Annotated in this window: 40 protein-coding genes (1 of these 40 running past the window's edge); 18 read left to right on the forward strand and 22 right to left on the reverse strand. The window is 71.8% G+C overall.

Annotation, left to right across the window (positions count from 1 at the left end):
• Window positions 1-158: 158 nt before the first annotated feature.
• The 5 genes from AB0D85_RS47320 to AB0D85_RS47340 are packed head-to-tail and all read right to left on the reverse strand — an operon-like array spanning window position 159 to window position 5,739.
• On the reverse strand, window positions 159-1,469 hold the full coding sequence (locus AB0D85_RS47320; protein WP_362336127.1) for a DUF58 domain-containing protein: 1,311 nt from the start codon (window positions 1,467-1,469) through the stop codon (window positions 159-161).
• Window positions 1,469-2,458, reverse strand: a complete 990-nt coding sequence (locus AB0D85_RS47325; protein WP_362336130.1) for a MoxR family ATPase — start codon at window positions 2,456-2,458, stop codon at window positions 1,469-1,471. The genes AB0D85_RS47320 and AB0D85_RS47325 overlap by 1 nt, the downstream gene beginning before the upstream one ends.
• The gene (locus AB0D85_RS47330) at window positions 2,458-3,654 is read right to left on the reverse strand and encodes a DUF4350 domain-containing protein (RefSeq protein WP_362336133.1); all 1,197 of its coding nucleotides are present in this window, start codon (window positions 3,652-3,654) and stop codon (window positions 2,458-2,460) included. The genes AB0D85_RS47325 and AB0D85_RS47330 overlap by 1 nt, the downstream gene beginning before the upstream one ends.
• Window positions 3,651-4,349: a DUF4129 domain-containing protein gene (locus tag AB0D85_RS47335; protein WP_362336135.1), complete on the reverse strand. Its 699-nt coding sequence runs from the start codon at window positions 4,347-4,349 to the stop codon at window positions 3,651-3,653. The genes AB0D85_RS47330 and AB0D85_RS47335 overlap by 4 nt, the downstream gene beginning before the upstream one ends.
• A 34-nt stretch (window positions 4,350-4,383) precedes the next feature.
• On the reverse strand, window positions 4,384-5,739 hold the full coding sequence (locus AB0D85_RS47340; protein WP_362336138.1) for a hypothetical protein: 1,356 nt from the start codon (window positions 5,737-5,739) through the stop codon (window positions 4,384-4,386).
• A gap of 140 nt (window positions 5,740-5,879) precedes the next feature.
• Between AB0D85_RS47340 and mtnA the strand changes: the two genes are divergently transcribed.
• The 7 genes from mtnA (at window position 5,880) to AB0D85_RS47375 (ending at window position 14,780) form a co-directional block, all read left to right on the forward strand.
• Window positions 5,880-7,022: an S-methyl-5-thioribose-1-phosphate isomerase gene (gene mtnA, locus AB0D85_RS47345; RefSeq protein WP_362336141.1), complete on the forward strand. Its 1,143-nt coding sequence runs from the start codon at window positions 5,880-5,882 to the stop codon at window positions 7,020-7,022.
• A 4-nt stretch (window positions 7,023-7,026) separates the two neighbouring features.
• Entirely contained in the window at window positions 7,027-7,716 is a 690-nt protein-coding gene (mtrA, locus tag AB0D85_RS47350; RefSeq protein WP_015659998.1) for a two-component system response regulator MtrA, read from the forward strand.
• 1 nt (window position 7,717) lies between these two features.
• Window positions 7,718-9,769, forward strand: a complete 2,052-nt coding sequence (gene mtrB, locus AB0D85_RS47355; RefSeq protein WP_362336146.1) for an MtrAB system histidine kinase MtrB — start codon at window positions 7,718-7,720, stop codon at window positions 9,767-9,769.
• Window positions 9,759-11,591, forward strand: a complete 1,833-nt coding sequence (locus AB0D85_RS47360) for an LpqB family beta-propeller domain-containing protein (protein ID WP_362336149.1) — start codon at window positions 9,759-9,761, stop codon at window positions 11,589-11,591. The genes mtrB and AB0D85_RS47360 overlap by 11 nt, the downstream gene beginning before the upstream one ends.
• 328 nt (window positions 11,592-11,919) lie before the next feature.
• The gene (locus tag AB0D85_RS47365) at window positions 11,920-12,816 is read left to right on the forward strand and encodes a ComF family protein (protein WP_362336152.1); all 897 of its coding nucleotides are present in this window, start codon (window positions 11,920-11,922) and stop codon (window positions 12,814-12,816) included.
• Window positions 12,817-13,098: 282 nt separating this feature from the next.
• Window positions 13,099-13,824 (forward strand): ribosome-associated translation inhibitor RaiA, encoded by a 726-nt coding sequence (gene raiA / locus AB0D85_RS47370; protein WP_362336155.1) that lies wholly within the window; start codon window positions 13,099-13,101, stop codon window positions 13,822-13,824.
• 206 nt (window positions 13,825-14,030) lie between these two features.
• Window positions 14,031-14,780 (forward strand): response regulator transcription factor, encoded by a 750-nt coding sequence (locus tag AB0D85_RS47375; protein ID WP_362336158.1) that lies wholly within the window; start codon window positions 14,031-14,033, stop codon window positions 14,778-14,780.
• A gap of 30 nt (window positions 14,781-14,810) precedes the next feature.
• On the opposite strand, the gene AB0D85_RS47380 is transcribed toward AB0D85_RS47375, so the two are convergent.
• Together AB0D85_RS47380 and AB0D85_RS47385 are read right to left on the reverse strand one after the other, a co-directional pair.
• Complete coding sequence (locus AB0D85_RS47380; protein ID WP_362336161.1) at window positions 14,811-16,001, reverse strand: crosslink repair DNA glycosylase YcaQ family protein; 1,191 nt, start codon at window positions 15,999-16,001, stop codon at window positions 14,811-14,813.
• Window positions 16,002-16,050: 49 nt separating this feature from the next.
• Complete coding sequence (locus AB0D85_RS47385) at window positions 16,051-16,626, reverse strand: GNAT family N-acetyltransferase (RefSeq protein WP_362336164.1); 576 nt, start codon at window positions 16,624-16,626, stop codon at window positions 16,051-16,053.
• Window positions 16,627-16,952: 326 nt separating this feature from the next.
• Here AB0D85_RS47385 and secA point away from each other — a divergent pair, with 326 nt between their 5' ends.
• A complete protein-coding gene (secA, locus tag AB0D85_RS47390) occupies window positions 16,953-19,802 on the forward strand; it encodes a preprotein translocase subunit SecA (protein WP_362336167.1) in 2,850 nt (949 codons plus the stop codon).
• Window positions 19,803-19,934: 132 nt separating this feature from the next.
• Here the strand turns inward: secA and AB0D85_RS47395 are convergent, their stop codons facing one another.
• Window positions 19,935-20,396 carry an Rv3235 family protein gene (locus AB0D85_RS47395; RefSeq protein WP_362336170.1) on the reverse strand — a complete coding sequence of 154 codons (462 nt, stop codon included), beginning with the start codon at window positions 20,394-20,396 and terminating at the stop codon, window positions 19,935-19,937.
• Between the two features lie 337 nt (window positions 20,397-20,733).
• Between AB0D85_RS47395 and AB0D85_RS47400 the strand changes: the two genes are divergently transcribed.
• From AB0D85_RS47400 to AB0D85_RS47415, 4 genes are all read left to right on the forward strand, one after another.
• On the forward strand, window positions 20,734-21,246 hold the full coding sequence (locus AB0D85_RS47400; RefSeq protein WP_362336173.1) for a hypothetical protein: 513 nt from the start codon (window positions 20,734-20,736) through the stop codon (window positions 21,244-21,246).
• Between the two features lie 76 nt (window positions 21,247-21,322).
• Window positions 21,323-21,988: an HAD family hydrolase gene (locus tag AB0D85_RS47405; RefSeq protein WP_362336176.1), complete on the forward strand. Its 666-nt coding sequence runs from the start codon at window positions 21,323-21,325 to the stop codon at window positions 21,986-21,988.
• Between the two features lie 438 nt (window positions 21,989-22,426).
• Window positions 22,427-27,364 (forward strand): NAD-glutamate dehydrogenase, encoded by a 4,938-nt coding sequence (locus tag AB0D85_RS47410; RefSeq protein WP_362336179.1) that lies wholly within the window; start codon window positions 22,427-22,429, stop codon window positions 27,362-27,364.
• Window positions 27,365-27,529: 165 nt separating this feature from the next.
• Window positions 27,530-27,994, forward strand: a complete 465-nt coding sequence (locus AB0D85_RS47415; RefSeq protein WP_362336181.1) for a GtrA family protein — start codon at window positions 27,530-27,532, stop codon at window positions 27,992-27,994.
• A gap of 37 nt (window positions 27,995-28,031) precedes the next feature.
• Here the strand turns inward: AB0D85_RS47415 and AB0D85_RS47420 are convergent, their stop codons facing one another.
• Both AB0D85_RS47420 and AB0D85_RS47425 read right to left on the reverse strand, forming a co-directional pair.
• Window positions 28,032-28,901 carry an ABC transporter ATP-binding protein gene (locus tag AB0D85_RS47420; protein ID WP_362336184.1) on the reverse strand — a complete coding sequence of 290 codons (870 nt, stop codon included), beginning with the start codon at window positions 28,899-28,901 and terminating at the stop codon, window positions 28,032-28,034.
• A complete protein-coding gene (locus tag AB0D85_RS47425) occupies window positions 28,894-29,808 on the reverse strand; it encodes an ABC transporter permease (RefSeq protein WP_362336187.1) in 915 nt (304 codons plus the stop codon). The genes AB0D85_RS47420 and AB0D85_RS47425 overlap by 8 nt, the downstream gene beginning before the upstream one ends.
• A gap of 357 nt (window positions 29,809-30,165) precedes the next feature.
• On the opposite strand from AB0D85_RS47425, the gene AB0D85_RS47430 reads away from it, so the two are divergent.
• From AB0D85_RS47430 to AB0D85_RS47440, 3 genes are all read left to right on the forward strand, one after another.
• Window positions 30,166-30,792, forward strand: coding sequence for a TetR/AcrR family transcriptional regulator (locus AB0D85_RS47430; protein ID WP_362336190.1), 627 nt, complete (start codon window positions 30,166-30,168; stop codon window positions 30,790-30,792).
• 84 nt (window positions 30,793-30,876) lie between these two features.
• Window positions 30,877-31,254, forward strand: a complete 378-nt coding sequence (locus AB0D85_RS47435) for a DoxX family protein (RefSeq protein WP_362336192.1) — start codon at window positions 30,877-30,879, stop codon at window positions 31,252-31,254.
• 53 nt (window positions 31,255-31,307) lie between these two features.
• The gene (locus tag AB0D85_RS47440) at window positions 31,308-32,231 is read left to right on the forward strand and encodes an RNA polymerase sigma-70 factor (RefSeq protein ID WP_362336195.1); all 924 of its coding nucleotides are present in this window, start codon (window positions 31,308-31,310) and stop codon (window positions 32,229-32,231) included.
• Between the two features lie 682 nt (window positions 32,232-32,913).
• Here the strand turns inward: AB0D85_RS47440 and galE are convergent.
• Entirely contained in the window at window positions 32,914-33,894 is a 981-nt protein-coding gene (galE, locus tag AB0D85_RS47445) for a UDP-glucose 4-epimerase GalE (RefSeq protein WP_362336198.1), read from the reverse strand.
• 39 nt (window positions 33,895-33,933) lie between these two features.
• Entirely contained in the window at window positions 33,934-35,151 is a 1,218-nt protein-coding gene (locus tag AB0D85_RS47450) for a glycosyltransferase 87 family protein (protein WP_362336302.1), read from the reverse strand.
• 310 nt (window positions 35,152-35,461) lie between these two features.
• On the opposite strand from AB0D85_RS47450, the gene AB0D85_RS47455 reads away from it, so the two are divergent.
• Window positions 35,462-36,982, forward strand: coding sequence for a glycosyltransferase family 39 protein (locus tag AB0D85_RS47455; RefSeq protein WP_362336201.1), 1,521 nt, complete (start codon window positions 35,462-35,464; stop codon window positions 36,980-36,982).
• Window positions 36,983-37,009: 27 nt separating this feature from the next.
• On the opposite strand, the gene AB0D85_RS47460 is transcribed toward AB0D85_RS47455, so the two are convergent.
• Entirely contained in the window at window positions 37,010-37,510 is a 501-nt protein-coding gene (locus AB0D85_RS47460; RefSeq protein WP_362336204.1) for a MarR family transcriptional regulator, read from the reverse strand.
• Between the two features lie 134 nt (window positions 37,511-37,644).
• Between AB0D85_RS47460 and AB0D85_RS47465 the strand changes: the two genes are divergently transcribed.
• Window positions 37,645-38,061, forward strand: a complete 417-nt coding sequence (locus AB0D85_RS47465; RefSeq protein WP_362336207.1) for an organic hydroperoxide resistance protein — start codon at window positions 37,645-37,647, stop codon at window positions 38,059-38,061.
• On the opposite strand, the gene AB0D85_RS47470 is transcribed toward AB0D85_RS47465, so the two are convergent.
• From AB0D85_RS47470 to AB0D85_RS47510, 9 genes are all read right to left on the reverse strand, one after another.
• Window positions 38,048-39,571, reverse strand: a complete 1,524-nt coding sequence (locus AB0D85_RS47470) for a hypothetical protein (protein ID WP_362336210.1) — start codon at window positions 39,569-39,571, stop codon at window positions 38,048-38,050. The genes AB0D85_RS47465 and AB0D85_RS47470 overlap by 14 nt on opposite strands.
• Window positions 39,572-39,679: 108 nt before the next feature.
• Window positions 39,680-40,951, reverse strand: coding sequence for a hypothetical protein (locus tag AB0D85_RS47475; RefSeq protein WP_362336213.1), 1,272 nt, complete (start codon window positions 40,949-40,951; stop codon window positions 39,680-39,682).
• A complete protein-coding gene (locus AB0D85_RS47480) occupies window positions 40,948-43,419 on the reverse strand; it encodes a CDP-glycerol glycerophosphotransferase family protein (RefSeq protein ID WP_362336216.1) in 2,472 nt (823 codons plus the stop codon). Before AB0D85_RS47480 ends, AB0D85_RS47475 begins: the two co-directional genes overlap by 4 nt.
• Before the next feature lie 2 nt (window positions 43,420-43,421).
• On the reverse strand, window positions 43,422-45,614 hold the full coding sequence (locus tag AB0D85_RS47485; RefSeq protein ID WP_362336219.1) for a bifunctional glycosyltransferase family 2 protein/CDP-glycerol:glycerophosphate glycerophosphotransferase: 2,193 nt from the start codon (window positions 45,612-45,614) through the stop codon (window positions 43,422-43,424).
• A gap of 124 nt (window positions 45,615-45,738) precedes the next feature.
• Complete coding sequence (locus AB0D85_RS47490; protein WP_362336222.1) at window positions 45,739-47,997, reverse strand: bifunctional glycosyltransferase family 2 protein/CDP-glycerol:glycerophosphate glycerophosphotransferase; 2,259 nt, start codon at window positions 47,995-47,997, stop codon at window positions 45,739-45,741.
• Between the two features lie 155 nt (window positions 47,998-48,152).
• Entirely contained in the window at window positions 48,153-48,992 is an 840-nt protein-coding gene (locus AB0D85_RS47495; protein ID WP_362336225.1) for a carbohydrate ABC transporter permease, read from the reverse strand.
• Complete coding sequence (locus tag AB0D85_RS47500; RefSeq protein WP_362336228.1) at window positions 48,989-50,332, reverse strand: sugar ABC transporter permease; 1,344 nt, start codon at window positions 50,330-50,332, stop codon at window positions 48,989-48,991. Before AB0D85_RS47500 ends, AB0D85_RS47495 begins: the two co-directional genes overlap by 4 nt.
• A gap of 7 nt (window positions 50,333-50,339) precedes the next feature.
• The gene (locus AB0D85_RS47505; RefSeq protein ID WP_362336231.1) at window positions 50,340-51,719 is read right to left on the reverse strand and encodes an extracellular solute-binding protein; all 1,380 of its coding nucleotides are present in this window, start codon (window positions 51,717-51,719) and stop codon (window positions 50,340-50,342) included.
• 214 nt (window positions 51,720-51,933) lie between these two features.
• The gene (locus AB0D85_RS47510) at window positions 51,934-55,770 is read right to left on the reverse strand and encodes an FHA domain-containing protein (protein WP_362336234.1); all 3,837 of its coding nucleotides are present in this window, start codon (window positions 55,768-55,770) and stop codon (window positions 51,934-51,936) included.
• Window positions 55,771-56,197: 427 nt separating this feature from the next.
• On the opposite strand from AB0D85_RS47510, the gene AB0D85_RS47515 reads away from it, so the two are divergent.
• A protein-coding gene (locus tag AB0D85_RS47515; RefSeq protein WP_362336237.1) for a serine/threonine-protein kinase crosses the window boundary here: on the forward strand, window positions 56,198-57,671 show its 5' portion. The gene runs 260 nt beyond the window's last position; the window shows 1,474 of its 1,734 coding nt (coding positions 1-1,474); its start codon is at window positions 56,198-56,200; its stop codon lies beyond the right edge, outside the window.

The following is a 57,671-nucleotide window of genomic DNA, read 5'->3' on the forward strand; positions in this document are numbered from 1 at the left end:
GCGCCGATGGTACTGCAGGGGGGACCCTGTGGGAGAGTAGGACGCCGCCGAACAAATATTGGAAAAACCCCCGCATCGATCGATGCGGGGGTTTTCTGCGTTATGGGGTCTGGGGGAAAAGTATTGGTGGGCCCGTGCACGGGCCCACCGCGTGACTTTCAGAGCCGTCCCGCCGCTTTCAAAGCGAGGTACGCATCCGCCAACGCGGGTGCGAGATCATCAGGCGTCGCGTCCACCACCGTCACACCGTGCCGACGGAGCTGCTCAGCGGTCCGGTGCCGTTCGCTCTGGGCCTGTGCCGCTGCCGCTGCCTCGTACACCGCGTCGGCGTTCCCCCGTGCCGTTGCCATTCGGGAGACATGCGGGTCGGCCACCGACGCGAGCAGAACTGTGTGGCGTTGGGTCAGCTGGGAGAGCACAGGAAGCAGGCCCTGTTCGACAGGAGCGGTGTCGAGTGTCGTGAGCAGGACGATCAGGGAACGACGCGGAGCCCTACGGAGCGCTGTTGCCGTGAGGCCGCGTGCGTCTGTTTCGACGAGTTCGGGCTCGAGTGTGGCCATCGCGTTGACCAGGGACGGGAGTACATCGCCTGCGGCGCGACCCTGGACGAGGGCGCGCACGCGGCGGTCGTAGGCCAGAAGGTCCACACGGTCACCCGCGCGTGAGGCGAGCGCCGCGAGCAGGAGTGCCGCGTCCATGGAGGCGTCCAGGCGTGGGGCGTCGCCCACTCGGCCGGCGGAGGTGCGGCCGGTGTCGAGGACCAGGAGGATGTGCCGGTCGCGTTCGGGACGCCAGGTGCGTACCGCGACCGACGATTGCCGTGCCGTGGCTCGCCAGTCGATGGAACGGGTGTCGTCGCCGGGGACGTACTCGCGCAGGCTGTCGAATTCCGTGCCCTCACCGCGCGTCAGGACGCTGGTACGTCCGTCGAGTTCACGCAATCGGGCGAGTTTCGACGGTAGATGCTTGCGGCTGGTGAAGGGGGGGAGAACCCGTACAGTCCAGGGCACTTTGTGGCCGCTCTGGCGGGAGAACAGGCCGAGGGGGCCGTAGGAGCGGATCGTGATGCGGTCCGCCTGACGGTCGCCGCGGCGGGTGGGGCGCAGCCGGGTCGTCACGCGCCGGCGTTCCCCCGGGGGGACGGTGAGGCGGTGACGTGAGGCTTCGACCTCGGTGCCGGGTTGCCAACTGCTGGGCGGCCAACCGTCCCTGATGCGGGCTCGGAGGGGGCGGCCGGACGAGTTGGCCACCGTGAGGGTGACGTCGGCGGTCTCGCCAAGGCGGGCCGATGTGTCACCGGAGCGGGTCAGCACGAGGCGTCGTACCGGAGCCGCGAGGGCGAAGTCGCAGGCGCAGGCCAGGGCCAGCGGGCCGTTGACGGCGAGGATGCCCGTCCAGCTCGGTTCCCAGATGCCGATGGGGATCGATCCGATTGCCGCGAGGAGGGCGGCTCGTCCGGTGAGGGGCATCAGCGAGGGACCGGGACGTGGGCGAGGATCGCGTTGATGACGGAGTCGGCGGTCACGCCCTCCATCTCGGCTTCGGGGCGGAGTTGGACGCGGTGGCGGAGGGTGGGCAGGGCGAGTGCCTTGACGTCGTCGGGGATGACGTAGTCGCGGCCCGTCAGCCAGGCCCACGCGCGGGCGGTGGCCAGCAGGGCGGTGGCGCCGCGCGGGGAGACGCCGAGAGTGAGGGACGGGGACTCGCGGGTGGCACGGCAGATGTCGACCACGTAGGCGGTGATCTCGGGGGAGACGGTCGTCTTGGCGACCGCAGCACGGGCGGCTTCGAGGTCCCCGGGGCCGGCCACGGGGCGTACGCCGGCGGCGCGCAGGTCGCGTGGGTTGAAGCCCTCGGCGTGGCGGGTCAGGACGCTGATCTCGTCTTCGCGGGAAGGGAGAGGGATCGTCAGCTTGAGGAGGAAGCGGTCGAGTTGGGCCTCGGGCAGAGGGTACGTGCCCTCGTACTCGACGGGGTTCTGGGTCGCCGCGACCAGGAACGGCTCGGGGAGCGGGCGCGGGGTGCCGTCGACCGTGACCTGGCGTTCCTCCATGGCTTCGAGGAGGGACGACTGGGTCTTGGGCGGGGTGCGGTTGATCTCGTCCGCGAGGAGCAGGTTGGTGAAGACCGGGCCGGGCTGGAAGGAGAACTCGGCGGTGCGAGTGTCGTAGACGAGGGAGCCCGTGATGTCGCTCGGCATGAGGTCGGGGGTGAACTGGACGCGCTTTGTTTCCAGTTCGAGCGCGGATGCGAGCGTCCGGACGAGCAACGTTTTGGCGACTCCGGGGACTCCTTCAAGAAGAACGTGTCCGCGGCAGAGGAGAGCGACGACGAGGCCGGTCACGGCGGGGTCCTGGCCGACCACGGCTTTGGCGATCTCGGCGCGCAGGGCCTCCAGGGAGGCCCGGGCGTCGGCCGGGTTCCCGCTGGTCCCGGCGTTGTCAGTGGTCGGGTCCATCATGGACGGCGTACCTCTCTTTCGAGGGCGTCGAGTTGGTCGGTGAGGGCGATGAGGGCCGCGTCGTCGCCGGGCGGCGGTCCGAAGAGAAGGGAGTGCAGGCTCTGTCCGTCGCCGTGCAGATGGGCGGACAGAGCGGGGAGCAGGGCCTCGGGCGCGTGCGCCTGGGAGACGGGGACGCCTACGAGGGGGGCGAGGCGGGTGCGAGCGGTGGAGCGAAGAGCGGCGGCCGCGCGGTCGCGGGCGTTGGCCTTGCGGTAGAGGCGGGCGCGGCCTTCGACGGTTTCGGAGGCGCGGATCGCCACGGGGAGTTTCTCGGGCACGAGGGGGCCGAGTCGGCGTGCCCGCCAGAAGGCGGCGAGGGCTGCGGCGATGAAGAGCTGGAGTGTGCCCCAGAGCCAGCCGGAGGGGAGCAGGTCGAAGAGGCTCTTCTGTTCGCCGGTACCGGTGGCCGAGGAGTCGGAGAGCGAGGGGAGGTACCAGACCAGATGGGGGCGGGAGCCGAGGAGTTGAAGGGCGAGCGAGGCGTTGCCCTGCTCGTCGAGTCGGTCGTTGAGGAGGATGTCAGGGGCGCCGAGGACGACGGTGTCGCCGCCTCCGGAGGCGGCGGGGACGCGGATCAGCGTGGCCAGGCGCTGGCTGGGGTAGCAGGAGTCGGCGTCGAGATGGGTGGTGGTGTAGCGGATGCCACCGGTGTCGGCGCTGCCCGCTCGGCGGGCCTCGGCCAGGCTGCAGTGGGGGTCGAGCGTGGACTTGAGGCTGGTGGCGGGGTCTGCGGTGACGCCGGGGGCGAGTCGCTCGACGGACGAGCTGCCGGCGGCGACCAGGATGGTGCGGCCGCCCGATCCGGCGGTCGACGCCCGCAGCTGGGTCTGTTGATGCGGGGTCAGCAGGTCGGGGACGGCGACGAGGAGGGTGGTGTCGCGGCCGGCCGCGGCGCGGGCCTCGGCCAGGGTGGTGACCACACGTGTGGACACGCCCCGGTCGGCGAGGAGTTCGGCGACGGCGCGGCTGCCGGAGCGATCGGCGGAGCGAGGGTCGAGGTCGCCGTGTCTGGTGTCGGAGCGGATGACGGCGATGGCGACGGCTCCGGCCAGGAGGAGCACCACGGCGAGGACGATGCCTCGGGTGCGGGTCCACACCTGGCGGGCGGTAGGCGCGGTGGAGGTGGCAGGGAGGGCTACGCCGGTGGTCATTCGGCGGCTCCCTGGCGGGTGCTGTGGGCCGCGCTGTGGGCGCTGCTGGCGAGTATCGGCTTGGTGCGTTCCAGGTCGCGGTCGAGTCCGGCGATGCGCTCGTACGACGACTGGGTCGCCCTGCGGCCGCCGTATGTGACGTCGTCGAATTCCCGGGCGGCGCCGCGCAGCCGGTCCGTGTGGGCGGGCAGGGCACGGCCGGCTTCGGCGGCGGCCTCGTCGGCGGTGCGGCCGGGGCGGACATCGAGCAGGGCGCGTTCCTCCAGGGCGCGGACTATGCCGCGCATGCGCTCCTGGAGGGCCTGGTTCCAGTGGCCCTGGGCGGCGTGGGCCTCGGCGGCCGCGCGGTGCTCGGCGGCGCTGCGGGGGCGGTCATCGAACAGGGCGGCGGCGGAGGCGGGTTGGCGGCGTGGGGTGCCCAGGCGCCACCACAGGGCGCCCAGGACGGCGACGATGGCCAGGACCACGACGACAAGGCCCAGCGTGCCTCCTGGCGTCGCGGACGCGGCGGCGGAGAGCAGGCGGTCGACCCAGTCCAGGAAGGCGTTCAGGGCACGCTGGAAGAGCCCGGGGTCGTTCTCGTGGTACATCCGTTTGGACAGCTCATGCCGTGCTGCCTCCCGCGCGGGGTCGCGCGGGATGGTCACGGGCGGTTCGTCGCCGGAACCGGTCAGCAACAGCAGGGCCGTGGGCATCGCTGTGAGGACTCCCCCCGTCGGGCTCACCGCATCAGCTCCCCGGAACGGTGCCGGGGGTGCTGGTGTCGTAGTGCTCGACACCGGCGGCGCGGGCCAGTTCGAGGTCGAGGGCCTCACGGCGGATGCGCTGGTCGATGTAGAGGAGCACGGTGACGCCCGCGTTGATCGGGAAGGTGAGCATGGAGCCGATCACCGAGCCGATCCCGCTGATGACGAGGAACGTCCAGCCGAAGTTGCCGTTGGTGCCCTCGAGGAAGCCGCTGAAGCCGTTGCCGCTGGCGTAGGCCCCGAGCACCGTGAACGGGACCACGGCGAGCGACGAGACGATGTTGGCGATGATCGTGGCCAGGATCTGGATGCCGAAGACCCGCCACCAGGAGCCCCGGACCAGCTTGGCGGAACGGCCCAGCGACTTGGTGATGCCCTGCTTCTCCAGCATCAGCGCGGGCGAGGCCAGGGAGAAGCGGATCATCAGCCACACGGTGACGATGGCGCCCGCGAGGATGCCGAGGACGAGCAGGGCGGCGATGGCGCCGCCCGGACCGCCGGCGATCGCGACGACGATGCCGGGCAGTGCGCCGACGAGCAGGACGCCGACGGCGATGAGTCCCATCAGGACGATGAGACCGAACAGTTTGAGGATCTGCGGGCGGGCGTCGCGCCAGGCCTCGCCGGTGGTGACGGACTTGCCGAGGACGGCGCGGCTGGTGACGGTCGTCAGCAGGGCCGTCGCGATGATGGTGCCGACCAGGGAGATCAGCAGGACGGCGCTCGAACTGAGCATGACCTCGCCGGCGGCACGGGACACCTCGCTGAGGGAGGCGCTCGGGTCGTTGAGGGCGTCGGTGGTCTCGGAGTCGTTCAGGACGAGGCCCTGAAGGAGGATCACCGCGACCTCGGTGACGACGGCGACGGTCAGCGAGATGCCGAGGACCGTGCGCCAGTAGGTGCGCATGGTGGAGACGGCGCCGTCGAGGATCTCACCGACGCCGAGCGGGCGCAGTGGGATCACGCCGGGCTTGGCGGCGGGCGGGGGGCCGCCCCAGCCGCCGCCCCAGGCTCCGTAGCCGCCGGGGGGACCGTAGCCGCCCGGGCCGCCGGGGCCTCCGTAACCGCCGCCGGGGGGCTGACCGCCCCAGCCGGGGCCGGGGGGTGGCGGCGGAGGTGCCTGGCCTGGTGCCGGGGTGCCCGTGGGCGCGGACCACTGGCCGGGGGGCGGCTGCTCCTGCGACCACTTCGAGCCGGAGCCCTGTGGATCCGCGCCCGGCTGATCGGCGGGCTGTTCGGCGGGCGGGGGGACGGGGCGGTCGGCAGGGGCGGACGCGCCGGGTTCCCGCCCGTCGGACGGGGCGGATCCGGGCGAGGCCCAGCCCGGAGTGTCGTTCATCGAAGCTCCTTCACGGTGCCCGTCCGCGGTCGCGGTGGCAGGTTGGCTGCCATCGTGCCATGGTGCGGTCGCCCAGTGACCGGGTGCGGTAGAGGCTGCGCACCTTCAATTCTCCGCCGGATACGGGGCAGACTGACCGCATGGCTGATCAGTACGCGCAAACCGGCGAGGACAGGAAGCCGACGGGGATGCCTGTGATCCGGTGGGGGGAGCCGCCCGAAGGTCCCGTCGTGGTCCTTCTCGACCAGACCAGACTGCCGGCCGAGGAGGTCGAGCTGGTCTGCACGGACGCGCCCGCGCTGGTGGAGGCGATCCGATCGCTGGCGGTGCGCGGGGCGCCGCTGCTCGGGATAGCGGGGGCGTACGGAGTCGCGCTCGCCGCCGCGCGCGGCTTCGACGTGGACGAGGCGGCGGCGGCGTTGGCGGGTGCCCGGCCGACCGCGGTGAATCTGTCCGTCGGGGTCAGGAGGGCTGCGTCGGCGTACCGGTCGGCTCTGGCCAAGGGCGGTGACAGCGGGGCGGCGGCCGCGGCGGCGCTGGGTGCGGCGCGGGCGCTGCACCGGGAGGATGCCGAGGCCAGCGCCCGTATGGCAGGGCACGGGCTCGCGCTGCTGGACGAGCTCCTGCCGGGTGGAGGACACCGGATCCTCACCCACTGCAACTCCGGTTCGCTGGTGTCCGGAGGGGAGGGCACGGCGTTCGCGGTGGCCCTGCGGGCCCATCGCGCGGGGCGGTTGCGAAGGCTCTGGGTGGACGAAACGCGTCCGTTGCTGCAAGGTGCTCGCCTGACGGCATACGAAGCGGCTCGCAGCGGTATGGCGTACACCTTGCTCACCGACAACGCGGCCGGTTCGCTGTTCGCGGCGGGGGAGGTGGACGCTGTGTTGATCGGGGCGGACCGGATCGCGGCCGACGGCTCGGTGGCGAACAAGGTGGGGAGCTATCCGCTCGCGGTGCTCGCGCGGTATCACCATGTGCCGTTCATCGTGGTGGCGCCGGTGACGACGGTGGATCCGGAGACGCCGGACGGGGCGGCCATCGAGGTCGAACAACGCCCCGGATATGAGGTGACCGAGGTCACAGCACCGCAGGTGCCAGTGGCGGGAGCGGGAGGCGGGATTCCGGTGGCACCCCTGGGGACCCAGGCGTACAACCCGGCGTTCGACGTGACGCCGCCTGAACTGGTGACGGCGATCGTCACCGAGGAAGGCGCCGTTTCGCCCGTGACGGCTGAGGCTCTTGCCGAGCTGTGTGCCAGGTCACGCCAGGTAACGATTAGCTAATGGGATGATGTCGTTTATGAAGGGACGAGTCCTTGTCGTCGACGACGACACCGCACTGGCCGAGATGCTCGGCATCGTGCTGCGTGGTGAAGGTTTTGAGCCGTCTTTCGTAGCCGACGGCGACAAGGCGCTGGCCGCTTTCCGTGAGACCAAGCCCGATCTTGTGCTGCTGGACCTGATGCTGCCCGGACGGGACGGTATCGAGGTGTGCCGTCTGATCAGGGCGGAGTCCGGGGTGCCGATCGTGATGCTCACGGCGAAGAGCGACACCGTCGATGTGGTCGTGGGCCTGGAGTCGGGCGCGGACGACTACATCGTGAAGCCGTTCAAGCCGAAGGAGCTGGTGGCCCGGATCCGGGCCAGGCTGCGGAGGTCGGAGGAGCCGGCGCCCGAGCAGCTCGCCATAGGTGACCTGGTCATCGATGTGGCCGGGCACTCGGTGAAGCGGGACGGGCAGTCGATCGCGCTGACCCCGCTGGAGTTCGACCTGCTGGTCGCGCTCGCCCGTAAACCGTGGCAGGTGTTCACGCGTGAGGTGCTCCTGGAGCAGGTCTGGGGCTACCGGCACGCGGCGGACACCCGTCTCGTCAACGTTCACGTCCAGCGGCTGCGCTCCAAGGTCGAGAAGGACCCGGAGCGGCCGGAGATCGTGGTGACCGTCCGTGGTGTCGGATACAAGGCGGGACCGAGCTGACATGTCCGGGGACAGTGCCGCTTCGGCCCCCGGCCGGTCCGGGGACCGTCCGGGGCGGCCTGTCGGCGGAAAGAGGCCCGGCTCGCGCTGGAGGCTGCTCTTCGAGGGCGGACTGCTCCAGGGCGGCGTCCAGGGCAGCCCGGTCCTGCGGCTTTTCATGCGCTGGGTGCGGCGCCCGCTGCTGCCCGTCATGCGGCTGTGGCGGCGCAACATCCAGCTCAAGGTCGTCGTCACGACCCTGCTGATGTCGCTGGGCGTTGTTCTGCTGCTCGGCTTCGTCGTCATCGGACAGGTGCGCAACGGCCTGCTGGACGCCAAGGTGAAGGCCTCGCAGAGCCAGGCCACCGGTGGTTTCGCGGTGGCCAAGCAGAAGGCCGACGAGGCTGCGACCGGCACGGGCAACACCGCCGAGACGGCGGACGGACGGCAGTCGCAGAACCTCACCTCGTGGATGAGTGACCTCGTCGAGTCCCTCTCCAGCGGCGGCCAGGGCGCCTTCGACGTGGTCACGCTGCCCGCGGGCGACAACAACGGCGGCGGCGGGCGCACGCGTGCCTCCGGGCAGGTCGACCCGACGGCCAGCGTGCCCGACGACCTGCGCGCGCGGATCGGCGGCAACACGACGGCCGCGCAGAGCTACACCCGGATCATCTACACGGACGACAAGGAGTCGCAGCCCGCTCTGGTCATCGGCAAGCAGGTCAACGACCCCAACAGCGACCCGTACGAGCTGTACTACCTCTTCCCGCTCACCCAGGAGGAGAAGTCCCTCAGCCTCGTCAAGGGCACGCTGGCGACCGCCGGGCTGTTCGTCGTCGTACTCCTCGGGGCCATTGCCTGGCTCGTGGTGCGCCAGGTCGTCACGCCCGTGCGGATGGCGGCCGGGATCGCCGAGCGGCTGTCCGCGGGGCGGCTCCAGGAGCGGATGAAGGTCACCGGCGAGGACGACATCGCGCGGCTCGGCGAGGCCTTCAACAAGATGGCGCAGAATCTCCAGCTGAAGATCCAGCAGCTGGAGGACCTGTCACGGATGCAGCGCCGGTTCGTGTCGGACGTGTCGCACGAGCTGCGCACCCCGCTGACGACCGTGCGGATGGCGGCCGACGTCATCCACGAGGCGCGCGAGGACTTCGACCCGGTGACCGCGCGGTCCGCGGAACTGCTCGCCGACCAGCTGGACCGGTTCGAGTCGCTGCTCGCCGACCTGCTGGAGATCAGCCGCTTCGACGCGGGCGCGGCAGCGCTGGAGGCCGAGCCGATAGACCTCAGGGAGGTCGTGCGGCGGGTGGTCAGCGGGGCCGAGCCGCTCGCGGCGCGCAAGGGCACGCACATACGCGTGGTCGGCGATCTGCAGCCCGTCGTCGCGGAGGCGGACGCCCGGCGTGTGGAGCGGGTGCTGCGCAACCTGGTCGTCAACGCCGTGGAGCACGGTGAGGGCAAGGACGTCATCGTCAAGCTGGCCGCGGCCGGCGGCGCGGTCGCGGTCGCGGTGCGTGACTACGGTGTGGGGCTCAAGCCCGGCGAGGCGACCCGGGTCTTCAGCCGCTTCTGGCGGGCGGACCCGGCACGCGCCCGTACCACCGGTGGTACGGGCCTGGGGCTGTCGATCGCGCTGGAGGACGCGCGGCTGCACGGCGGCTGGCTGCAGGCGTGGGGGGAGCCGGGCGGCGGCTCGCAGTTCCGGCTGACACTGCCGAGGACCGCGGACGAGCCGCTGCGGGGCTCGCCGATACCCCTGGAGCCCAAGGACTCCCGGCGCAACCGGGGGCTCAGCGACGCAGGTCTGCCGAGCGGCGAGGACAAGCGGGCGACGGTTCCGGTGCAGCCCGGCGGGCAGGCGTCGCCGCTCGCGCCGATGCAGCAGCGGATGGCCACCGTGGCCCCCACGGCCGACCCGACCGCCCTGCCCGGCAACGGCGCACGCGTGGTCCCCCGGCCCACCGGGGGCGCACGGCGCCAGGAGAGCACGCCCGAGACCGGTGCGGCGGACGACGGGAGCGTCGCCGGGCCGGAGGAGTCGAACAAGCCAGGGGAGGCATTTCGTGGGCGCTGACCGCGAGGGGAGCGCCCGGCGCAGCCCTGTGGGCGCGGTGGTGTACGCCGCCTGTGGGGCCGTACTGCTGGCGGGCTGTGCCTCCATGCCGGACAGCGGCAACCTGCAGGATGTCGAGTCCACGCCGCGGCAGGACACGCAGGTGCGGGTGTTCGCCATGCCGCCGCAGCAGGACGCCTCGTCCACCGAGATCGTGCAGGGCTTCCTGGAGGCTCTGACCAGCGATGATCCGCTCTACGACACGGCGCGGAAGTATCTGACCGCGGCCGCCGCGAAGACCTGGAAGCCGGAGTTGCAGGCGACGGTGCTGGCGAACGGGCCGAGCATCCAGACCACCGCGCGCCCGGTAGGCCGCGAGGACGCCGACAGCATCACCTACGCGCTCCAGGGCAGCCGGGTGGCCACGGTCGACGCGCAGCAGGCGTACACGCCCGCCGACGGGTCGTACCGCAAGTCGGTGCATCTGACGAAGGACGCCAAGAGCGGGCAGTGGCGGATCGACTCGCTGCCGCAGGGTGTCGTGATGGGCAAGTCGGACTTCCAGCGCAACTACACGTCCGTCGACAAGTACTACTTCGCCTCGGACACCTCCGCCGGGGAGACCGGGCAGCCGGTGGCGGTGGCCGATCCCGTCTTCGTCCGCAGCCGGGTGGATCCGACGACCCAGCTGGTGCGTTCGCTGCTCAACGGCCCCACCTCCTGGCTCGGCCCGGTGGTGCGGTCGAGTTTCCCGACCGGTACGGCGCTGAAGAAGGGCGTGTCCGGACTGGCGCCCGACGACCAGAACCGGCTCACCGTGCCGCTGAACGTCAAGGCGTCCCGGATCGGTCCGGCCAAATGCACCGAGATGGCGGCCCAGATGCTGTTCACGCTGCGGAACCTGACGCCCACGGTGGCCTCGGTCGCACTGCAGTCCGTCAATGGCGGCCGGATGTGCGACATCACCGAGAGCGAGGCCGAGTCCACGGCCTGGCGGCCCTCCACCAAGCGGCCCGACTACCTGTACTTCCTCGACAGCAAGCACCGGCTGGTGCGGATGGCGACCGGCGGCACCAGCACGATCGCGGTACCCGGCCCGTTCGGCGCCGGCACCAAGCCGCTGCGGTCGGTGGCGGTCGCCCGTGACGAGCGGACCGCGGCCGGGGTCACCAGCGACGGCAAGGCGCTGTACGTCACCTCGCTCGCGTCGGACGGTTCGCTCGGGGACGCCGTGCTGACCAGTCACGGTGCGACCGAGGACGACCGGCTGACAGCACCGAGCTGGGACGCCCGGGGCGACCTGTGGGTGGCCGACCGGAATCCCGACAAGCCGCAGCTGTACATGCTGGCGCAGGGCGTCGGACAGCCGCTGGCCGTGCAGATTCCCGAGCTCAACGGCCGGATCGAGGACGTGCGGGTCGCCGCCGACGGGGTGCGGATCGCGCTCGTCGTGGAGGAGGGCGGCAAGCAGTCGCTGCTCGTCGGACGGATCGAGCGCACCAAGTCCGATGACCAGCAGGAGGTTTCGGTCCTCGAACTGCGTTCCGCCACCCCCGGCTCCGAGGAGGTCACCGCGATGTCCTGGGCCGGGGACAGCCAGCTCGTGGTGGTCGGGCGCGAGCAGGGCGGCGTGCAGCAGACGCGGTACGTGCAGGTCGACGGCTCGACGCCGGACGGGGCGGCTCCCGCGGCCCTCACGGGCGTCCTGGCGATCGCCGCGTCGGAGGACGACCGGGTGCCGCTGGTGGCCGACTCGCAGGACGACGGGATCGTCCGGCTGCCGTCCGGGGACCAGTGGCAGAAGGTGGTCAAGGACGGGTCGGCACCGGTCTACCCGGGCTGAGCCTCCACCACCGCGTGAGCGGCCGCCCCGGTCCGGCCTCCGGCCGACGGGACGGCCGCTTTTCCGTGGGCTCCGCGGGCTCCGTGTGCTCCGGCGTGGTCCGGCGTGCTCCGGGCGGCGAGGCCGGAGGGGCCGCTCTGCGTCTCGGGCAGCTGCCGCTGTGTGCTCCCGGCGGCCGCCTTTTGCGTGCCCCGGGCGACCATTACCGGCTGAGACACCGGCCTCCTTAACCCATGTGGGTGACGTGCTGTGCGTGTCGCGTGGAGTTGTCCACAGGCAGTTGTCCACAGGGGTGGCCGGTCCGGCCGGGCGTTGGCACAGTGGGCACATGCGGGGGTGGTGGCAGGACCTCACCGACCTGGTGCTCCCGGCCGAGTGCGGAGGCTGTGGGACGCCTCGCACGGTGCTCTGTGCCGAGTGCCGTGCCGCCCTGAGCGGGGCCGTACCGCGCCGGGTGCGACCGGTGCCGGAGCCGCCGGGGCTGCCGGCGCTGTACGCGGCGGCGCCTTACGCGGACGAGGTACGGGCGGCGCTGCTCGCCCACAAGGAACGGGGCGCGCTGGCCCTCGCCGGGCCGCTGGGCACGGCTCTGGCGGGAGCGGTGCGGGCCGGGCTCCGGGAGGGCCGGACCGTCCGCGTCGTGGCCTCGTGCGGCGACATGGCGGGTGACGCCCGTGCGCCAGGGCCCGTGCTGCTCGTCCCGGTGCCCTCCGCGCCGTGGGCCGTGCGGGCACGGGGACACGATCCGGTGCGGCGGATCGCCCTCGCGGCGGCCGCGGAGCTGCGGCGCGCCGGGGCCCCGGCCCGGGTGGCCCCGGTGCTGCGGCAGCGGCGGGCGGTGGCCGACCAGTCGGGGCTCAACTCGCGGCAGCGGCTGGCGAATCTCGCGGGCGCGCTGGAGGTGACGGCAGGCGGTGCTCGGATGCTCGCCGGGGGCCGGGTCGTCCTGGTCGACGACCTCGTCACGACCGGTGCCACCCTCACGGAGGCGGCCCGTGCGGTGCGGGAGGCGATGGGGCCCGGAGGGACAGGAGAGGCGACAACGGCTGTGTATCGGCGCGCGGCTTGGGAAGGAAGGGAGGAACGGACGGCCGGAGCAAGGGAAGCACGGGCGAAGTGGACACGGGACGCGCCGGGAAAGGCCGAGGCGAACGCCCTCGTGTGGCCGATCCGTGCGGCTGTGATCGCGGCCGCACCGGATTCTTTCGAAATGAACCGGAACTGACTGTGGACGTACATCGTTGCAGGTAGTGACAGGACCAATTCACCTGAATGGAGGTACGCATCAGTAGAGGGTGACGACATCCGTCCGGGCGAGATATGTTCGGTTGTGAGGGAGAAAGCCGCAGGCCATGTCTCCTCTATCCGAATGCCGTGCTGCGGGTTTTCCGTAATCATCGCGGTGCTGGGGTGCAGATCTTGCCCATGGGGGAGGAGGAGGTGAAGTCGCCGAGTCCGAGGCTCCGGGGTTCACCGGAGTCGGGTGCAAAAGGGAGATGCTCCGCCTGTGGAGCGGGGCGATCCGGGAACGGAGTTCTGCGTGGACATCGTCGTCAAGGGCCGCAAGACCGAGGTGCCCGAGCGGTTCCGCAAGCACGTGGCCGAGAAGCTGAAGCTGGAGAAGATCCAGAAGCTCGACGGCAAGGTGATCAGCCTCGACGTCGAGGTGTCCAAGGAGCCCAACCCGCGACAGGCCGACCGTTGCGACCGAGTGGAGATCACCCTCCGCTCCCGCGGTCCGGTGATCCGGGCGGAGGCAGCGGCCAGTGACCCGTACGCGGCACTCGACCTGGCGGCGGAGAAGCTGGACGCACGGCTGCGCAAGCAGCACGACAAGCGGTTCTCGCGCCGCGGCGCACGGCGGATCTCGGCCGCCGAGGTCCCCGACCACGTCCCCGGCGCGGCGACGCTGAACGGGAACGGCAGCCCCTTCCACGAGGAAGAGCCCGACGGCGTGCCCACCACGAGGATGGGCTCCCTGGAAGTGAAGGGCGAAGGCCCCCTCGTCGTCCGCGAGAAGACCCACGTCGCCTCCCCGATGACCCTCGACCAGGCTCTCTACGAGATGGAACTGGTCGGACACGACTTCTACCTGTTCGTCGACTCCGAGACCAAGGAGCCGAGTGTCGTCTACCGGCGGCACGCGTACGACTACGGTGTCATCCACCTCAGCACGGACCCGATGGTCGCCCAGGCGCAACCCCCGGCGGCGGGAGGCACGCTGGGCGGCTGACCCGGCAGGCAGGCAGCTGAGCCTGTGCCCCTGGAAGCGCGTGTGCGCCCCCGGGGGCACCGGTGTGCGACCACTTCGAGCCCCGCTCTGTCACCGCGTTGTCGCCTGGGCATGGAATCATGGCCGCAACGGCCCAACCGGTGGGCCGCTGCCTTGGGTTGGCGATGGCACAGCACCACAGGCCACAGCCTTCAGGGGGAGGAACGATGGCGGACAGCTTCGGACCGATGCAGGACGGGGATGCCGACGGCGGCGTCGTCGGCATGGGCCCGGACGAGGGCGGCACTCCACGCAAGGAACCGATCAGAGTCCTTGTCGTGGACGACCACGCCCTCTTCCGCCGTGGTCTGGAGATCGTGCTCGCCGCCGAGGAGGACATCCAGGTCGTCGGGGAGGCGGGGGACGGCGCCGAGGCCGTCGACAAGGCCGCCGACCTGCTGCCGGACATCGTGCTGATGGACGTCCGGATGCCCAAGCGCGGCGGGATCGAGGCCTGCACCTCCATCAAGGAGGTCGCGCCCAGCGCGAAGATCATCATGCTGACGATCAGCGACGAAGAGGCCGATCTCTACGAGGCGATCAAGGCGGGCGCGACCGGATATCTCCTCAAGGAGATCTCGACCGACGAGGTGGCCACCGCCATTCGCGCGGTGGCCGACGGTCAGTCGCAGATCAGCCCGTCCATGGCGTCGAAACTTCTTACCGAGTTCAAGTCGATGATCCAGCGCACCGACGAGCGGCGGCTGGTGCCGGCGCCCCGGCTCACCGACCGTGAACTCGAAGTGCTCAAGCTCGTCGCCACGGGGATGAACAACCGCGATATCGCGAAGGAGTTGTTCATCTCCGAGAACACCGTGAAGAACCATGTGCGCAACATCCTGGAGAAGCTGCAGCTGCACTCCAGGATGGAGGCGGTGGTCTACGCGATGCGGGAGAAGATCCTCGAGATCCGCTGAGTCCGGGCCGCCGCCGGCACCGGCGGCCGGTCAGCGCAGCGCGGCGATCAGCGAGCGGGTCACTTCCCGGAGGAGCGGCTCGCGCAGCTCGGGGGCGTCCACGCGCTCCACGCGCACCGTCGTGCAGCCCACCCAGCTCGCCGCCTCGACCAGCGCCTCCGCGACCGCGGGGACCGCCTTCGGACCGTCCAGCGTGACCTGGCGGGCCACCAGGATGTCGCTCCCCTCGCGCGCGGGGTCCACACGGCCCACCAGACGGCCACCGGCCAGCACCGGCATCGCGAAGTAGCCGTACACCCGCTTCGGCTTGGGGACGTAGGCCTCCAGGCGGTGGGTGAAGCCGAAGATCCGTTCCGTGCGCGCCCGGTCCCAGATCAGGGAGTCGAAGGGGGAGAGCAGGGTTGTGCGGTGCCGGCCGCGCGGGGGTGTGGCCAGGGCGGCGGGGTCCGCCCAGGCGGGCTTGCCCCATCCCTCCACCTCCACCGGGACCAGACCCGAGTCGGCGATCACCGCCTCGACCTGCTCGCCCTTGAGCCGGTGGTAGTCGGCGATGTCCGCGCGTGTGCCCACGCCCAGCGACTGACCGGCGAGCCGGACCAGCCGGCGCAGGCACTCCGTGTCGTCCAGTTCGTCGTGCAGCAGCGCGCCCGGGACCGCGCGCTCGGCGAGGTCGTACACCCGCTTCCAGCCGCGCCGCTGGACGCACACCACCTCGCCGTGCATCAGCGCGCGTTCCACGGCGACCTTGGTGCCGGACCAGTCCCACCACTCGCTGGTCTTCTTCGCGCCGCCCAACTCGGTGGCGGTCAGCGGTCCTTCGGTGCGCAGCTGCTTGATGACCTGGTCGTAGGCGCCCTCGGGGAGGTCGTGGTTCCAGTGCGGGCGGTCGCGGTAGGCGCGACGGCGGAAGGCGAAGTGCGGCCACTCCTCGATGGGGAGGATGCAGGCCGCGTGCGACCAGTACTCGAAGGCGTGTGTGTCGGTCCAGTAGGCGGCGTCGACCGTCTTGCGGCCGACGGAACCGAGGCGGGCGTACGGGATCAGCTCGTGGGAGCGGGCGAGGACCGAGATGGTGTCGAGCTGGACCGCGCCGAGGTGGCGGAGCACGCCCCGGACGCCCGAGCGGCGGTCGGGGGCGCCGAGGAAGCCTTGTGCTCGCAGGGCGATGCGGCGGGCTTCGTCCGCCGAGAGGGCGGCGGTGGGGCGCGGGAGGGTCGTCATGGCTCGGACGATAGAGGGTGGCACTGACAGTCCGGCATGAGCTGGGACGTCATCCCTGCGCAGGGGCCGGCAGGTAGGGCGCGGCCGAGGGCAGGCCCAGGTCCGACGGGAGCAGGGAGCCCACCCAGCAGTCGCGTCGTACGCCCTTGTTGTTGAGGGAGGAGCGCAGCGTGCCCTCGACGGTGAAGCCCGCGCGTTCCGCGACCGCGCGGGAGGCGCCGTTGCCGACCTCGGCACGCCATTCGACCCGGTCGATCGCCATCTCGGTGAAGGCCCAGCGGGCCGCCGCGAGGGTGGCCTCGGTGATGTAGCCGTGGCCGCGGTGTTCCTTCGCGGTCCAGAAGCCCACCTCGGCCGCCCCCAGGGAGCGCATGGTCAGGGCGAGCATCCCGGCCAGCTCCCCGGCCGGCAGGAAGACGCCGAAGGTGAACATCGAACCCTCGGACCACCCGTCGGGGACCATCTGCTCCGTGAAGCCGCGGGCGTGCTCGGGGAGGTAGGGCGAGGGAATCGTCGTCCAGCGCTGGATGTCGGCATCCTGGACGGCCGCGTACACCGCTTCGGTGTCCTGCGGTCCGACCGCGCGCAGGAGGAGACGCGGGGTGGTGAGCGTGACGGGTTCCATCGGCCGATTCTGCTCGGCCCGGCGTCCGGACCGCCATCCATTTCGCCGTCCGTGAGCACGTGATCACATTTCGCGCAATTCCTCGCGCCGACGCGGCACTATCCGCGCACCCCGGCCGTTGTCCCGTACGAAGCGGCACACACCCGGCGACACCACCCGGATCTGTGGCACCAAGGGGGCTCAGCGAGTCCCCGGAAAAGCGGCGGAGGGCCGTCGGGCGGCCAGGCCTCCCGGCACGGCCGGGTCCTCGCATACGATGGCCGTTGCTCAGTACGTCAAATGGAAACCGACCGTCCCAGGCCCGACCGGCAAGGAGACAAACCCCCGTGTCCGTCCTCTCGAAGATCATGCGTGCAGGCGAAGGCAAGATCCTGCGCAAGCTGCACCGCATCGCGGACCAGGTCAACTCCATCGAAGAGGACTTCGTCGACCTCTCCGACGCCGAGCTGCGGGCCCTCACCGATGAGTACAAGCAGCGTTACGCCGACGGCGAGAGCCTCGACGACCTGCTCCCCGAGGCGTTCGCCACCGTCCGCGAGGCCGCCAAGCGCGCCCTCGGCCAGCGTCACTACGACGTGCAGATCATGGGCGGTGCGGCCCTCCACCTCGGCTACGTGGCGGAGATGAAGACCGGTGAGGGCAAGACCCTCGTCGGCACCCTGCCGGCGTACCTCAACGCGCTGGCGGGCAAGGGCGTCCACCTCATCACGGTCAACGACTACCTGGCCGAGCGCGACTCCGAGATGATGGGCCGCGTCCACAAGTTCCTGGGCCTCGAGGTCGGCTGCATCCTCGCCAACATGACGCCGGCCCAGCGCCGCGAGCAGTACGCGGCCGACATCACGTACGGCACGAACAACGAGTTCGGCTTCGACTACCTGCGCGACAACATGGCGTGGGCCCAGGACGAGCTCGTCCAGCGCGGCCACAACTTCGCCATCGTCGACGAGGTCGACTCCATCCTGGTCGACGAGGCCCGTACGCCGCTGATCATCTCCGGCCCGGCCGACCAGGCCACCAAGTGGTACGGCGACTTCGCCAAGCTGGTCCTGCGCCTGAAGAAGGGCGAGGCGGGCAACCCGCTCAAGGGCCTCGAGGAGACCGGCGACTACGACGTCGACGAGAAGAAGCGCACGGTCGCCATCCACGAGCCCGGTGTCTCCAAGGTCGAGGACTGGCTGGGCATCGACAACCTCTACGAGTCGGTGAACACGCCTCTGGTGGGCTACCTGAACAACGCCATCAAGGCGAAGGAGCTCTTCAAGAAGGACAAGGACTACGTCGTCCTCGACGGCGAGGTCATGATCGTCGACGAGCACACCGGCCGTATCCTCGCCGGCCGCCGCTACAACGAGGGCATGCACCAGGCGATCGAGGCGAAGGAAGGGGTGGACATCAAGGACGAGAACCAGACGCTCGCCACGATCACCCTCCAGAACTTCTTCCGCCTCTACAAGCGCCACGACCACAACGGCAAGGAACAGCCCGGTCTGTCCGGCATGACCGGTACGGCGATGACCGAGGCCGCCGAGTTTCACCAGATCTACAAGCTCGGCGTGGTCCCGATCCCGACCAACAGGCCGATGATCCGCAAGGACCAGTCGGACCTCATCTACCGCACCGAGGTCGCCAAGTTCGAGGCGGTCGTCGACGACATCGCGGAGAAGCACGAGAAGGGCCAGCCGATCCTGGTCGGCACGACCTCCGTCGAGAAGTCGGAGTACCTCTCGCAGCAGCTCTCCAAGCGCGGCATCCAGCACGAGGTGCTCAATGCCAAGCACCACGAGCGCGAGGCCACTATCGTCGCGCAGGCCGGCCGCCGGGGCGCGGTGACGGTGGCCACCAACATGGCCGGCCGTGGTACCGACATCAAGCTCGGCGGCAACCCCGAGGACCTCGCCGACGCGGAGCTGCGTCAGCGCGGCCTCGACCCCGAGGAGCACATCGAGGAGTGGGCGCAGGCGCTGCCCGCCGCGCTGGAGAAGGCGCAGCAGGCGGTCAAGGCCGAGTTCGAGGAGGTCAAGGACCTCGGCGGTCTCTACGTCCTCGGTACCGAGCGGCACGAGTCGCGCCGGATCGACAACCAGCTGCGCGGTCGTTCCGGCCGTCAGGGCGACCCGGGCGAGTCCCGCTTCTACCTCTCCCTCGGCGACGACCTGATGCGCCTGTTCAAGGCCCAGATGGTCGAGCGCGTGATGTCCATGGCCAACGTGCCGGACGACGTGCCGATCGAGAACAAGATGGTCACCCGCGCGATCGCGTCCGCGCAGTCGCAGGTCGAGCAGCAGAACTTCGAGACCCGTAAGAACGTCCTGAAGTACGACGAGGTGCTCAACCGGCAGCGCGAGGTCATCTACGGCGAGCGCCGCCGCGTCCTGGAGGGCGAGGACCTGCAGGAGCAGATCCAGCACTTCATGGACGACACGATCGACGCGTACATCGGCGCGGAGACCGCCGAGGGCTTCCCGGAGGACTGGGACCTCGACCGTCTGTGGGGCGCCTTCAAGCAGCTCTACCCGGTCAAGGTGACCATCGACGAGCTGGAGGAGGCGGCCGGCGACCGTGCCGGTCTGACCGCCGAGTACATCTCCGAGTCCATCAAGGACGACATCCACGAGCAGTACGAGTCGCGCGAGACGCAGCTCGGCTCCGAGATCATGCGTGAGCTGGAGCGCCGGGTCGTGCTGTCGGTCCTGGACCGCAAGTGGCGCGAGCACCTCTACGAGATGGACTACCTCCAGGAGGGCATCGGCCTGCGCGCGATGGCCCAGAAGGACCCGCTGGTCGAGTACCAGCGCGAGGGCTTCGACATGTTCACCGCGATGATGGACGGCATCAAGGAGGAGTCCGTCGGCTACCTGTTCAACCTGGAGGTCCAGGTCGAGCAGCAGGTCGAGGAGGTCCCGGTCGAGGACACCGAGACGGTGGACGAGGGCGTCCAGGACGCGGTGCCGGCCCAGGCGGGCTCCCGTCCCGAGATCCGTGCGAAGGGCCTGGAGGCGCCGCAGCGCCGGGGCATGCACTTCTCGGCGGCCACCGTGGACGGCGAGGGCGGCCTGGTCGAGGGCGACTTCACCTACGACGACGAGGACGAGCCGGCCCGCTCCGAGGCCGACGGCCTCACCCGCGCGGAGCGCCGCAAGCAGGCGAAGGGCAGCCGCCGCCGCAGGAAGTGACGGCAGCGACAGCGCCCCGTGAGGGCCGGCCACCCCGGAAAGGGGGGGCCGGCCCTTCGGCTTGTCCGGCGCGGACCGCACCCCGGCGGTGAGTGTGGGCCGCACAGCTCCACCACCGTGCCACCCCAAGCGTCACCCGCCCCGTGGCGGGCGTGGCCCGCCCAGTTCTACCGCCGTGCAGCGCCAGCGCAGGTCCGTGCCCTGCTCCAGGCGGAAGGCCATGGCGCGGAGCTGGTCGCCCGCGGCGATGCGGGCGAAGACCTCCAGGGCGCCGGCGCGGGGGACGTAGTAGCCGATGTCGCGGACGACGGGGTCGGTGCCGCGGGTGCGCAGGGGGCCGCGTTCGGCGAGGCGGGCCAGGTCGTCGTAGGCGGGACCTGCGGTGTGCCGGAGCATCCAGTGGACGGGGCGGCGGCCGCTCAGGACGGCCAGCAGGCGCTCCGCGAAGAGGTCGGTGGGGCGTGGGCTCGGCGGGGCCGCCGGAGGCGTGAGCGGTCGGCGGGACGAGGGGGCGCCGGGGCGGCGGGAGTCGCGGCGGCCGGGCGGGCGGGTGCTCGGGCGGAGCTGGGTGGTCCTGGTCATGACCTTGTTCATGGGGGTCCCCGTTCGGCGGGCCCGGCAGTACCGGGCGGTAACTTGCGGTCGGTGATCTTGTACGGGGGCCGGGACGGGCACAGCAAGGCGACGGAGGGCCGTGTCGGGGGCCCGGAATGTTCACCTATCCGAGTGGTTGGGGGTCCGGGAAGCCCTTGGGGCGGGCGGCTGGACCGGGTGAATCGCGGGGCGCGGGGTGGACGGCTCCGAGGCCACCTCCCGGGACCCGAAAGGGGACACCCGCACGTATCCTGAAGGCCCTCCGGAAGGCGCCAGGACCGAAAGCGGGACCTTCGGGAGGGACAGAGTCGACCGAGCCCGGAAGAGAGCGGCCAGCATGCGCGTCTACGTCCCCCTGACCCTCCCCGGGCTTGCCGAGGCGCACAAGACGGGCGAGCTGGGGACCGGCCCGTTCCTCGCCTATGCCGTCACGCCCGCGCTGCGCGAGTGGTACCTCTCGGACGACATAGAGGAACTGGAGTACGCCGCGCTCAACCGGGCCGCGCTGGCCTCCCTGCGGCTGCTCGCCGCCGACCCGGACGCGATGCGGCGCCGGGTCGTGGTCGCCGTGGACGTCCCCGACGGCACGGCGGCGGCCGACCCGGACCGCGGACTCGACCCGGCGGCGCTGGGCGAGGTCCGGGTGACCGGGACGGTGGCGCTGGCCAGGGCGGCCTCCGTGCACGTCGACTCCGACGACGCGGAGGAGGACGTGACCGCGGCGGCCGGGGCGCTGGCGGCGGCGGACGGCGGGGACGACGACGCGCAGTTCGTCGTGGACGGGGCCGAGGACCACGAACTGCTCTGGTACGCCACGCAGGAGATCCCGGGTCTGGTGGGACTCGGCTGACCCTCTTGAACCTCTGTGACCTGCGATGACGTGCCGTTGGTCTTGATTGTCAGTGGCGGCGGGTAGCGTTTTCGGCATGGGGAAGCACGAAAGCGGACACATCGTCTGGGACTGGAACGGGACGCTGTTCCACGACAACGAGGCGATCATCGGGGCGACGAACGCGGCCTCGGCCGAGCTGGGCCTGGCGCCGATCACGCTGGAGCAGTACCGGGCGCTGTACTGCGTGCCGGTGCCGAGGTTCTACGAGCGGCTGATGGGGCGGCTGCCGACCGGGGCCGAGTGGGAGGCCATGGACGTCATCTTCCACCGGTACTACGCCGAGCACCGCGGCCTGTGCGGGCTGACCGAGGGGGCGGCCGAGCTGCTGGCCGGGTGGCGTTCGGCGGGGCGCAGCCAGTCGCTGCTGAGCATGTACGTGCATGACGAACTCGTCCCGCTGGTCCGGGGCTTCGGGATCGAGCCGCACTTCATACGGGTCGAGGGGCGGGTCGGGCCGTCCGGGGGCAGCAAGGCCGAGCACATGGTGCGGCATCTGCGGCTGCTGGGGGGCGTGGAGCCCGGGCGGACCGTGGTGATCGGGGACGCGGCGGACGACGCGGTGGCCGCGCAGGCGGCGGGCGCGAAGGCCGTGCTGTACACCGGGGGCTCGCACGGCCGGGCGAGCCTGGAGGAGGCCGGCGTACCGGTGGTGGACTCCCTGGCGGAGGCCGTCGAGGAGGCGGAGCGGCTCGTCGCGTGAGCCTCCCATGAGCCTTCGAGGGGCTGCCGTCCCTGTGCAGAGTGTCAAAGTTCCACCCCCTGTTTTGTACACATACGGCTCATGACGGGCCCCGGGTGGGGAGCGATAGCCTTGGTGGCGTGATCAGCGCGATAGTTCGCGGGGGCGTCACCGCCCCTGCCCTGCGCCCGGTGAGCACGGAGCACCTCCGTGACCGGGCGGCGGTCGCTGGTCTTCTCGGGCGGAGGGCATCGAAGAACGCCCTGGCAGTGGCGACGCCGAGAGAGACGTCACACCCTCGGGGCACTTCGGGAATGGCCGAATGCCCCCCGCTCATCTCACCTTGCGGCATAGCGTCGGAGCAGACCGGACACCCCGGCCGTGGCGTCGAGCCGCAGGGGGAAGAGCCCGTACTTCCTTCTACGTCACGCAATGGCGCGCGACAGGAGCCAGAGGACAATGCAGACCAAGCTGGACGAAGCCAAGGCCGAGCTGCTCGAACGGGCCGCCCGGGTAGCTGAGAACAGCCCGGCAGGGGGGCACCTACCGACTGGGACGGCGGGGACGGCGGACCAGGAGTCCGTGTTCACGTTCCTCCAGCGCTACTACCTGCACACAGCGCCGGAGGACCTCGCCGACCGCGACCCGGTCGACGTCTTCGGCGCCGCCGTCTCGCACTTCCGCCTCGCCGAGACCCGCCCGCAGGGCACCGCCAACGTCCGGGTCCACACCCCGACCGTCGAGGAGAACGGGTGGACCTGCAGCCACACCGTGGTGGAGGTCGTCACCGACGACATGCCCTTCCTCGTCGACTCGGTCACCAATGAGCTGACCCGGCAGGGCCGCGGCATCCACGTGGTCATCCACCCCCAGTTCGTCGTCCGCCGCGACCTCACCGGCAAGCTCATCGAGATGCTGCCCACCCCGGGCGCAGGCGAGGAACTGCCGCACGACGGGCACATCGAGTCCTGGATCCACGTCGAGATCGACCGCGAGACCGACCGCTCCGACCTCAAGCAGATCACCGCCGACCTGCTGCGCGTGCTGTCCGACGTCCGTGAGGCCGTCGAGGACTGGGAGAAGATGCGGGAGGCGGCCGTCCGTATCGCCGAGGACCTCGGCGAGGAGCCGGTGCCCGGCGACCTGCCCCGCCCCGAGGTCGAGGAGGCCCGCGAGCTGCTGCGCTGGCTGGCCGCCGACCACTTCACCTTCCTCGGCTTCCGCGAGTACCAGCTCCGCGAGGACGACTCGCTGGGCGCCGTACCCGGCACCGGCCTCGGCATCCTGCGCTCCGACCCGCACCACTCGGCCGACGAGGGCCACCCGGTCAGCCCCTCCTTCGAGCGGCTCCCGGCCGACGCGCGCGCCAAGGCCCGTGAGCACAAGCTCCTCGTCCTGACCAAGGCGAACAGCCGGTCGACCGTGCACCGGCCGTCGTACCTGGACTACATCGGCGTCAAGAAGTTCGACGCGGACGGCAACGTCGTCGGCGAGCGCCGCTTCCTGGGCCTGTTCTCGTCCGCCGCCTACACCGAGTCGGTGCGCCGGGTGCCCGTGATCCGCCGCAAGGTCGACGCGGTGCTGGACCGGGCCGGTTTCTCGCCCAACAGCCACGACGGCCGCGACCTGCTCCAGATCATGGAGACCTACCCGCGCGACGAGCTGTTCCAGACCCCGGTCGCCGAGCTGGAGTCGATCGTCACCAGCGTCCTCTACCTGCAGGAACGCCGCCGGCTCCGCCTCTACCTGCGCCAGGACGAGTACGGCCGCTACTACTCGGCCCTCGTCTACCTCCCCCGTGACCGCTACACCACCGGCGTCCGGCTGCGGATCATCGACATCCTGAAGGAGGAGCTCGGCGGCACCAGCGTCGACTTCACGGCCTGGAACACCGAGTCGATCCTCTCCCGGCTGCACTTCGTCGTCCGCGTCCCGCAGGGCACCGAGCTGCCCGAGCTGTCCGACACCGACAAGGACCGCATCGAGGCCCGCCTGGTCGAGGCGGCCCGCTCCTGGGCCGACGCCTTCGCCGAGGCGCTCAACGCGGAGTGCGGCGAGGAGCGCGCGGCCGAGCTGCTGCGCCGCTACACCAACTCCTTCCCCGAGGGCTACAAGGCCGACCACACCCCGCGCGCGGCGGTCGCCGATCTGGTCCACCTGGAGCGCCTCAGCGAGGAGGCGGGCAACGACTTCGCGCTCAGCCTCTACGAGCCGGTGGGCGCCGCCCCCGACGAGCGTCGCTTCAAGATCTACCGCAAGGGCGCGGCGATCTCCCTGTCGGCCGTGCTGCCGGTCCTCAGCCGGATCGGCGTCGAGGTGATCGACGAGCGGCCGTACGAACTGCGCTGCGCGGACCGGACGACCGCCTGGATCTACGACTTCGGCCTGCGCGTGCCGAAGGCGCAGGGCAGCGCCAACGGCGACTACCTCGGCGACGACGGCCGCGAGCGGTTCCAGGACGCGTTCGCGGCGACCTGGACCGGCCGGGCGGAGAACGACGGCTTCAACGCGCTGGTGCTGAGCGCCGGGCTGAGCTGGCGGCAGGCGATGGTGCTGCGGGCGTACGCCAAGTACCTGCGGCAGGCCGGTTCCACGTTCAGCCAGGACTACATGGAGACCACCCTCCGCAACAACGTCCACACCACCCGGCTGCTCGTCTCCCTGTTCGAGGCGCGGATGTCGCCGGACCGGCAGAAGGCCGGCCTGGAGATCACCGACGCCCTCCAGGAGGAGCTGGACGCGGCGCTCGACCAGGTCGCCTCGCTCGACGAGGACCGCATCCTGCGCTCCTTCCTGACCGTCATCAAGGCGACGCTGCGCACCAACTTCTTCCAGGAGACGGCCGGCGGCGAGCCGCACGCGTACGTGTCCATGAAGTTCGACCCGCAGGCGATCCCCGACCTCCCGGCGCCCCGCCCGGCGTACGAGATCTGGGTGTACTCGCCGCGTGTCGAAGGTGTGCACCTGCGGTTCGGCAAGGTCGCGCGCGGCGGTCTGCGCTGGTCCGACCGGCGTGAGGACTTCCGCACCGAGATCCTCGGCCTGGTCAAGGCGCAGATGGTGAAGAACACCGTCATCGTGCCGGTCGGCGCCAAGGGCGGCTTCGTCGCCAAGCAGCTGCCGGACCCGACGAAGGACCGGGACGCCTGGCTGGCCGAGGGCATCGCCAGCTACAAGACGTTCATCTCGGCGCTGCTCGACATCACCGACAACATGGTGGCCGGCGAGGTCGTGCCCCCGCAGGACGTGGTCCGGCACGACGAGGACGACACCTACCTGGTGGTCGCGGCCGACAAGGGCACGGCGACGTTCTCCGACATCGCCAACCAGGTCGCCGAGAGCTACGACTTCTGGCTGGGCGACGCCTTCGCCTCCGGCGGCAGCGCGGGCTACGACCACAAGGGCATGGGCATCACCGCGCGCGGCGCCTGGGAGTCCGTGAAGCGGCACTTCCGCGAGCTGGGCGTCGACACCCAGACCGAGGACTTCACCGTCGTCGGCATCGGTGACATGTCCGGTGACGTGTTCGGCAACGGCATGCTGCTCAGCGAGCAGATCCGCCTGGTCGCCGCCTTCGACCACCGGCACATCTTCATCGACCCGAACCCGGACGCGGCCACCTCCTACGCCGAGCGCCGCCGCCTGTTCGAACTGCCCCGCTCCAGCTGGGGCGACTACAACACCGACCTGCTCTCGGCGGGCGGCGGCATCTTCCCGCGCAGCGCCAAGGCCATCCAGGTCAACAGCCACATCCGCGAGGCCCTCGGCATCGAGGACAAGGTCGCCAAGCTGACCCCGGCCGAGCTGATGAAGGCGATCCTGGCGGCGCCGGTCGACCTGCTGTGGAACGGCGGCATCGGCACCTACGTCAAGGCCTCGACCGAGTCGAACGCGGACGTCGGCGACAAGGCCAACGACGCCATCCGCGTCGACGGCGCCGAACTGCGCGTCAAGGTCGTCGGCGAGGGCGGCAACCTGGGCCTGACCCAGCTGGGCCGGATCGAGTTCGCCCGCCAGGGCGGCAAGATCAACACCGACGCCATCGACAACAGCGCCGGCGTGGACACCTCCGACCACGAGGTGAACATCAAGATCCTGCTCAACGCCGTGGTCGCCGACGGCGACATGACGGTCAAGCAGCGCAACAAGCTGCTCGCCGAGATGACCGACGAGGTCGGCGCCCTGGTGCTGCGCAACAACTACGCGCAGAACGTGGCGATCGCCAACGCGCTCGCCCAGTCCGGGGACATGCTCCACGCCCAGCAGCGCTTCCTGCGCCACCTGGTCAGGGAAGGCCATCTCGACCGGGCCCTCGAGTTCCTGCCCACCGACCGCCAGATCCGCGAGCGTCTCGGCTCCGGCCAGGGCCTGACCGGCCCGGAGACGGCCGTCCTGCTGGCGTACACGAAGATCACCGTCTCCGACGAGCTGCTCGCGACCTCGCTGCCGGACGACCCGTATCTGAGCAGCCTGCTGCACGCCTACTTCCCGACGGCCCTGCGCGAGCGGTTCGCCGCCGCGCTCGCCACCCACCCGCTGCGCCGCGAGATCACGACCACGGTCCTGGTCAACGACACGGTCAACACCGGTGGCACGACCTATCTGCACCGGCTGCGCGAGGAGACCGGGGCCTCCCTGGAGGAGATCGTCCGGGCCCAGACCGCGGCCCGCGCGATCTTTCGCTCGGCCCCGGTGTGGGACGGGGTCGAGGAACTCGACAACAGGGTCGACGCGGCCGTCCAGACCCGGATCCGGCTGCACTCCCGCCGGCTGGTCGAGCGCGGCACCCGCTGGCTGCTCAACAACCGGCCGCAGCCGCTGGAACTCATCGAGACCGTCGACTTCTTCTCCGAGCGGGTCGAACAGGTCTGGCAGCAGCTGCCCAAGCTGCTGCGCGGCGCGGACCTGGAGTGGTACCAGCACGTGTACGACGAGCTGTCCGCCGCCGGTGTCCCGGACGAGCTGGCGAGCCGCGTGGCCGGCTTCTCCTCGGCCTTCCCGGCGCTGGACATCGTCTCCGTGGCCGACCGCACGGGCAAGGAGCCGCTGGACGTCGCCGAGGTCTACTACGACCTGGCCGACCGGCTCGGCGTCTCCCAGCTGATGGACCGCATCATCGAGCTCCCGCGGGCCGACCGCTGGCAGTCGATGGCCCGCGCCTCCATCCGCGAGGACCTGTACGCGGCCCACGCGATGCTCACCGCGGACGTGCTCGCCGCGGGCAACGGCACCTCGACGCCCGAGCAGCGCTACAAGGCCTGGGAGCAGAAGAACACCGCGATCCTGGGCCGGGCCCGCACCACCCTGGAGGAGATCCGCAGCTCGGACTCCTTCGACCTGGCCAACCTGTCGGTGGCCATGCGGACGATGCGGACGCTCCTGCGGACGCATTCGTAGCCGTACGCATGGCGTAGTCGTACGACATGAAAGGCGCCCCGAGCCGGTGACGGTTCGGGGCGCTTTCTTTCTTACCCGTGTTTATTCTTGCCGATGTTTAAGGAGAAACAGGCGGCGGATTTACCGCTTCCTGCTAATCGAGACGTCTCGGATATGGTCTGCCCTGTGACAGTAGATATCGCGGTGAGCAGTCCCGCGCCGCCCCGACGGCGATCGGCGACGCAGGTCGTACTCGAAGTCGTGAAATTCGGCGTCGTCGGCGGCAGCGGAGTCCTCGTCAACTTCCTGATCTTCAACCTGCTGCTGCACGGCCTGCGTTGGCCCGCCATGACCGCCACGGTCCTGGCCAGTTGTATCGCGATGGCGACCAATTACGTGGGCTTCCGCTTTTTCGCCTATCGCGACCGGGCCTCGCGCACACGACAGCAGATCGCACTGTTCTTCGTGTTCAGCGGTCTCGGTGTCGTGATGGAAAGCGGTCTGTTCTACGCCGGTTATCACGGCCTCGGACTCGACGGGCCGCTGGAATCCAACATCGTGAAGGCGCTGTCGATCGTGCTCGCCTCCGTGTTCCGCTTCCTCGTCTACCGGACGTGGGTGTTCCAGACGGAAACGAGCCGCGCCGTATAGCGACGGCGCGGCTCGTGACGTGGTCCTTCGGCAGTGCTCAGGAAGACTGGGCCGCCTTCGGGTCCTCGGCCGGCTTCGTCGGCTCGGCCGCCTTCGCCTTCGGCTTCGGCTTGGCGGACTTGTCGCCGGTGAAGGCCTCGTACTCCGCGAGGACGTCCTCGGTCGGCCCGTCCATGCGCAGCACACCGCGCTCCAGCCACAGCGTGCGTTCGCAGGTGTCCCGGATCGAGGCGTTGTTGTGGCTGACCAGGAACACCGTGCCCGCGTGCTGGCGCAGTTCACGGATGCGCTCCTCGGAACGCCTGCGGAAGGCCGCGTCACCGGTGGCCAGGGCCTCGTCGATGAGCAGGACGTCGTGGTCCTTGGCGGCGGCGATGGAGAAGCGCAGCCGGGCGCCCATGCCGGAGGAGTAGGTGCGCATCGGGAGGGTGATGAAGTCGCCCTTCTCGTTGATGCCGGAGAAGTCGACGATGTCCTGGTAGCGCTCCTTGATCTCCTCGCGGGACATGCCCATGGCGAGGCCGCCGAGATAGACGTTCTTCTCGCCGGTCAGGTCGCCCATCAGGGCCGCGTTGACGCCGAGGAGGGAGGGCTGGCCGTCGGTGTAGATGGCGCCGTGCTCCACCGGGAGCAGGCCGGCGACGGCCTTGAGCAGGGTGGACTTGCCGGAGCCGTTGGTGCCGATGAGGCCGATCGCCTCGCCCTTGTAGGCGACGAAGGAGACGCTCTTGACCGCGTGCACGAGGCGGGTGCCCGCCGCCTTCTCGGCCTGCTTGCGGCGCAGCATGCGGTTCAGGGCGGCGGTGGCGGAGCCGCGGCCGGCACCGGTGCCGTGGACCCGGTAGATGATGTCGACGCTGTCCGCGACGACCGTGGGGATGCGGGTGTCGTTCACGTTCTCAGCCACGGCCGTACGTCTCCTCAGCCTTCCAGAAGTAGATGAAGCCGCCGACGCCGGCGACCAGGGCCCAGCCGGTCGCGGCCGCCCACACGTGCGGGGGCAGCTGGCTGGAGTGGAAGCTCTTGATCAGCGCGTAGCGCATGAGGTCGATGTAGACGGCGGCCGGGTTGGTCTCCAGGGCGATCGTCAACCAGCGGGGCAGATGGTCGCCCTTGGTCAGCTTGTCGATGCTCCACATCACTCCGGACACGTACATCCAGGTGCGCAGGATGAAGGGCATCAGCTGGGCGATGTCCGGGGTCTTCGCGCCCATCCGGGCCATGATCAGCGCGACACCGGTGTTGAAGGTGAACTGCAGCGCCAGCGCCGGGACCGTCAGTAGCCAGGAGACGGAGAGCGGGATACCGAAGCAGATCAGGATGACGACCAGGGCGGCCATCGAGAACAGCAGCTGCTGGAGCTGCTGGAGCGCGAACGAGATCGGCAGTGCGGCCCGAGGGAAGTGCAGGGCCCTGACCAGGCCGAGGTTGCCGGAGATCGCCCGGGTACCGGCCATGATCGAACTCTGCGTGAACGTCCAGATGAACACGCCGGTGACCAGGAACGGGATGTAGTCCGGCACGTGCCGCTTGGTGCCGAGCAGGACACCGAAGATGAAGTAGTACACCGCGGCGTTCAGCAGTGGGGTCATGACCTGCCAGACCTGGCCGAGCTTCGCCTGGGCGTACTGGGCGGTGAGCTTGGCGGTGGCGAACGCGGTGATGAAGTGCCGCCGCGCCCACAGCTGGCGGACGTACTCCGGCAGGGAGGGACGGGCGCCGCTGACCGAGAGTCCGTGCCGGGCGGCGAGTGCCGCGAGGTCGTCCTCGGCCGTGACCGGAGCCGGGGGCGGTGTGTGGAGAACCTGGGTCACATCCGCTGCTTTCACTCGGGGGGTGGGGGTGCGGCGTCCGGCTGGGCGCCGGGCCCGTCATCCGATGTTTCCTTACGCTTTTCTTCACGTTTTCTTACGTCGGGACGGAACCGTATCGTCGCAACGGGAGCGTAGGACGAGTTGGCGTCGGAACGCAACCGTTTCGTCGTCACGGATGCGTGTGCGCCGTAACACTTTCGAGGTCGGGGCGCGACCGATTCGTTGCGGGGGTCGGGTTCGGTCCGTGTTCGGTACGGCGGTGCGCTGGGAGCCGTTCAGCGGGGGCGGTTGCGGCGATCGGGTGGCCGGTGCCGTCGGAACGCAACCGTTGCGTCGTTACGCCCCTATGCTGGGGGCATGACGACGAACGCCGAGGAGTCCCAGACGCGTCCGCGCCGACGAGCCCCCGCCGGGGCGGCCGTCCTCCGTGAGGACGTGACCGAGGCCATCCGGGCCGCCGTCTTCGAGGAACTCGCGGCGGTCGGCTATGCCCGTATGTCCATCGAGGGCATCGCGCGCCGCGCGGGTGTCGGCAAGACCGCCGTCTACCGCCGCTGGCGCTCCAAGCTGCATCTCGTCCTCGACGTCGTCTCGGCCCTCGCCGTGATGGGCCTGCCGGTGCCCGACACCGGCTCCCTGGAGGGCGACCTGCGGCTCCTGTACGAGGTCACGTCCCGTGCGCTGCGCCACCCGGTCGCCTCGCAGATCATCCCCGACCTCCAGGCCGAGGCGGCCCGCAACCCGGAGATCGCCGAGGCCATGCAGAAGACGCTGCGCGAGGGCCAGGAGGGCGTCGCCAGCAAGATCATCGAGGCGGCGCAGCGGCGTGGGGAACTCACCGCGAACCTCGACGACGACCTGGCGATGGACCTGATCTCCGGCCCGCTGTACTGGCGTTCGGTGGTGATCCGCACCCCGAAGCTGCCGAAGGGGTACCTGGCGGCGCTGGCCCGCGGGACCACGGAGGCGCTGAAGGCGCTCTGAAGCACTGCTCGGCCGGGCGATGTCACAGCGGCCGTCCCCGTCTCGTCGTAGGGGGCGCAGGCATCCTCGATCAAGGAGTGGACGATGGACCTCGGGCTGTGGATCGCCGCCGGACTGCTCGCCGCGGTGGCACTGACCGGAGGCATCACCAAGACGTTCGTGCCGAGGGCGAAGCTGGCCGCGGCCCACGGCGGCGGCTGGACCGGTGACGCCGGCGACGGGTTCGTGAAGACGCTCGGCGTCCTCGAACTCCTGGCCGCGGCGGGGCTGGTCCTGCCCGCCGTCACCGGTGTCGCGCCGGTGCTGGTGCCGGTGACCGCGGTGTGCTGGATCCTGCTGATGGTCGGCGCGATGATCACCCACGGCCGGCGCGGCGAGACCGCGTTCCTGGTGCTGAACCTGTTCTACCTGGTGATCGCCCTGGTCGTCGCGGTGGGCCGGTTCGGCCCCGGATCCTTCTGACCGGCCGGTTCATGGACGTCGACGGGGGAGAAGGGGGACGAGGGGGAGTGGACATGAACAGGACCGAGCAGTTCCAGGAGCTGCGGCCGCTGCTGTTCTCGATCGCGTACCGGATTCTGGGCAGCGTGAGCGAGGCGGAGGACGCGGTGCAGGAGGCCTGGCTGCGCTTCGCGGGCTCACCGGCGGAGGTCAGGTCGCCCAAGGCCTTCCTGTCGGCCGCGGTGACCCGGATCTCGATCGACGTACTGCGCTCGGCGCGGGTCCGGCGGGAGGCGTACGTCGGCCCGTGGTTCCCCGAGCCGCTGCTCGCCGACCCCTACGAGGATCCGGTGCGCTCGGCCGAACTGGCCGACTCGGTGTCGATGGCGGCCCTGCTGCTCCTGGAGCGGCTCAGCCCCCTGGAACGGGCCGTCTTCGTGCTCCGCGAGGTCTTCGACTTCGGCTTCCCCGAGGTCGCGTCGGCGGTGGGCCGCTCGGAGGCCGCCTGTCGTCAGCTGGCGGTCCGGTCCCGGCGTCACATGGCCGAGGGCCGGCCCCGCTTCGAGGCGGACCGCAGGGAGCGCGACGAGCTCGCGTCCCGCTTCTTCGAGGCCCTGCACGAAGGGGACATGGCCGGCCTGCAGGACCTGCTCGCCGCCGACGTGTCCCTGGTCGGCGACGGCGGCGGCAAGGCCCCGCAGCTGGCCCGCGCGGTCGTCGGCGCCCAGAACGTGGCCCGCCTCCTCGCCTCCGTCTTCCCGGTGCTGGCCCGGGTGGCGGTGACCTGCGAACAGCACGAGGTCAACGGCCAGCCGGGCGCGATCTTCCACGACCGCGACGGCAAGGTCCTCCAGACCTTCGCCCTCGACATCCTCGACGGCCGCATCCAGGCGATCCGCCTGGTCCTCAACCCCGACAAACTCGCCCACGTGGGCCCGGTGGCGGACGCCTGGGCGATCTCCGAAGAGCTCAAACAGGCCCGCCGGACCGCCGAGTGACTGCGTCCCGGGGCGCGACGACACCGGTCCGGCGTGACCGCGCCTCAGGGATCCGGCGACGGTGGGTTGGCGACAAGGGGCGGGCGTGACCTTGGTCCAGGGGTCCGGCGGCACCGGGCGGGCGTGACCGCGGCCCGGGGGTCCGGCGGCACCGGTCCGGTGTGGCCGTGGCTCAGGAATCGGGCGACACCGGGGCGGCGACAGCGGGCGGGACGCGGCCCAGCGGTCCGGCGGCATCGGTCCTGCGTGACCGCGCCTCAGGAATCCGGCGGCACCGGGCCGGCGGCAAGGGGCGAGCCGGACTGCGGCCGAGGGTCCGGCGGCACCGGGCGGGCGTGACCGCAGCCCGGGGGTCCGGCGGCACCGGTCCGGTGTGGCCGTGGCTCAGGAATCGGGCGACACCGGGGCGACGACAGCGGGCGGGCGGGACGCGGCCCAGCGGTCCGGCGACATCGGTCCTGCGTGACCGCGCCTCAGGAATCCGGCGGCACCGGGTCGGCGACAAGGGGCGAGCCGGACTGCGGCCCAGGGGTCCAGCGGCACCCGGCGGGCGGGACCGTGCCCCAGCGGTCCGGCGGCATCGGGTCGGTGCGACCGCCGTGGCTCTGGGGCCAGGCGACACCGGTCCGGTGTGACCGTGGCCCAGGGGTTCGGCGGCACCGGGCCTGCGGTGGACCGTGGGTCAGGCTCGGGTTGACTCCGGGTGTAGGCGTAGCCAGCCCTCCCAGGCTGAGGTGATCATGTCCTGGACGTCGTGTTTGGCCTTCCAGGCGAGTTCCGTGGTGATGCGGTCCGCGGAGGCGACCACGCGGGCCGGGTCGCCGGGGCGGCGGGGGGCGACGGCCGGGGGGAGGTCGTAGCCGGTGACCGCGTTGATGCGGTCGATCATCTCGCGGACCGAGACGCCCTCCCCGCGGCCGATGTTGAGGGTCAGCGTGCGGCCCGGCTCCGCCTGGAGGGCGTGCGCCGCGGCCACATGGGCCTCGGCCAGGTCCACCACGTGGATGTAGTCGCGGACACAGGTGCCGTCCGGCGTCGGGTAGTCGTCGCCGAAGATCCGCGGCGGGGCGTTCTCCGTGAGCTTCTCGAAGACCATGGGGACGAGGTTGGAGACGCCCACGTCGGCGAGGCCGGGGCTCGCCGCGCCCGCCACGTTGAAGTAGCGGAGGGAAGCTGTGGAGAGGCCGGTCGCTCGGCCGGTCGCGCGGACCAGCCACTCGCCCGCCAGCTTCGTCTCGCCGTACGGCGACATCGGCACGCACGGTGTCTCCTCGGTCACCAGGTCGACGTCCGGCATGCCGTAGACGGCGGCGGAGGAGGAGAACACGAAGGACGGGACCCGCGCCTCCGTCACGGCCTCCAAGAGGACACGCAGGCCTTCGACGTTCTCCCGGTAGTAGTGCAGAGGGCGGTCCACCGACTCGCCGACCTGCTTCTTCGCCGCCAGATGGACGACCCCGGTCACCTCGTGCTCGGCCAGGGCCCGCGCGACCTTCTCGCCGTCCAGCGTGGAGCCGACCACCACCGGGACGTCCTCCGGCACGCGCTCGGCGATGCCGGTGGACAGGTCGTCGTACACCACCGTCCGCTCGCCCGCCTCGGTCATCGCGCGTACGACATGGGCCCCGATGTATCCGGCGCCGCCGGTGATCAGCCAGGTCATGTGTGGCGGTCCCCTCCGTCTGTCGGCCCGCGGGGTTCGTCAGCCGCGGTCACCCTTCAGTGAAGCAGGTGCAGCCGACAACCGTGGACGGCTGACGTGACTCCCCGTCGTCCAGGGGGCACGCACGGTGCCCTCCGGGCGGCGCGTGGCACGCCACAGGCGGGTCAGGGAGAGGACCGCGGCGGTGGCCAGCAGACCGTTGCGGGCGAGCATCAGGAGGCAGCCCGTCCAGGTGCAGCCGATGACCTCGGAGTAGAACGTGGGGTAGGCGACGGAGCTGAGCGCGGTCGCCGCCAGGATCAGCCCGGCGACCGGGCGCTGTGTGGTCTGCCGTGACGTCAGGCTCACGGCGGCCAGGCCGAGCAGCCAGATCATGTACTGCGGGCTGATCACCCGGCTGGTGACGGTGAAGAGGAGCACGGCGCTCAGCGCCGCGTCGTACGGGGTGGCGTCGGTCCAGTGCCTGGCGCGGACGCGCCAGGCCAGCAGGAGTGCGAAGGCGGTCACGGTGAGCGCGAGGGACGCGGTCGCGACGGCGTGCACGTGCGGGCCGACGAACTCCATCGCGCCGTACCGGTAGCGGACCGTGCCCCGCCAGCCGGCGTGCCGGGCGAGGCCGAGCGCGGTGCCGCCGAGGGACTCGATCTGCACGCCCCGGCCGCCCTGCTGGCGGAGGAAGGCCAGCGGGTTGCGGAACGAGAGGAGGAACGCGCTGAGGGTCACGGCCCCCGTCACGGCCGCGGACAGCCATGCCGAGCGGGTCGGGCGCCCGCGGTGGATCCCCAGCAGCACCAGCGCCGGCCACACCTTCACCAGCGCGCCCAGCGCCGCGAGCGCCCCGCACGCGCGCGTGGAGCGCGACAACGCCAGCAGGGAGAGCACGGCGAAGGCGGTCACCTCCACGTCGTAGCGGACGAGCGGGAGGTGCAGCAGAAGGGGCAGGCCGCCGGTCCACAGCGCCGCGCCCAGGAGGGTACGGCCGCGGCGCCGGCCCGCGCGGGCGAGCGCCGCCGTGATCAGCGCGTCGGTGGCCAGGGTGAGCGCCACGAACGCCTGGAAGTAGCTGAGCCCGGGCACCAGCCCCGGCGCGAGCAGGACCGCGCCGGCGCCCGGCGGGTACTGCCACAACGTGTCGTGCGCCGGGAACGCGCCGTGCGACAGGACGCCGTACCAGTGGAAGTAGAGCCGCCACACTTCGCGCGCGACCGCTCCGTGTCCCAGGACTCGCTCGTTGTTGTGGGCGAGGAGCCACAGCATCGCCGCGCGCGTGGCGAGCCAGGCGCCGGCGAGGCACAGGAGGCGCGGGAGTCGAACAGTCGGGGCGAACGGGGTGCGTGGGAGCGGGAAGTACGGGCGGCGATTCATCAACCGCGAGCGTAAGCCGCGTGGATGGTGTATCCATGCCGATACGCCGTCAATACCCGGCAAAGGTTGGCTAATCGCAAAAGATCGGGCCGTGGTGAGTATCGGGCCTCTCGCAAAAGCACATCCGCGTACTTCGCGAACGACAGACACCGGCTGGCGGGCTCCGTCGGGTCGGCCGGATCCGTCGGGCGGACCGCCGCGCGTGCGGTCCGGCCGTGCGCGCCGTGCCGCCGTCGTGGCCCTCCCGGCCGCGGCGATGCTCGCGGTCGGGCTCTGGGGACTCCACCGCGGCGGGATGTGGCGCGACGAGGCTGTCACCTACCAGGTCGCCCGGCGCACGGTGCCGCAGATCTGGCGGCTGCTGCACGGCGTGGACGCGGTGCACGGCCTGTACTACCTGTTGATGCACCTCGTCCTCGCCGCCGACCCCGGCCACCCCGGCGAGGTCGTCCTCCGGCTGCCCTCCGTGTGCGCGGCGGCCGTCACCGCGGGCCTGGTGGCCGCTCTCGGCGCCCGTCTCGCCCGGCCGCGCGTCGGCCTGTGGGCCGGGCTGCTGTACGCGGCCACCCCGCTGGTCGGCCACTACGCCCAGGAGGGCCGCTCCTACGCCCTCGTCGCGGCGGGCGCGACCGGCGCGACGCTGCTGCTCGTCCGGGCCGTGGCGGAAGGCGGGCGCCGGGCCTGGGCGCTGTACGGCGCCCTCCTCGGAGTCACCTGCTGGCTGCACGAGTTCGCGGTGCTGCTGCTGCTCGCGCACGCGGGAACTCTGGCGCTGGCCCGTTCGTCGGGAAGGGTGTGGCGGGGATGGGGCTGCGCGGCCGGGGGCGTGGTGCTGTCGCTGCTGCCGATGGTCGTCGTCTCGCACGCGCAGTCGGCCCAGGTGGCGTGGTTGCGGGAGCCGGACGTGGACACCGCACAGGAACTGCTGCGCCAGTACCTCGGACCGACCGACGGGGTGTACTGGGTCTGCCTGGCGCTCGGTCTGCTCGGGCTGACCCGGCTGGTGGGCCGGCGCGGTGAGCTGACCCTCGCGGCGGTCGCGCTGCCGCTCGCCGTGCTGCCGCCGGTGGCGTTGATGCTGGCGTCGCAGCTCACACCGCTGTACGTCGACCGGTATGTGCTGTACGCGCTCGCCGGGGCGCCGTTGCTGGTGGCGCTCGGCGCGGACCGGGCCGCCGGAATGTTCGGCCGGCTCTGGTCCCACGGCACGGCGACCATGCCCCGGTCGCCCGTGCTCACCCTGGCCGGGGTGCTGGCGGTCCTCCTCGCCCTCACCCACCAGGTTCCGCTGCTGCGGGCCGACCGGGTGCCGAGTACCCGTCCCGACGACCTCGGGGCGGTCGCGGCGGCCGTGGCCCGTGCGCTGCGGCCGGGCGATCCCGTGCTGTTCCTGCCGGCTCACGCGCGCGGGACGGAGCTGGCGTATCCCGCCGACTTCGAAGGCACGCGGGACGTCGCACTGGCCGCGCCGGGGCCGGCGTCGGGGACGCTGTACGGGCGTGAGGTCGGGGCGGGGACGCTGCGGCGGCGGTTGGCGGGGGTGGACGAGGTGTGGGCGGTGGTGGAGAAGTACGCGCTGGTGAGCGCGTATCGGCCGCGGCTGTCGACGGAGCGGGCCAAAGTCGCCGTGCTGAACCAGCAGTTCGTGCTTCGGCAGGAGATGGTGATGGACCGGGTTGCGCTGCGGTTGTACGTGCGGCCGATCAGAGGCGCGGAAGGCTGAGTACGGACGCCCTGGAGGAAGGGGCGCTCAGCAGGAGCCTTCTTCCAGGGCCGCCGCATCCAGCGTTCCCGTCAGCTGGTCCAGGCGTGCCTTCAGGTCCCGGATCTCGTCCACGTCGAAACCCGTCGCCGAGACGATCCGGCGCGGCACCGCCAGCGCCCGCTCCCGCAGCGCCGTGCCCTCCCGGGTCAGCCGTACCTCCACCGAGCGCTCGTCCTGGATGCTGCGCTCGCGGTGCACCAGGCCCGCCGCCTCCAGGCGCTTGAGCAGCGGCGACAGGGTGCCGGAGTCCAGGCGCAGGTGTTCGCCGAGCTTCTTGACCGGCAGGTCGCCCTGCTCCCACAGCACCAGCATCACCAGGTACTGCGGGTAGGTGAGCCCGAGGTCCTTGAGGATCACGCGGTAGACGCCGTTGAAGGCGCGGGACGCGGCATGCAGGGAGAAGCAGATCTGGCGGTCCAGGCGGAGCCACTCTGCATCGGGGGCGGGCACGGGCACTGGGGTGGGGGTCGGGGTCGTCGCGGTCATGGCTCAATCGTAGCTCTTGCGAGCCATTAAGTTGTGCACAATTCAGTTGTGTGCTCTACTTGTCGTCGTGAAGGCGGCCGGAACGGAGCCGCCGGAAACATCGGCACATCGAACATCGAGAGGGACGGTCTTCCATGGACGCCATCTACACCGCAGCCGCCACCGCCACCGGGCGGGAAGGGCGCGCGGTCAGCTCGGACGGGCAGCTGGACCTCGCGCTGGCGTTCCCGCCCGCGCTGGGCGGCAACGGCCAGGGCACCAACCCCGAGCAGCTCTTCGCCGCCGGTTACGCCGCCTGTTTCGCCAGCGCCCTGGGCGCCATCGGCCGTCAGGCCAAGGTCGACACCGGCGAGATCTCCGTGACCGCCGAGGTCGGCATCGGCAAGGACGAGTCCGACGGCGGCTTCGCGCTCAAGGTCACCCTGCGCGTCGAGCTTCCCGAGGAGCTCGCCAACGAGACCGGCGAGAAGCTGGTCCACCAGGCCCACGAGTTCTGCCCCTACTCCAAGGCCACCAAGGGCAACATCCCGGTCGAGCTCATCGTCGAGTAGTCGCCCCGGACGCCTCCCTCGTACGGGTGAGCCGCGCGAGCACCTCCCCGGTCCGCCGGCTCCAGTCCACCACCACCGCCTTCTCGGGCAGCCGCTCCCGCCGCGTCAGCAGCAGCCAGCGCACCCGGGGGCGGTGGTCGTGGCCGTCGGCCAGTTCGATGCCGTATCCGGGGAGCAGACGGACGGCGTAGTACGCGTCCGTGACCACCGGTTCCCCGGGGCCGATGTGCCGGGCCGCCCAGTCGTACGACGGCCAGCGCGGGGGCTGGGCAAAGCCGACCGGGTCCACCGAGCGGGGTACGACCGCCCCGGCCTGCGCGGTCAGAAAGCCCAGGCAGGCCCCGCCCGCCGCGGCCCAGCCGAGCGCCCGCCGCCATCCCGGCCAGGGGCGTTCCGCCGCCAGTTCCACGGCCAGCGCGCACTGCGGTGCCAGTAGGGCGAGCCCGAGCACCTCACCGAAGCCGTGGCCGTATCCCGCGATCAGGCATTCCAGTGCGAACAGCAGGACGAGCGGATCACGCCACGCCGCGAGCCACACCGCACGCCGTGACGCTCGACCGGCCGTAGGCCAGGACGCCCGACGCGCCGTGCGCCAGGACGCCCGCCCCGCCGCCCGCCGCGCCCGCAGCCACAGGGCCGGCACCCCGAGCAGCGCCAGCCAGCACTGGCCGACCACCCCGTTGTACAACCCATGTGGCACATACGCGCCGTACGCCCCGTACGACGACAGCGGCAGTACGCGCGCGTGCGTCCCGCACACGACCACCCCGGCCGCCACCGCGCACATCAGCCCCCACCGCCCCCACACCGCGCCCCGCCACCCCCGCTGCCACCCCGCCGCGAAGGCCACCGCCCCGGTCCCCGCCCCGACGCCGGTCACCGGGTCGATCAGCGCCACCACTCCGTAGAGCGCCCCGAGCGCCGCGTACCCGGACAGGCTGCGCAGGCCGCTCGGGCCGACATAGCGCACCCGGCGCAGATCGCGGGCCCGGGCGCCGGTGAGGGCCCAGGCCCAGAAGGTGAGGCCGAGGGCGAACGCGGACGGGTAGCCGAGGCTGCCGGTCAGCGGCAGCAGGGCCAACGAGCCACCGCCCAGAGCAGGTTCCGTGCCCCACAGCACGGCCATGAAGGTCAGCGCCAGCACCGGTGCCCACGGGCGCGGGGTGAGGACCCGGACCAGACGGCCGAGGCCCGTCAGCAGCATCAGCAGATCGACCGGGCCGCAGACGCGCAGCAACTGCCATCCCGTCAGCCCGGTCAGCCGGGCGAGCGCGCCCTGCGCGAGCACGTACGGAGACACCGCCCCGTCCACCAGCCCCGCCCGCAGCCGTTCCACCGCCGCCGCGTGCTGTCCGGCCTCGCAGCACGGCGGCACCCGCCAGTACGCCAGGGTCATCAGCAGCCAGAACAGCAGGCCGAAGACCTGGTACGGGGTGAGCCTCCGGACCCGGCCGCCGCGCAGGGCGGTGGAACCGCGCGCGGTGCGCCGGACCAGGGCGCCGGCGCTCACCGGAGCCGGAGAGAACGGACGGGACGGACGGGATGGACGGGGTGGACCATTTGCCGAGTTTTCCCGTTCGCGCCGGACGCTTCGCCGTTCGTCCTGCCGTTCATCACCTCATCGAGTGACACCGATCGCCCGGGGAGACGCCTGCGCGGGAACCGGAACCACCCGGTGCACGAGGGGTTCCAGGAGCAGCGGCACCCCCACCACCGGCAGCAGCCACGCCAGCACGAACAGCCGGTCGCCCCAGATGTTGATGTCGGGGTGCGCGGCCTGGGTGAGGATCCCGGTGCCCGCGGCCGCCAGCAGGAAGACCCCGAAGGCCGGCCGCCGCCGCGCGCCCCACACCCCGGCCGCCAGCGCGGACAGGAACAGCGGTGCCATCGACTGCCGGCGCAGCCACTCCACCCAGAAGGCGGACTCCAGGTGGAGGAACTCCGGCCAGGGGTGGGCCCGGTCCGGGTGGGTGTAGTGGTTGGTCAGCAGGTCCTGCATGCTCTCCGCCTCGGAGGGATAGTGCAGCAGCCGTACGAGCAGCAGCGTGCCGACGACCGCCACGCATCCCGCGACCGCGATCGCCGCCACCCCGCGCCCGGGCGTCCCTCCGTTCCGGCGCCGCCACAGCGTGACCGCGGCCCCGGCCACCGCCAGGCAGCCGCCCAGGAACAGCGCCTGCGAGTGCTTCACCGTGAACAGTGCGAGCAGCGCACCCGCCACCAGGCAGATGCCTACCCGCGCCCGCCGGGTCAGGGCCAGTGCGCAGCCCCACAGCGCCGCCAGCGTCAGTGCCAGCATCAGGCCCTCGGTCATCGGGCGCATCGCGGTCGTGCCGACCGGCAGGACGTAGTAGAGGGCCTGCCCGGTCAGCGCGAGCGGCACCGGTACCGACACCGTCCGCAGGACCAGGAAGACCAGAGCCCCGCCCACGCCCGCGACCAGCACACTCGCCAGCCACACCCCCCAGGTCACTCCGAACACGGTGATGAACGGCAGCAGGAACACCGGATAACCGGGCCGTACCTCGAAGATCGCCCGGAGCCGGGGGGCCACGAACGGCACGATGTGGCCGTCCGTCTGTCCGGCCGCCAACCTGCGGTCCACGCGCCGCAGTTCACTCGCACGGCACTCCGCGAAGACCTTCCCCGCCGGGCTCGGCGCATGGAAGCGCAGCACGTTCACGCTCTGGTCGCGTTCCGCCGTCGACGCCTTGCCGGCGCAGGCCCAGTCGACCGTCTCGGCCGCCGCCTCCTGCTTGCCCGCCCCGCCCAGGGTCAGCGCGTACGACACGTAGTTCTTGGAGTCGGGGGTGTCCCGGCCGGTGACATCGGCGAGTTGCAGCACCGCGAACACCGCGGCCAGCACCAGCACCCAGGTGCGCGGCCTCATGTCGACGCCAGCAGGCCGGGTGCGCCGGCCGGACCGGGCAGCTGCACCGGCTCCGGCATCGGCTCGCCGAGGAGCAGCGTGCGTACGACCCGTTCGGCGGCCCTTCCGTCGTCGAACTCGCAGAAACGGGACCGGAAGTCCGCCCTTAGTCGCGCCGACTCCTCGTCCCGCCAGCCGCCCGAGGCGAACAGCCAGGCCAGCTCCCGGTAGGAGCGGGACACATGGCCGGGCGCCTCGGCGGTGACGTCGAGATAGGCGCCCCGGCTCGCGGTGTACGCGGCCCAGTCGTCGGCGTGCACGACGATCGGGCGGTCCAGGTTGGCGTAGTCGAACATGAGGGAGGAGTAGTCGGTGACCAGGGCGTCCGAGGCCAGCATGACCTCCTCGACGCGCGGTTCGCCGGTCGCGTCGACGACGATTCCGCGCCGGTGCAGCTCGGTCAGGCCCATGGCGCGGGCCGGGCCGGTCGCGAGGGTCGGGTGCAGCCGGACCACGAGCGTGTGGCCCGCGCCGAGATCGGCGGCGAACCGGGCCAGGTCGATCCGGTCGACATGACCGCCCCGGATGTAGTCCCGGCGGGTCGGGGCGTAGAGCACGACGGTGTGGTCGGCCGGGATGCCGTGCCGGGCCCGGAAACGGCCGCCCACCGCACCGACCCGGAAACCGCCGCCCACCGTATCCCCGGGGCGCCCGCCACCGGCCGCCCCGCCCTGCCGCCCGCCGCCTGCCGCGCCGCCCTGCCGCCCGCCGCTCGTCGTGCCGCCCTGCCGCCCGCCGCTCGTCGTGCCGCCCTGCCGCCCGGCGCTCGTCGTGCCGCCCTGTCGTCCGGCGCCTGCCGTATCCCACTGGCGCCCGGCGCCCGACGTGCCGCTATGCCGTCCGCCGCCCGCCGTTTCCCTCGCGTGCCCGGCGGCGTCCGTCGCACCCTCCATGACCAGCACGTCGTTGCGTGGGCTGCCCGTGCGGGCCGAGGTGAAGTGGCAGGGGTAGGCGCGCTCCCAGACCAGCTCGGAGTGGTGGTTGGCGACCAGGCTGTGGTCCCAGCGGTCGGCCCGGCGCAGCATCTGCGGCACGTCGAAACCGAGCCGGGCGCCGGGCTTGCCCAGCAGGTCGACGCCCTTGTACTTGAGCGGGGTGCCCTGATGGGTGTGGATGTGCACACTGCCGGGGCGTTTGACCAGCGTGCCGGGCCAGTTGACGTCGTTGACGAAGAACTTCGCGCGAGCGGCCAGCCACAGGTAGCCGGGGGAGTCGAGCAGCACGTGCTCCACGTCCGCGGGCAGCCCCGCCGCCTCCTCGTCCCGTACCACCCACACCCCGCGCAGCCACGGCGCGATCTCCCGGGCCTTGCGGTAGACGGCCGCCGGGTCGCCCAGCAGGCCCTGGTGCGAGGACGCCGAGTACAGGACCAGGTTCTCGTCCGGTGCGCGCAGCCCGCGGAGTCCGGTCAGCGCCCGCCGGGCCCGGGCCCCCGTCGCCGCCCGTACCCGCAGCGCCTGCCGCGCGCCCTCCCGGCCGGCCCGCTCGGCCTGCTGCCTCAGCCGGTACGCCGCGTACGAGCCGCCCAGCACACCCAGGTCGGCACCCGCGGCTCCCTCGGGCCGGTAGGCGCGGTACAGCTCCGCCGTCCGCCGGAAGAACTCGCCCTTGGCGGCGGGCGGCAGCCGGTCCGGCTTGGCGAGGATGTCGAGGCAGTGCTCGCCCATCTTCCGGTGCAGGTAGGGGCGCCAACTCGCCAGTTCCGGGCGGGAGTCGACGAAGGCGAAGACCCGCTTGTACTGGTCGTGGACGTCGAAGTGCTTGCGGCTGGTGGTGGAGAGGATGTTGCCCTGGCGGCGCTGGCGGTAGTTCAGGCAGATCCGGTCGAGCGTGGCGATCCGGGCCGCGCTGAGCAGGACCGGGAACGTCCAGGGGGTGTCCTCGTAGTAGCCCGGCGGGAACTGGAAGCCGTTCTCCTCGACGAAGTCGCGCCGGTGGACCTTGTTCCAGACGACCATCAACAGGTCGAGGATCTCGGGGTGTTCGGCGGCCGTGAACACCTCCGACATCACGCCCAGGACCTCCGCCAGCGCGTTGCGCCGGGTGCCGCCCCACCAGTAGGTGCGGGCGTAGTCGAAGACCAGCACGTCCGGGTCGCCGGTCTCCGCCAGCCGGTCGGCGATCGCCTGCAGCGCGCCGGGGGCGAGGGTGTCGTCGCTGTCCAGGAAGAGGAGGAAGTCGCCGGTGGCGTAGGGGAGTCCGGCGTTGCGGGCGCGGCCGAGGCCGACGTTCTCCGGCAGGTGCAGGACCTTCAGGCGAGGGTCGCGGGCCGCGTACTCGTCGAGGATCGCGCCGCAGCCGTCCGGGGAGCGGTCGTCGACGGCGATCACCTCGAGGTCGTGGAAGGACTGCTCCAGGACCGAGTCGAGGCACTCGCGGAGAAAGCCCTGCACCTTGAAACAGGGGACGATCAGACTGAATCGGGGCACGGTCAGCTCCTGACGAGGGAGGCGGTCGGCGCCGGGAGGCGCTCTGCCAGGGGGATCACCGCGGGGATCGCCTCCGGCGGCTGGTTGAGGAACACCCGTCGTACGACCCGCTCGGCGGCCAGCCCGTCGTCGAACTGGCAGAACCGGGCGCGGAACTCGGCCCGCAGCCGCTTGGACTCCGGGCCCCGGTAGGCGCCGTCGCGGAAGATCCGCGCCAGTTCCTCCGGGGTGCGGGCGACCGGGCCCGGCGGCTCGGCCATCAGGTCGAAGTAGACGCCCCGGGTCTGCCGGTAGACCTCCCAGTCGTCGGCGTACACGACGATCGGCCGGTCCAGGTTGGCGTAGTCGAACATGATGGAGGAGTAGTCGGTGATCAGCGCGTCCGCGGCGAGACACACGTCCTCGGCGGAGCGGTGCGCGGTGACGTCGATGACCCGGCCGGTGCCCCCGGCAGGGCCCCGGTCGTAGAAGTAGTGCGCCCGCAGGAGGACGACGACGTTCTCACCGGCCGCCTCGCAGAACGCCTCCAGGTCGAGTCCGTGCTCGAAGCCGCTCTGGTGGTCGCGGTGGGTCGGCGCGTACAGGACCGCCGTCCTGCCGTCCGGGACGCCGAGCCGCCGCCGGGCGCGGACCACGTCGTGGGCGGACGCCGTGTAGTAGACGTCGTTGCGCGGATAGCCGTACTCCAGCGCCTCGTAGGAGCCCGGGAAGGCGCGCTCCCATGTCTGGGTGGAGTGCCGGTTGGCGGAGAGGTTGAAGTCCCAGCGGTCGACGCGGCCGAGGAGCCTGGTGAAGCTGCCGGTCCGGGCGGCGACCACCGGGTACGTCGACTGGTCGACGCCCATCTTCTTCAGCGGGGTGCCGTGCTGGGTCTGGAGGTGCACGCTGCCGGGCCGCTTGACGATCCCCTCGGCGAAGTTGGCGTTGTTGACCAGGTACTTGGCGAGGGCCAGCACCTCCCAGTAGCGGCGGCTGCCGATCACCGCGTACTCGACGTCCCCCGGCACGGTGTGTTCCTGGCCGGCCTCGACCAGGAACACCGAGCGGATGTGCGGGGCGAGTTCACGGGCCGTGGCGTGGATCGCGGCGGGGTTGCAGACGTAGCCGCGCCCCCAGTAGGCGCAGTACACGGCGAGGTTCGGGTCCAGCGGGCGGCGCAGGTCGAGGGCGTAGCGCAGCCGGGTGAGCGGCATCTGCGGCCTGGGCAGCCGCTCGGCCGCGGTGGCCGCCACCTGGTTGATCCCGCGCAGCGCCCGGAACGCCGTGTACGCGCCCGCGGCGAGCAGCCGGTGCTGAACACCCACGCTCCCGCCCGGCCACTGGAACCCGGCCGGCCGGTGCGTGCGGTGCAGCCGCCGCGCCCGCCGGAAGAAGGCCCGGTGCCCGGACGGCATCCGCTCCGGCCGCGCGGCCGTCTTCAGCACCAGCCCGAAGACCTGCTCGAACAGCGGCCGGGCCCGCTCGCCCGGCAGCCCGGCGGCCCGCTCCAGCACCAGTTCCACCTGGTCGAGGAGTTCCGGCTGGTGCGGCCCGGGGAGGTTGAGCCGGCTGCCCTGGCGGCGCAGCCGGTGCCGTACGACCACTGAGCGCAGCACCGCGATCCGTTCGGCGGCGACGGTGGTCAGGCCGCCCCAGCCGACGTCCGTGAAATGGCTGTCGGGGAACAGCAGCCGCCGGTCCGCGAGGAACGTCCGGCGATAGGCCGCGCTCCACGCCGGCAGCGCCACACCGGTCAGCCCGGGGGCCCGGTCCGGGGCGAACGCGCCCTGCGGAGCGCCCGCCAGCAGCGCAGCCGCCGGGTTGCTCGGCTCGCCCTCCCACCACGGCGTCCGCTCGTGCTCGAAGTACAGCACGTCCACGTCACCGGTCTCGGCGAGCCGGGCGTCGAGCGCCGCCAGCGCGCCCGGGACCAGTACGTCGTCGCCGTCCAGGAACAGCAGATACGTGCCGTTCGCCGCCCGCACCCCGGTGTTGCGGGCCCCGCTCAGCCCGGCGGACGGCGGTGAGTGCACCGGGGTCACCCGGGAGTCCCGCTCGGCGTACCCGGCGGCGACCGAGGCGGCCGGGGCGTCGGGCGCGTCGGGGACCGGGATCAGCTCCAGGTCGCCGAAGGACTGGGCGAGGACCGAGTCCAGCGCCTGGGACAGCCGGCCGGCGACCCCGTGGGACGGGACGATGATGCTGAAGCGGGGCATGCTGCTCTTTCTCAGGTGTGCACGCGGCCCGGTCTCCCCGTCGGCCGCCAGGTGGACGGCCGGGACGGGGTGGGCCGCGAGGTGTTCGGGGGCATGGACAAACTCCCTGAAAGGCAAACGGCGTTCAGCGGCTCTCGGTGACGGGCGGATGGCCGGAAGGTTGCGGAACGGTGGCCAGCGGGGAGTGGGCGAGCCCCGAAGCGGCCGACGGGACCGGGTGCCGCTGGTCCAGTGGGATGACCTCGGGCAGTCGCGCCGTCTCGCCGAGCACCACATGCCGTACGACCCGTTCGGCGGCGCGTCCGTCGTCGTACCGGCAGAACCGCTCGCGGAACGCGGCGCGCAGCTCGGCGGAGCGGGAGCCGCGCCAGTGGCCGGTGGCGAAGATGTCGATCAGCTCGTCCTCGGTGCGGGCGACCGCGCCGGGCGGGCTGGAGCGCAGGTCGAAGTAGGTGCCGCGGGCCGCGTGGTAGGCGTCCCAGTCCTCGGTGTGCACGACGATCGGCCGGTCCAGGTTGGCGTAGTCGAACATGATCGAGGAGTAGTCGGTGATCAGCGCGTCCGAGGCCAGGCAGAGGGACTCCACGGTCGGGTGGTCGCTGACGTCGATCACCCGGGGGGCCGTCGCCGGCGGGCCGCCGTGCCAGTAGTGGGCGCGGGCCAGGACCACGAAGCGCGGGCCCAGGCGGCGCACGATCCGGTCCAGGTCGAGGGCGGGGCGCTGGGTGCGCCGGTAGTCGCGGTGCGTGGGCGCGTACAGCAGTGCGACCGTGCCCTCGGGGATGCCGAGCGACTCGCGGATCCGGGTCACGTCGGCCGAGGTGGCCTGCTGGAAGACGTCGTTGCGCGGATAGCCGTATTCGAGGGTGGTGTAGCCGCCGGGATAGACGCGCTCCCAGGTGAGGGTGGTGTGGCGGTTGGCGGACAGCAGGAAGTCCCACTTGCCGACTCCCCTCAGGAGCTCCTCGAAGTCCATGTCGTCGGCCGCCGCCGGGTGTTCCTGGAGGTCGAGGCCCATGTGCTTGAGGGGGGTGCCGTGCTGGGTCTGCACGAAGACCTGGCCGGGGCGCTTCTTCAGCCGCCGGTCGAAGTTGACGTTGTTCACCAGGTACGTGGAGCGGGCCAGCGCCGTCCAGTAGGCGAAGCTGCCCGGGCGCAGCCGGCGCGGGCCCGGCGGGATGGTGTGCTGGTGCTCGGGGCGGGCGATCCAGGCGGTGCGGATGTGCGGGGCGTGGGTGCGGAACGCCTTCTCCAGCGCCCCCGGGTTGCAGCCGTGGCCGCGGTTCCAGTAGGCGGCGAAGACCGCGCGGTCGGCGCGCAGCGGAAGGCGCAGCTGGACGCGGTAGTGCAGCTGGAGGAGGGCCGAGCGCAGGCCGCGCACGGACTTGACGCCCGCCTTGAGCGCCCGGCGGCGGGCGGACATCGCGAGCTGGAGGGCGCGGTAGGTGCGGTGCAGACCGTAGTGGACGAGGGCGTGGCGCAGCCGGGTGCGGACGGGGATTTTCGCGCCACCCACCTGGTAACGCCGGTAGTGGGCACGGGCCTTGCGCAGGAACTCGCCGCGGGTGCCCTTGGGGAGCCGGTCCCGCCTGGTGAACACCGTCGAGAAGTGGTCGATCATGCGGCGGAACAACACCGCCCGCCAGCAGGCGAGTTCGGGCCGCTCCTCGATGAACGCGAAGACCCGGTCGTACTGTTCGAAGATGTCGAAGTGCCCGCGGCCGGTCGTGCCGAGGATGCTGCCCCGCCGCTGCCGGTAGTGCACGCACACCCGGTCGAGGGTCGCGATCGACTCGGCGGCCATCAGGACCGGGTAGGTCCACGGGGTGTCCTCGTAGTAACCGGGCGGGAAGGCGAACGCGTTCCGCTCGACGAACTCCCGCCGGTACGCCTTGTTCCAGGCCACCATCAGCACGCGCAGGAGACCCGGACGGTCCCCGAGGCGGAAGGGTGCCGGGCCCTCCTCGGTCAGCTGCGACGCGACCTTGTTGCGCTCCGCCCGGCCCGTCCAGAACGTCCGCGCGTAGTCGTACACCAGGACGTCCGGCTCGCCGGTCTCCTTGACCCGGTCGGCGATCGCCCGCAGCGCGTCCGGCGTCAGGGTGTCGTCGCTGTCCAGGAAGAGCAGGTAGTCGCCGCGCGCCTGCTCCATCCCCGCGTTGCGGGCGCCGCCCAGGCCCCGGTTCTCCGCCAGGTGCACGGGCCGGACCCGCGCGTCACGGGCCGCGTACTCGTCGATGATCGCACCGCAGGCGTCCGGCGAGCAGTCGTCGACGGCGATCAGTTCGAGATCGGGGTACGACTGGGAGAGCACCGAGTCCAGGCACTCGGACAGATACGCCTGGACCTTGTACGCGGGGACAATGACACTGAACCTGGGCAAGGGGCATCCATGGGTCGGTCGGCGCGGGCGTTCTGCCCGGGAACGGCCAATGGAGTGATTTGGTTACGGTTCCGTACGTCATGTGAGTGACCGTGCGTGAACGGCGAAGGGCGAGCCGATGACCGACTCGCCCTGCCGCTCGTGCGGTTGTACGGCTATTTGACCGCGCCCGCCATCACGCCGGTCACGAACTGCCGCTGGAACGCGAAGAACACGGCCAGCGGGATGACCATCGAGATGAAGGCGCCCGGGGCCAGGACGTCGACGTTGTTGCCGAACTGGCGTACCTGGGTCTGCAGGGCGACCGTGATCGGCTGGGTGCCGGACTTGGTGAACACGAGCGCGACCAGCATGTCGTTCCACACCCACAGGAACTGGAAGATGCCCAGGCTCGCGATCGCCGGCCCGCCGAGCGGCATCACCACCCGGGTGAACAGGCGCAGTTCACCGGCGCCGTCGAGGCGGGCCGCCTCCAGCAGCTCGCGCGGGATCTCCGCGAAGAAGTTCCGCAGCAGGAACACCGCGAACGGCAGGCCGAAGCCGACGTGGAAGAGGATCACCCCGAAGATCGTCCCGAACAGGCCGATCCTGCCGAAGAGTTCGGCGATCGGGATCAGCGCCACCTGGACGGGCACCACCAGCAGGCTGACCACGATCAGGAACCACCAGTCCCGGCCCGGGAACTCCATCCACGCGAACGCGTAACCGGCCAGCGCCCCGATGATCACGACCAGGACCGTCGCCGGAACGGTGATCAGGATCGTGTTCCAGAGGGAGTTGGTGATGTCGCTGTTCTCCAGGAGCTTCTGGTAGCTCTCGAAGGTGAGCTGGGACGGCTTGGCGAACACGTTCCACCAGCCGCTCGCGCTCATGTCGTCCGGCGAGCGCAGCGAGGAGGCGAGCAGCCCGATCGTCGGGACCAGCCAGAACAGGGCGACGACGATGAGGAAGACACGGACCAGACCGCTGTTGATCTTCTCCAGTACCCAGCTCATCGCCGCTCCTCCCGCCGCAGCCTGCGCACGTTGAACCACATCACCGGGATCACCAGGAGCAGCAGGAACACCGCGATGGCGCTGGCGATGCCCGGCTGGCCCTCCGAGAAGCCCTTGCGGTACAGCTCCAGGGCGAGCACGTTCGCGTCGTCCTGCGAGGAGCCCGGCGCGATGATGTACACGAGGTCGAAGACCTTCAGCACGTTGATCATCAGGGTGACGGTGACGACCGCGAGGACCGGTGCGAGCAGCGGCACGGTGACCTTGCGGAACACCTGCCACTCGGTCGCCCCGTCGACGCGGGCCGCCTCCAGGAGCTCCCGGGGCACACCCGCGAGCCCGGCCGCGATCAGCACCATCGCGAAGCCCGCCCACATCCAGACGTACGACCCGATGATGGCGGGGGTGACGAGGGTCGGGCCGAGCCAGTCGACGCCGTTGTAGGGCTGTTTGAAGTTGCTCGCGGGGAGCCTGAGCTGTGCCCCGTCGGCGGCGGCGGGGAGGCTGAAGGTGCCGTCGGCCGCCGCCGTGGCCGACGCCACCACCTTGCCGTTCTTCACCGCCTCGATCCGCATCCCGTCGTAGCCGAGCTCGGACGGGTCGGGCACGCCCAGCCTGCCGACGCCCTTGCCGCGGGTGAAGTCCTGCCAGGTGGTGCCGGTGATCTTCCCGGGCTCCGGCTTCGCCGCCACGGCGCTCTTCGCGCCGCCGGGCATCTGGTCGGGGGCGACACCGACGAGGGGGAGGAGAACGGTCTGGCCGGTGCGGACGGTGCCGCCGGTGATGAAGCCGCCCTGGTCGGGCTTCAGGGGCGATGCACGGCCCGGGTGGGCGTTCGGGAACGCGGAGGACTGGGCGAAGGTGTCGTGGATGCCCACCCACACCGCGTTGGCGACGCCCTTGTCCGGGTCCTGGTCGTAGACCAGCCGGAAGATGATGCCGGCGGCCAGCATCGAGATCGCCATCGGCATGAAGACGACCAGCTTGAACGCCGTTCCCCAGCGCACCCGTTCGGTCAGCACCGCGAAGACGAGGCCGAGGGCGGTGGAGACCGTCGGCGCGAACACCACCCAGATGATGTTGTTCTTCAGGGCGGTGCGGATGCCGTCGTCCGTGAAGATCGCCTTGTAGTTGTCGAAGCCGGCGAAACCGTCGCCGTTGGCGTTGTAGAAGCTGCGGATCAGCGAGTACCCGATCGGGTAGACCACGAGCGCGCCGAGCAGCACCAGGGCGGGGAGCAGGAACAGCGCCGCCACGGTCCTGCGGGTACCGGTCACGCTCCTGCGGCGGCGGGGAGCGGCGGGGGTCTTGCCGACCCCCGCCGTGGCGGGTGATGCCATCGCCGGGTCAGCTTCCGCTGCCGTAGGCGGCCGCCGCGTCCTTCTCCAGCTTCGCCTGGGTGCCCGCGACGTCCGTCGGGTTCTGCAGGAAGTCCTGCAGGTCCTTCCACTCGCCCTTGCCCGGGGTGCCGCCGAACGCCTGCGGGGCCTGGTCGGACATGTCGAAGCGGAAGTCGTCGCCGGAGGCGATCAGGGCCTGCGCGATCTTGCGCTGCACCTCGTTCGGATACGCCGAGTTCGGCACGCTCTTGTTCGGCGAGAGATAGCCGCCGAGCTTCGCCTGGATCGTCGCCGCGTCCGGGGAGGCCAGGAACTTCGCCAGCGCCTGGGCGCCCTTGGAGTCCTTGAAGACGACCGCCGCGTCACCGCCGGAGACCACGGGCGCGGTCGAGCCGACGGCCGGGAACGGGAACACCTTGGCGTCCGTGCCCACCTTCGCCTTGGTCTCGCCGATGTTGACCTGCACGAAGTCGCCCTCGTAGACCATGGCCGCCTTCGGCTGGTCGCCGCCGGTGAAGGTCTGGGTGACCGAGGCCGGGAACTCCGTCTGCAGCGCGCCGGACGCGCCGCCCGCGATGTACCCCTTCTTGCCCCAGACCTGGGCGAGCGTGGTCAGCGCCTGTTTGACGCTCGGGTCGGTCCACTTGATCTTGTGCTGGGTGAGCTCGTCGTACTTCTCCGGGCCCGCCTGCGAGAGGTAGACGTTCTCGAACCAGTCGGTCAGCGTCCAGCCGTCCGCGCCGCCCACCGAGAACGGCGTGACACCCGAGTCGTACACCGACTGCGCCGTCGTCAGCAGGTCCTGCCAGGTCTTGGGCTCCTTGGCGCCCGCGTTCTCGAAGACCTTGGCGTTGTACCAGATCAGCGACTTGTTGGCGGCCTTGTAGTAGACGCCGTACTGCTTGCCGCCGACCTTGCCGATGTCCTGCCAGCCCTGCGCGTAGTTCTTCTGCACTTCCGCGATCGTGTCCGCGCTCAGCGGCTTCGCCCAGCCCTTCTGCACGGCCTGCTTGATCGCGCCGGGCTGCGGCAGCAGCGCGATGTCCGGCGGCTGGCCGCCCGCGATCTTCGAACCGAGGAAGTTGATGATCGGGTCCTGCGCGGGCACGAAGGTGACCTTCGCACCGGTGCGCTTCTCGAACTCCGCGAGCACCTGCTTGAAGTTCTTCTGCTCCTGCCCGGTCCAGACCGCGGCGACCTCCAGGGTGGTGCCGTTCAGCTTCGGAAGGGTGAGGGTGCTCGTCGCGGTGGCGCCGGTGCTGTTGTCGCCGCCGGAACTCTTGTCGTTGCTGCCTCCGCAGGCGGTGAGTGCGAGGGCTCCCGCGAGCAGCGCGGCGAGTGTGGTGACGGCCCTGCGTGTCCGGATGGTGTTGCTCATGGCGCGCATCACTTCCCCGTTCGTCGTTCTTCATTGAACGTCAGAACTCTGTCCCGTGCGCTCCGGTCTACGCGGGCGCCGCGTACGCGGCAAGTAGGCCGACAGGTCAGCGCGGGGGATCGTGATCGCGTTGTGATCGGTGACCGGCGCCGAACGCCGGACGGGCGGTGGGCATGCCCTCGCATGCCCTCACTCACCTTCGCTCACCCTCACTCGCCCTCGCTCACAGAAGCGAGGGCACCTCCGCGGCCGAGACCTCCTTCGCCGCCCGCTCCACCGCGCTCGCCAGCAGTGCCAGGTCCGTCGGGCCGTTGCCCAGTTCCCGGACCGGGCGGCGGGCCGGCGGGTCGCCCATACGGGGCCAGTCGAGGGGGACCACCGTGGGGCGCTGGGTCGCCGTCCGGGGGATGCGGCCGGTGACGCGGCCCGCCTGGAACGCGGTGGTGCGGCCGTCCGGGGTGGTGAGGCGGCCGCGGCCCGGGGCCGGTTCGTCGGGGCCGGTGGCCGGTGGGTCCAGGGTGACGCGCAGGGTGGCCTGCCGGGCGGGTTCCGTCTCCGCCGTACGGCCGCCCGTGCCGGCCGCCGCGACCAGGTGGACGCCGAGCCGCTCACCCTCCTTCGCCACCGCCTCCAGCGCCCGCATCACGGAACCGGCGGCCGGGCGCCCCGGCGAACCGAGCGCGGGGGAGACCAGGGCGTCCAGGTCGTCGACCACGACCACCAGCCGGGGCAGCGGCGGGGGCGCCTCCGTCGGCCGGCGGGCCGCGGCGCCGGCCGAGGGGCGCAGCCGGAGCGTCGAGCTGGGCGGGGCTTCTATGTCGGCGGCACCCGAAGCGGTGCGGTTGCGCTGGGGGACGATGCGGCCCGAGATCTCCCGCCGGCCGTGCCAGTCGGTGAAGTCGGAGCGGCCCAGCAGCTCGGCCCGCCGCTTCAGCTCCGCGCTCAGCGACTGCGCGAACTCCCGCATCCGGACCGGGTCGCTGGCGGTGAGGTGGGTCGTGACGTGCGGTATGTCCGTACAGACCCGGAGGCCCTCGCCGTGCCCGGCACCGGTGCCGACGCCGTCGCGGCCGTCGATCAGGACGATCCCCAGCCGGTCGGGGCGCTCGGCCGCGGCCAGCGAGGCGACCATCGCCCGCAGCAGCTCCGTACGGCCGCTGCCGGACGGGCCCTCGATCAGCAGATGCGGACCGTCGGCCACCAGGTCGGCGCCGAGCGGACCGCGCGGTCCGGCGCCGAGCACCGCCCGGGCCCGGCCGCCCAGCGACTCGGTGTCGTCCGCCGCGTCCGCCCAGCGGGCCATCAGCGACGCCGGGGTCGCCCGCGCCAGGCCCAGCTCGTCCAGCAGCCGGGCGGACTGGGGGAGCGGAGCGGCCATGCGCGTGTGCCGGTCGCCGGCCGGGCCGTCGGGGCGCAGCGGGGCCAGCGCCCTCGCGAACCGCTCGGCCCAGGCCGCGGAGACCGCGTCCACCGCGGCGAGGATGCCGGGGCCGACGGGACCCGAGGAGACCCGCATGAGGTGCAGCGCCGTCGCCACGTCCCCGCTGAGCAGGGCCACGGCCCCGCACTCCCGGAACGTCGGCGTCACCGCGCACGCCGCCTCGTAGGTCTCCTCGACCGGGGAGGTGGGCGAGGTGGGCGCCGTCTCGGCCAGGCAGATCACATGTATCCCGGCGCGCGGCCCGGCGACCGTCAGCCTGGCCACCGCGTCACGCAGCGCGGAGCCGCCGGGATCGCCGTCCACGACGACGACCGTGTACGGCCCAGGGAAGCCGCCCCGGCCGTCGACGGCACCGAGGTCCTCGCGGGCCCAGGAGGGGCGGTGGGCGCCGTCGGCGGGTGGGGCGTCCGCCGCGCGTGCCGGGGCCGGGGCCGGGCGGTCGGACGGGGTGGCGGGCCTGCGGGGCGCCGACAGGTCCTCCACCCTGCGCAGCAGCTCCTCCACGCGGGCCGCGGCCTGCTCACGGTCGTAGGCCAGCAGGAGGCGGCAGTCCTGGCCGTGCCCGGGGCGGATGTGCGGCAGCCAGCCGAGCCAGGACCACTCCGCCGTGCGCTCCTCCAGGGGGCGGGCCCGGTCCGCGCTGATCAGGACGATCTCCAGCAGGTCGGGCGAGTGCAGCGCGGCGAGCTGGGCCAGCACCGCGCGGGTGAGGCCGGAGAGGCGGGTGCGCGGGCCCGCCAGGCCGAGGGCGCCGGCCTCGCGCAGGTCGGCGGTGACCGGGACGGCGGGCAGCAGGCCCGAGCCGTCGGATGTCGGGCGGTCCGCCGTACCGAGCCGGACCGTGAGCGTCTCGGGGTGGCCGGGGCCGCGCTCCCAGAGGCGGGGGCCGGGGCCGAGCGCGGTGAGGAGCAGCGCGGCGGGGTCGGGCCAGGTCTCGGGCTGGACGGGAGCGCCGGGGGCCGCGGCGGTGCCGTCGTCGGCCACGGTCTCGTCGTCGGCGGCCGTCGGGGGCTCACCGCGCCCGCCGGCCAGCCGCCGCGCCCAGGCACCCAGGCCGCCGCGCCTGCGGGCGCCGGGGAGGGCGGGGGCGTCGGTGCCGCGGAGCGGGGTGCCCTTGCGCCCGCCGGAGGGGACGGAAGGGGCGTCGGGGTCGTCGGGGTGCGAGGAGAGGGCGTCGCCGGTCGGGCGCGTCGGGTGCCCGGCCGCCGGGGCGGCACCCGACGCGGACCGGGGCGCTGCCGTCGGGTGGGAGGCCGCGGGTCCGTAGGCCGTCGAACCGGGGGCTGAGGATCCGGAGGCAGCCGCCTCGGAGGCCCTCGATCCGTAAGCCGCGGATTCGTAAGCCGCGGATTCGTAGGCCGCCGAACCAGGGGCCGGGGATCCGGAGGCAGAGGCTCCGGAGGCCCTCGATCCGAAGGCCGCGGAACCGTAGGCCGTCGATCCGGAGCCGTAGGCCGTCGAACCGGGGGCCGGAGATCCGGAAGCAGACGCTCCGGAAGCAGCCGCCCCAGAGGCCCTCGATCCGTAGGCCGTCGAGCCGGAGCCGCCCGAGCCGGAGCCGCCCGAGCCGGAGCCGCCCGAGCCGGAGCCCGAGCCGGAGGGTGTTGGGCCGGTGGCCGTGGGACCCGTGGCGGTCCTGCGGGTGTCGCCCGGGTCGCCGAGCACTCCGGAGCGGCCTGCGTGGGTGTCGCCGGAGCCACCGCGCGGTCCGGGCCGTCCGGCGGCGGTCCGGGAACCCGGGTGGCTCTCGATCCTCGGCGCATCGCCCTGCGCGGGTACGACCGCGGGCTCCACCGGGCCGTGCTCCTGGCCCGCCGTCATCCCGCCCGAGGCTCCCCAGCCCGCCGTGCCGTAGGCGTGATGGGTGCGGCCCGCCGGAGCGGGTACGGCCGTGCCGGCATCGGCATCGGCACCGTCACGACCGCCGTCGGCTCCCTCGTCCCCCGTCAGCACCCGCACGCACCCCTCCCCGTCGGGCGCCGTGCCCACCCGGGCCCCCGACCCCCCGGAGGGCGTAAGCCTGAGGGCCGATTCACCGATGCGCAGCAGGGCGCCCGGGGTGAGGCGGACCGGGCGGTCGGTGACGCGGGTGCCGTCCAGGGCCGTGCCGTTGGTGGAGTTCAGGTCGGCGACCGCGACCCGGCCGTCGGCGGCGACCGTGACGGCGCAGTGCAGCCGGGAGACGTCCGGGTCGTCGAGCGGGACGTCGGCGTCGGCGGAGCGGCCGATGGTGATCTGGCCGCCGTGCAGCAGATGGACACCGCCCGCGTCGGGGCCGGCGATCACATGCAGCTGGGTCGGGGCGTCGTCCAGCTCGGGATGCGGCTCGGGGGCGGCGGGGGCGCCCAGGGACAGCACGGCGCCGTCGACCAGCGGGGGCTCGCCCAGGATGCGGCGGCGGGCGTCGAGGCGCTCCACCCCGGCGTACAGCACGACGGGGGCGCCGCTCGGCTCACGGCCGCCCAGGCTGCCGTCGCCGGTGACCGCCGAGGCCAGCGCGGAGGCCACCGCGGCCAGGTCCGTGCCCGCCGGCGCCGTCACCAGCACGTCGCGGCTCACGGCCCGGCCCCGCTGCGCGGCAGGGCCCAGCGGGTCTACGACGGTCAGCCGGATCTGCATCGCCGTCAGCGGTCCCTTCTGCGCGGGCGCGGACTTCCCCCCACCACCACTAGCGCGTCGGCCAGTTCTGCTGTCGCACGCATCCTCGCACCTGCTACTGACAACGCGCCCACGACCCGATGGTAAGTGATCTTGATTGGTCAGCTCTGCCCCCAAAAGTGCCTGACCAGTACTACGCGGACGATCACTTGAGATCGGTCACGTCCGGCCCCGGCAACCGACGGACCGAAGCGAGCGTCTTTCCATCGAACACACGCGGGAACGCCTACGTATGGGGATACGTCCGGAACGCTTGTCGGCTGCCGACCGGGCAGGGAAGGCGCGGCGGACGACGACCCGGCCCCAGGTGCCACGGCACTACAGTGGGACGGACACGAGGTTGGACACAGGTTTCGGACACATCCGCAAGCAACAGGGAGCGCATGACGTGCGGCCGGTAGGCAGCAAGTACCTCCTGGAGGAGCCGCTCGGACGCGGCGCCACCGGTACCGTCTGGCGTGCCCGCCAGCGGGAGACCGCCGGCGCCGAGGCGGCCGTGGCCGGCCAGCCCGGTGAGACCGTCGCGATCAAGGTCCTCAAGGAGGAACTGGCGAGCGACGCCGATGTCGTGATGCGCTTCCTGCGGGAGCGCTCCGTCCTGCTCCGGCTGACCCACCCGAACATCGTCCGGGTCCGCGACCTGGTGGTCGAGGGCGATCTCCTCGCCCTGGTCATGGACCTCGTCGACGGCCCCGACCTGCACCGCTACCTGCGCGAGAACGGCCCCTTCACCCCCGTCGCCGCCGCGCTGCTGACCGCCCAGGTCGCCGACGCGCTCGCCGCCAGCCACGCCGACGGCGTGGTGCACCGCGACCTGAAGCCCGCCAACGTGCTGCTCGCTCAGTACAACGGCCAGATGCACCCGCTGCTGACCGACTTCGGCATCGCCCGCCTCGCCGACTCCCCGGGCCTGACCCGCACCCACGAGTTCGTCGGCACGCCCGCGTACATCGCCCCGGAGTCCGCAGAGGGCCGCCCGCAGACCGGCGCCGTCGACATCTACGGTGCCGGCATCCTGCTGTACGAGCTGGTCACCGGCCACCCGCCGTTCTCCGGCGGCAGCGCCCTGGAGGTCCTCCACCAGCACCTCAGCGCCGAGCCCCGCCGCCCCTCGACCGTCCCCGACCCGCTGTGGACGGTCATAGAGCGCTGCCTGCGCAAGAACCCCGCCGAACGCCCCAGCGCCGAGAACCTCGCGCGCGGCCTGCGCGTCGTCGCCGAGGGCGTCGGCGTGCACGCGAACTCCGCGCAGATCGCGGCGGCCGAGGGCGTCGGGGCGCTGCTGGCCCCCGACCCGGCGCCGCCGACCGTACCGGGCGCGGCCGACCCGACCACCGTGCTGCCGAACACGGGCACGCCGATGGGGGCGTACGACCCGAACGGCGCGACCAGCGTGCTGCCGCACACCGGGGGACCGGCGGGCGCCGCCGACCCGACCACCGTGCTGCCGAACACGGGCGCGGCCGACCCGACGACCGTCATGCCGCCGATGCCCCAGGGGCAGCCGGGGCAGGGCGGGCCGCAGCCTGAGCAGCCGCACCCCTGGCAGACCCAGCTCCGCGCGGCCCGCGACCGCAACGAGCAGACGCAGGTCCAGTACCTCGACCCGGGCGAGGACCCGCTGCGCCGCCGCCCGCAGCGGCAGGTGGCCCGGCCGCAGCAGCAGCAACCGCGCCAGGCCCCGCAGCAGCAGCCGGTACGACGGCCGCAGCCGCGCGGACAGGGCGGGTACGGGCAGCAGCAGCCCCCGGGGTACGGCCAGCAGCAGCCCGCCGGATACGGGCAGCCGCAGCAGTACGCCCCGCCGCAGCAGCCGCAGCAGCGCTACGCACCACCCGCCGAGCCGCAGCGCGCCCCGCGTG

The organism is Streptomyces sp. NPDC048277, from assembly GCF_040652235.1.
GTDB lineage: Bacteria > Actinomycetota > Actinomycetes > Streptomycetales > Streptomycetaceae > Streptomyces.

Coding starts and splice junctions, on each gene's coding strand:
- AB0D85_RS47430 (WP_362336190.1), top strand. CDS start 30,166: ATGACGACGAACGCCGAGGAGTCCCAGACGCGTCCGCGCCGACGAGCC.
- AB0D85_RS47395 (WP_362336170.1), bottom strand. CDS start 20,396: ATGAACAAGGTCATGACCAGGACCACCCAGCTCCGCCCGAGCACCCGC.
- AB0D85_RS47450 (WP_362336302.1), bottom strand. CDS start 35,151: ATGCTGTGGCTCCTCGCCCACAACAACGAGCGAGTCCTGGGACACGGA.
- AB0D85_RS47485 (WP_362336219.1), bottom strand. CDS start 45,614: ATGCCCCGCTTCAGCATCATCGTCCCGTCCCACGGGGTCGCCGGCCGG.
- AB0D85_RS47510 (WP_362336234.1), bottom strand. CDS start 55,770: ATGCAGATCCGGCTGACCGTCGTAGACCCGCTGGGCCCTGCCGCGCAG.
- AB0D85_RS47335 (WP_362336135.1), bottom strand. CDS start 4,349: ATGCCCACGGCCCTGCTGTTGCTGACCGGTTCCGGCGACGAACCGCCC.
- mtnA (WP_362336141.1), top strand. CDS start 5,880: ATGGCTGATCAGTACGCGCAAACCGGCGAGGACAGGAAGCCGACGGGG.
- AB0D85_RS47465 (WP_362336207.1), top strand. CDS start 37,645: ATGGACGCCATCTACACCGCAGCCGCCACCGCCACCGGGCGGGAAGGG.
- galE (WP_362336198.1), bottom strand. CDS start 33,894: ATGACCTGGCTGATCACCGGCGGCGCCGGATACATCGGGGCCCATGTC.
- mtrA (WP_015659998.1), top strand. CDS start 7,027: ATGATGTCGTTTATGAAGGGACGAGTCCTTGTCGTCGACGACGACACC.
- AB0D85_RS47505 (WP_362336231.1), bottom strand. CDS start 51,719: ATGCGCGCCATGAGCAACACCATCCGGACACGCAGGGCCGTCACCACA.
- AB0D85_RS47440 (WP_362336195.1), top strand. CDS start 31,308: ATGAACAGGACCGAGCAGTTCCAGGAGCTGCGGCCGCTGCTGTTCTCG.
- AB0D85_RS47475 (WP_362336213.1), bottom strand. CDS start 40,951: ATGAGGCCGCGCACCTGGGTGCTGGTGCTGGCCGCGGTGTTCGCGGTG.
- AB0D85_RS47500 (WP_362336228.1), bottom strand. CDS start 50,332: ATGGCATCACCCGCCACGGCGGGGGTCGGCAAGACCCCCGCCGCTCCC.
- AB0D85_RS47340 (WP_362336138.1), bottom strand. CDS start 5,739: ATGAACGACACTCCGGGCTGGGCCTCGCCCGGATCCGCCCCGTCCGAC.
- mtrB (WP_362336146.1), top strand. CDS start 7,718: ATGTCCGGGGACAGTGCCGCTTCGGCCCCCGGCCGGTCCGGGGACCGT.
- AB0D85_RS47365 (WP_362336152.1), top strand. CDS start 11,920: ATGCGGGGGTGGTGGCAGGACCTCACCGACCTGGTGCTCCCGGCCGAG.
- AB0D85_RS47320 (WP_362336127.1), bottom strand. CDS start 1,469: ATGCCCCTCACCGGACGAGCCGCCCTCCTCGCGGCAATCGGATCGATC.
- AB0D85_RS47405 (WP_362336176.1), top strand. CDS start 21,323: ATGGGGAAGCACGAAAGCGGACACATCGTCTGGGACTGGAACGGGACG.
- AB0D85_RS47495 (WP_362336225.1), bottom strand. CDS start 48,992: ATGAGCTGGGTACTGGAGAAGATCAACAGCGGTCTGGTCCGTGTCTTC.
- AB0D85_RS47375 (WP_362336158.1), top strand. CDS start 14,031: ATGGCGGACAGCTTCGGACCGATGCAGGACGGGGATGCCGACGGCGGC.
- AB0D85_RS47325 (WP_362336130.1), bottom strand. CDS start 2,458: ATGGACCCGACCACTGACAACGCCGGGACCAGCGGGAACCCGGCCGAC.
- AB0D85_RS47435 (WP_362336192.1), top strand. CDS start 30,877: ATGGACCTCGGGCTGTGGATCGCCGCCGGACTGCTCGCCGCGGTGGCA.
- AB0D85_RS47410 (WP_362336179.1), top strand. CDS start 22,427: ATGCAGACCAAGCTGGACGAAGCCAAGGCCGAGCTGCTCGAACGGGCC.
- AB0D85_RS47330 (WP_362336133.1), bottom strand. CDS start 3,654: ATGACCACCGGCGTAGCCCTCCCTGCCACCTCCACCGCGCCTACCGCC.
- AB0D85_RS47380 (WP_362336161.1), bottom strand. CDS start 16,001: ATGACGACCCTCCCGCGCCCCACCGCCGCCCTCTCGGCGGACGAAGCC.
- AB0D85_RS47460 (WP_362336204.1), bottom strand. CDS start 37,510: ATGACCGCGACGACCCCGACCCCCACCCCAGTGCCCGTGCCCGCCCCC.
- AB0D85_RS47400 (WP_362336173.1), top strand. CDS start 20,734: ATGCGCGTCTACGTCCCCCTGACCCTCCCCGGGCTTGCCGAGGCGCAC.
- AB0D85_RS47385 (WP_362336164.1), bottom strand. CDS start 16,626: ATGGAACCCGTCACGCTCACCACCCCGCGTCTCCTCCTGCGCGCGGTC.